Here is a 57,223-nt window from a genome sequence, read left to right on the forward strand (position 1 = left end):
CCGGTGACTGCACCGGTGACGCCGGCCGTGTCGCCTGCCGATACGGTGGCGCCGCCCGAGGCCGTGCCGCATGCCGACACGCACCCGGCCGAACCGGCGACGCGCCCGCAGGCGCCCGTTGCCGCGCCGGCGGATCTCCAGGCCGTGGTGAACGCCGCGGGCATGGAGTGGGTGCAGACGGACACGCAGCGTCTGGCCGCCGTGCAGGCGGACATCGCCGGCGCGAACGTCGCTCCCCGGCTGGGTCGCGAGCGCAAGCCCGCCGCCGCCGTGAACACGGAGCCGATGGTGCAGGTGGAGACGCAGCGCGAGGGCTGATGCCCGAACGCAGGCCTGGGCGACCGGGCCGCGTCAACGACAAACCCCCGCCTCGTGCGGGGGTTTGTCGTTCTGGACGTCAATGCTGCGCACGTCATGCCGTCCCGACGTGTGCGGGGGCAGGCGGCGCCCAGTATGCAGTCAGCGGAACGAGCTTTGCCTGTCCGCAGTGCGAACGGCTCATTTCTCTCGGCCGGCTGCATGGCCGTCTGCGCGGGCTACCATCCTGCGCAGGCACACCTCGCCGTGTGCTGCACTCACAAAGCCTCCAGGAGACATCATGCGCCTGCTCTCGCGCTTCGCCCCCCACACCCTTTCGCTCGCCGTCGGCCTAGCGATCGCCCTGCCTGCCGCCGTCGCGCAGCCTGCCGATGCCTGGCCCGACCATCAGATCCAGGTGATCGTGCCCTACACCCCGGCCGGCTCGACGGACGCGGTCACGCGCATCGTCATGCAGAAGCTCGCCGAGCGGCTGGGCCAGCCCATCGTCGTGGAGAACCGCCCCGGGGCGAACAGCCTGGTCGGAACGGCCCAGGCAGCCCGCGCCAAGCCGGACGGCTACACGTTCGTCACCGTGCTCGCCGCCTACACGGTCAATCCTCACCTCTACCCCTTGCAGTACAAGCAGGAAGATTTCACGCCCGTCTCGCACCTGGCGGATCTGCCGCTCTTTCTCTTCGTGAACCGCAATCTGCCAGTGAATTCGGTCAACGACCTGATCGAGTACGGCCGCAAGAACCCCGGCAAGCTCACCTACGCCTCCAGCGGCACGGGCTCGAGCGCGCACATGACCGGTGCCAACTTCGCCCTGGTCAACGGCCTGGAGATGACGCACATCCCCTACAAAGGCAGCGCGCCGATCCTCACGGATCTGCTGGGCGGCCAACTGTCGATGGTCTTCGATCCGGCCATCGTGCCCATGCCCTACGCCAAAAAGGGTGAGCTCAAAGTGCTGGGGCTCGCGTCGGCGGAGCGCTGGCAAGTGGCGCCCGAGGTGCCCACGCTCGTCGAACAGGGCGTGAAGGACTTCGTGATGAACTCCTGGGTCGGCTTGCTGGCGCCGGCAGGCACGCCGCAGCCCATCGTCGATCGCATGTCGCGCGAACTGGCCGAGGTGGTGAAGGATCCGGATGTTCGGCAGCGCTTCGCCAATGCGGGCTTCGTGCCGCGCGGCAGCACCCCAGCCGAGTTCGGGGCCCTCATCGAGAAGGATCTCGCGCGCTACGGCGAGATCGTGAAGGCCACGGGCACGAAGGTCGAGTGAGTCGGTAGTCAGGACGGCGAGTGAGGCAGCACCGGCCTCGCTCGCACCGGCGCTCAGACCGCCTTGGGGGCTGCCGCCTTGATCTCGCGCTTGCGATCGTCCGCGACGCGCCGCGCGTGCGGGCGCTCGCCGATACGGGTCAGATAGTCGCGCACCGTATCGCCACCCAGCGCGGCCGCCACGAGATCCTCGCCGAAGACCTGCTGCGTGGCGCGCGCCACGAGCGGCAAATGCACCCAGGCCGCGCAATCGGCCTGCGTGAACGTATCACCGCCGATATAGGGATCGAAGCGCACCAGCGCCTTCAGCCGGTTCAGGTTGCGGGTGAGCAATGGCTTCACCTCGGCATTCACGAGCGGATCGGCCGGCGCACCGAAGTAGGCCTGCGGGTACAGACGTCGGGCGACCAACTCGATGTGCAGTTCCAGATACTGGATCAGCTCACGGCACTTGGCGCGCGCGAACGGATCGGCTGGCATCAGCGGGACGTCGGGAAAGGCATCCTCGAGATACTCGGCGATCGGGTGGGATTCGGACAGCGCGCCCGCGTCGGTGACGAGATACGGCACCTTGCCGAGCGGCGAGTGCTGCAGGACGTCGGCCTCCTGCGAGGGGCGTACAAACACTTCCTCGAAGGGCACGCCTTTTTCCAGCAGCGCCAACTTGATCTTGTTGTAGTAGTTGCTGATGCAGAAACCGTAGAGCTTCAACACGCGTGTCTCCTGAATCATCGTTGTCGTGCGGCGCGCAGATGGCGCCGCCTCTGGACGGATGCTAGCAGGCAATACGGGTTGAGGACACGCCCCGGAGCGCCGTGGCGGCGCTCCGAAGGCGTATCAGGAGACGACGGCTTCGGCGGGCAGGCGCGTGAGCAGCGCCAGCAGCTGGGCGATCTCGTCGCGCATGCGCCGACGATCGACGATCATGTCCACGGCGCCCTTCTGCAGCAGGAACTCCGCGCGCTGGAAGCCTTCCGGGAGCTTCTCGCGCACGGTCTGCTCGATCACGCGCGGGCCGGCAAAACCCACCAGTGCCTTGGGCTCGGCGATCACCACATCACCCACGAACGCAAAGCTGGCGGACACGCCACCCATGGTCGGATCGGTAAGCACGCTGATGAACGGCAGCTGGTGCTTGGCGAGCTGAGCGAGCATGGCGTTGGTCTTGGCCATCTGCATGAGCGAGAGCAGGCTTTCCTGCATGCGCGCACCGCCCGAGGCGGCAAAGCAGATGAAAGGCGTGCGCTGATCGATGGCCGCCTGCACGCCCCGCGCAAAGCGCTCACCCACCACCGAGCCCATCGAGCCGCCCATGAACTGGAATTCGAAGGCAGCGGCCACGAGCGACATGCCGCGCACCGACCCGCTCATCACCACGAGCGCTTCGGACTCGCCTGTCTGGGCCGCGGCTTCCTTCAGACGGTCCGGATACTTCTTGGTGTCCTTGAACTTCAGCGTGTCGACCGGCGTGATCTCACCGCCAATTTCGACGCGGCCTTCGCGGTCGAGCAAGGAATCCAGCCGATCACGTGCGTTGATGCGCAGATGGTGATCGCACTTGGGGCACACCTGCAGATTCTTGCGCAGGTCGTCCTGGTACAACACGGATTCGCACGACGGGCATTTCGTCCAGAGGCCCTCGGGAACCCGGCGCTGGGTCTGGGTTTCCGACGTCTTGATGCGTGGCGGAAGCAGTTTTTCGAGCCAGCTCACGATGTAGAGATCCTTTCCGATACGTAGAGGCGAAGCCCAGCGGCGCCGCGCAATGGGGCGCCGGCTGGGGGGTGCATCATAGTCGCTTCAGGCAGCGACGTCGATTCACGCCGTTGTGGTAGAGGCAGCGTCCAACGCCTGGCGAATGGTGCGCAGCCAGTCTTCGGCGGCGCGTGCACTGGCCTTGGCCCGGTCAGACTCCCCTGCGGCCGCCGCGGCCTGAGCAATGGTGTCGACCAGACGTGAGCCGATCACGACGGCATCCGCATGCTCGGCCAGCGCCACGGCGCTCGCCGCGTCGCGGATGCCGAAACCCACACCCACCGGCAGCTGCACGTGCTGACGAATGCGCGCAATGTTGCGAGCGACGTCGGCCGCATCCAGGTGGCCGGCACCCGTCACGCCCTTGAGCGAGACATAGTACACATAGCCGCGTGCCACCTCGGCCACGGCCACGATGCGCGCATCGGTGGACGTGGGTGCAAGCAGGAAGATCGGATCGATGCCCGCCTCGCCCAGGAGACGGGCGAAGTCGGCGACTTCCTCGGGCGGGTAATCCACCGTCAGCACGCCATCGACGCCGGCCTCGCCCGCCGCGCGCGCAAAGGCCTCGGCGCCCATGCGCTCGATCGGGTTGGCATAGCCCATCAACACCACGGGCGTGCGGGTATCCGTGCGGCGGAACTCGGCGACCATGCCGAGCACGTCGCGCAGCGACGTGCCGCCCGCCAGGGCGCGCTCGGCCGCGGCCTGGATTACCGGGCCATCGGCCATCGGATCGGAGAACGGCACGCCAAGCTCGATGACGTCGGCACCGGCAGCGACCAGCGCATGCATGACGGGCACGGTGGCGTCTGGACCGGGGTCACCGGCCATCACGTAAGGAATCAGGGCGGTGCGCGTGGCCTTGTCGGCGAAGGCAGCCGCGAGACGGGCAGAAGCGTTCACAGTCATGGCGGCGCTCCTCACAGGTCCAGACCGGCGCGCTCAGCGACGGTGTGCATGTCCTTGTCGCCACGACCGGACAGGTTGACCAGAATGATCTTGTCCTTGTCGAGCGTGGGCGCCAGACGCACGGCATGCGCGATGGCATGGGCCGACTCGAGCGCGGGCATGATGCCTTCGATGCGGCAGCAGCCATGAAAGGCCGCGAGCGCCTCGTCGTCCGTGACCGTCACATAGGTGGCACGACCGGAGTCCGCCAGCCAGGCGTGCTCGGGGCCGACGCCGGGGTAATCCAGCCCGGCCGACACCGAGTGCGTTTCCTGGATCTGGCCGTTGGCGTCCTGCAGCAGATAGGTGCGGTTGCCGTGCAGCACCCCCACCTGGCCGCCCGTGATCGAGGCGGCGTGCTGGCCGCTCGCGATCCCGTGCCCACCGGCTTCGACGCCCACGAGCGCGACCTCATCGAACCCGATGTACGGATGGAAGATGCCCAAGGCGTTGGAGCCGCCACCCACCGCCGCCACGACGACGTCGGGCTGACGGCCGGCGTCGCGCGGCATCTGCTCGATGCACTCGCGGCCGATCACGGTCTGGAAATCCCGCACCAGCATCGGATACGGGTGCGGGCCCGCCACCGTGCCGATGATGTAGAAGGTGTTCTCGACGTTGGTCACCCAGTCGCGCATGGCTTCGTTCATGGCGTCCTTCAGGGTGCGCGAGCCGGATTCGACCGGCACCACCGTCGCGCCCAGAAGCTTCATGCGGTAGACATTGGCCGACTGGCGGCGCACGTCCTCGCTGCCCATGTAGATGACGCACTCCAGACCGTAGCGCGCTGCCACGGTGGCCGTGGCCACGCCGTGCTGGCCCGCGCCGGTCTCGGCGATGACCCGCGGCTTGCCCATGCGACGGGCGAGCAGGGCCTGACCAATGCAGTTGTTGACCTTGTGCGCGCCGGTGTGGTTCAGGTCTTCGCGCTTGAACCAGATCTGGGCGCCGCCCAGCTCGGAGGACCAGCGTCGGGCGTGATACAGCGGGCTCGGGCGGCCCACGAAGTGCGCGAGTTCATATTCGAACTCGGCCACGAATTCCGGATCGTTGCGATAGCGGTCATAGGCCGCGTTCAGCTCGTCCAGGGCATGGACGAGCGTCTCGGCCACGAAGGTGCCGCCATAGGGGCCGAAATGGCCCTTGGCATCAGGGTATTGGTATGCAGTCATGTGTCTTTGCGCGCGGCGTCGAAGCGCCGCACTTCCTCGGCAAACTGTCGCATCTTCCCGGCGCATTTGACGCCGGGCTCGAGTTCAACGCCGCTGCTCACATCCACGGCGTAGGGGCGAACGTCAGCCAGGGCTTGGGAAACCCTTTCGGCATGCAACCCACCAGACAAAACGAGCGGACGCGCGCTTTCGCTGCGGGCGACGTTGGCAAGCGAGGACCAATCGAAGCTCCTGCCACTGCCACCGTAACCGGGAGAATAGCTGTCGAACAGCCAACCGGCGGCGGCCTCGTGGACCAGACACGATTCTAGCAAAGCCGCAGGCGTGTCCAACCCTGGCGCGCCCACGCGAAACGCCCGCAGGTACGGCAGGCCGTGAACGGTGCACTGATCCGGCGTTTCGTCCCCGTGGAACTGCAGCATGTCCGGGCGGACGGCATCAATGATGGCCTGGAGCTCGGCAGGGCTCGCGTTCACCGTGAGCGCCACCACGCTCACGAAGGGCGGCACGCGCGCGCGCAGGCGCGCTGCAGTCTCCAGGGTCAGGCAGCGCTTGCTGGGCGGGTAGAAGACGAGGCCCACGGCATCGGCGCCCAGTGCCACGGCGGCGTCGACGTCCGCCTCGCGGGTGAAGCCGCAGAATTTGATTCGGGTGCGGGACATAGGCAGGGACGGGGCATGCGCCCGGGCTATGGCGCAAGGCAAGGGTGCCCGGCGCGACGGCCGGCCGAGGCATGCGCCGCGGCAGGAAAAGCTAAAGATTGTCGCGGATTTCCGCCGTGGCGTCCAAATCCGGCAGGTCGAAGCCCGGATACTCGACCGCGGTGAGATAGAGCCCGCCCGGTGCGAAGGTCGGGGCAGCGACGGCCCGGTTGCGGGCGGCGAGCACCTCGGCCATCCACTCGGGCGGGTGCCGCCCCTGCCCCACGTAGACGAGACACCCCAGGATGTTGCGCACCATGTGGTGCAGGAAGGCGTTGGCGCGCAGGGTCACGGTGATGAAGCGGCCGCGCTGGGCGATCTCGAGTGCGTGCATCGTGCGCACGGGCGATGCCGCCTGGCACTGCGACGAGCGAAAACTCGTGAAGTCGTGCTCGCCGAGCAGGCTGGCGCCGGCGGCCTGCATGGCCCCCAGATCCAACGGCCGAAAGCTCCAGCCGGCACGCTGCACCCAATGCGGCGAGCGCACCGGATCGACCCGCAGCACATAGACGTAGCTGCGCGCCGTCGCGCTGAACCGGGCGTGGAAATCGTCGGGTACGGGCCTGGCCCAACGCACCGCGATCGACGGGGGCAGGTGCGCGTTGAGACCGCGCACCCAGGCGTGATCGGGCCGCACCACGGGCGAATCCAGATGGACCACCTGCATGGCGGCGTGCACGCCGGTGTCCGTGCGACCCGCGCACACCGTGGGCACGGGTGAGCCCACGAAAGCGGCCAGCGCCGCCTCCAGCGTGTCCTGCACAGTCCTTCCACCCGGCTGCGTCTGCCAGCCCAGCCAGGGTGCGCCGTCGTAGGCCACCCCCAATGCCATGCGCGTCATGCGATATGCCCTCGGACGGCGGCGAGGGTCATCGTCCCATTACGGTGCATTCGGCGGCTTCGGTCGGGACTTCGCGGGTTCATCGCTGGGCGGGGAGTTCAGGTCGAGGTCGAAATCCACCGGCAGCGGTCGCTCGACGGGCTCGGCTTCGTGCGGTGGACGCCGACGTCGGAAGACAAAGGCGAGCACGGCCACCACGAAAGCCAGCGAGAGCACGACGACCGGCCAGAAGTAGCGGTCGAGCCAGTGCGGCTCGGCCGGCGCCGTCACGGTGCCTGCAGGCGCGCCAGCCTGCGGCGTGGGGCTTGCCGCACCGGGTGCCGAGGGACCGGTGCCGGTGGCCGCCTGGAGACGGGTGTCTCCCGTGCCCGGGCTTGCGGCCCCATTGCCACCGGCAGCACCGGCCGGCGTCGAGGGCGCGTTGCCATTCGGGGCGCTGGTCGCGTTGCCCAAGGCCGATGTCGCGGCGTTACCGCCTGGCGAACCCCCGGCGTTGCCGGACGCGGCACCAGCGGCTGCGCCGCCGGCGGCGTTGGTGGCCGTGGCGCTGCTCGCGGTAGGTCCCGTTGCAACGTCAGCAGCGCCCGCGGCGCTTGCCACCCGACGTGGTCGGCCCCGCGGCGTTTCCGGCCCCGACGTTGGTCGCGCTCGATCCGGTCGACGCCGCGCCCGAGGCACCACCGCCTGCGGCCGCGCTGCGATCTCCCGTTGCGCCATTCGCGCCCGCAGGTGCTGAGGTGCCGGCCTGAGGCTCCCCCGCAGATCCATTGGACGCCGTGGCTCCCGCGGTACCCGTTGCCCGCCCCGCCTGACCGGGTTCGGTCGAGCCCGCGGTGGCAGCCCCGTTGCTCGTGGCGCCTGCGGCACCCGCCTGGGCTGCGGCGCCCGTGGACCCAGTCGCGCCCGGCGCACTCGAAACACCAGTATTGCCCACAGCACCCGAGACATCTGCCCCTGTGCCGCCTGCCGCGCTCGCGGCGCCCGCACCACCGGCGGCGGTGCCCTGCCCCGCCGAGCCAGCGACTGTTGCATCGCCCGCTGCGGTCGCCGCCCCTGCGGCACCACCGGCTCCGGGTGCCTGTGCCGCCTCGGTTGCGGATGTCCCCGAGCCAGCGCCCGTCTGTCCACCCGGGGTCACCGCACCCTGGGCCGTCGCGCCGCCAGCAGCGGCGGCGCTGGCCGAGGCCGTGCCGCTTTGTCCTTGCAAACGGGCGAGGGTCTCGTTCTGACGCTCCAGCAGACGGCGCATGTCCGCCAACGTGGATTCGAGCTCGCCCACGCGCGATTGCGCATCGGTGAGCGCCCGCTGCGTCGCTGCGCGCTCGTCCCCGACTTCAGGATGTTGTACTCGCCAGCCGAGACCAAGGCCGCTTCCGTTTCGATGACGAGGGTGTCGAAACCTTCGCCGCCGTTAACACGGTCGCCAGCAAGCAGGGTGCGTTCAAAGGCGATCGTGTCGTCGCCAGCGCCCGAATTGATGGTGACTGCCTTCGTCTCTTCGTCAACGGTGATCGTGTCGTCGCCAGCACCGGTGGAAATGGTCTTGATCGAGCCTTCGGCGGTCACGGTGATGTCACCCGTGCTGGTCGAGGCGTCGATGGTCTTGACTTTGGTGGTGGCGGTGGAATCAGCCAAGTCACGCACGCGCAGGCCGGTCGCGATCTCGGTCGAAAGGTTGAACGTTTCCACGTCCGTGCCAATCGAGAGAATAATTTCGTTGGCTTCTTCGCCTTCCTCGACTTGGGCCAGTTCGCCGGTGATGAAGACGTTGCCCAGCACCTTGCCTGCGGCCACCACCATGACTTGGCCGTCAACGTTGTTGAAGTCCAGAGCAACGTTGTCCAGAGCCTTGCCACCGAACTCAGCGGTCACGCCCTCTTCGACGTTGTCGAACGAAGCTTCAACACCTACGAACGTGTCGCCTTCGATCTGAATAGCGGCAGCGCCTTCGATGTTGCTGAACTCGGCGACAGCGGTCGTGGCCTTGGCAGCAGTGATCGTCACTACGACGTCGTCATCGGCGCCGTCGACCTTCACGCCCACGGTCGTGGCAGCAGCAGCGGCGGCAACCGTGACTTCAGCCTCGCCCACGAGGTTCTTGAAGCCAGCCACCGTGGTCTCGGCCAGAGCCGTCACGTTGACGGCTTTGCCATGTTGCCACAGTTCTTCCACGCCGACGAACTTCGAGGCGTCGAGCGAAGAGCCGCCGGTGGTGAACGCACCGCTGTTGGCGTTGTACAGGTTGATGACTTCGATGTTCTTGATCGAAACGTTGGCGGGCAGTTGGTTGTTTGCTGTGGCACCCGTGTAGATGTTCACCGTGTCACGGCCAGCACCACCGTCGATGGAGTCGAATGCACCCAGCGTCGGCTTCTTGTCGCCCGTTGCCGGATCGATCGGCAGTGCATTGAACACGTCGTTGCCGGCGGTGCCGACCAGCTTGTCCACGCCCGGGGTCAGGAAGAAGGTCTGGCCGCCATTCGTGGCATCAGACAGCTTTTCCTTGGCGGCGTCGATCGAGGCCGGATCTTCGTTCACGCCGTCCAGGACTTGGGCAGCATTGAATTCGAGCGTCGGCAGGATTTGCGGGTTGGAGTTTTCGAACTTGGCGAATTCCAGAGCGACCGTGGTGCGGTTTGCCAGGTAAGCGCCATCGCGCTCGTCAGCCGCAGCGGAGGCGATCACGATACCAACCAGCTCAGCGCGGTCGATGGACCCGTTGCCCAGCTGAGCGATCCAGTAAGCACGGCCACCTTCATCAGCGGCGCGACCCAGCACGTTCTGGTAGATCCAGTCGACGTATTCTGCGTCCGTCACCGACTCACCGGAGGGGATCTCGCCCACGTTGCCAGCATCCAGGTAGATCTGGGCCGACAGCGCCTTGAATGCATTTTCTTCAGCGGCGGGGTTGTCACCTTGAGCAGCAGCCAGCTGCTTGTACAGCGTGACGTAGAAGTTCATCGCCTGATATTCAGGGGCGCGGCCGAGGTAGGACAGGAACAGCACTGCAACGTCTTCGCGAGCGTCGACAGTATCGATGATAGCCATTTGGGCAAAACTCCGTAGGGTCTTCTCGTGACACACGAGATCAGTATTCACGCGCACAAAGCGCTACGAAATACTACTGAAGATTCTGAGAGATTGCAGTGACGGCGGTCACATTTTCCTAGATTCATCCACGCTAATACGGCATACAGCCATCGTCTACTGGTACCAAAGCTGCGTACCCATGATCACGATGATGATCACCGAGTTAGCGTTACTTTTGTAATATTCATGAGAATTTGTATTTTCCGATTGCTGCGCTAGCTGAAGAGAAAGCCATTCCTGAAATGAAGAAAGCCCCGAGACTAAAAGCCTCGGGGCTTATCTACCGAACGCTACAGCGATTTCAAACCACGCCGTAGCATCATCGACGTCGGTACAACTTAGACCTCAACTTGATTCAGCGTAGCCACCAAGTCGTTCAGGTCAACTTGACCCACGATCTTGACCAACACATCGGAGTCGTCCAGCGTGGCTTCACCAAGGTTGGCGTACACATAGGTATCGCCACCGAAGGTGAACACAAACTGGTCGCCTTCTTTGGCGGCAACCTCAACCAGCGCCAGACCCAGGTCGTCCGTATCGGAGACAGTCGTGACTTCGAAGCTGCTCAGTTGGACGAAGGCGTCGAACCCGTCGCCTGCTTCGGTGTCGACGTAGCCGACCACGAGCATGTCGAACGGCGTTTCCTCGGCGTCGTCATCTTCTGCGGCATCGAAGTCCATCAGCTTCAGGCCCGACACCGAGTCCATGGCACCAACCGTCGAGTTGGCAAGGCCAACCTGCGAGTAGCCTGCACCCAGCGTAATGGTCTCTTCTTCAGCATTGGCCGACAGATACTGGAATGCGCTCTGCTCGTCCAGGCCAGACACGTCGATCGTGACCAACGCGGAAGGTGCCAGCACGGCGTCGTCAAGATCACCCTCTTCGCCGGTCGAGAAGCCGTTGAACACGATCACTGAGCCCGAGCCCGAAACCGTCAGCGTCGTGAGATTCTCGGCGTCAGCAGACAGCAGGACGAAATACGACGGCTCGAACTCGCTGTCGTCATCGCCTTCTTCCGGCCAATTGGTAACCAAGTCGACATTGGCAACTTCGAAGTCACCGCCCAGACGTGCTGCGGAGTCTTCCAGGCTCAGATTGACTACCGATGCGTTCGCGAGAATGTCGGCCTCGGCACCCTCAGCCACCTCGATCGACACCGCGCCGCCGAAAGCACTGCCTTCAACGTAGCCGGCTGCCGTAACAACCAGGTCTTGCTCGGTCACCAGGGTCTGCGTGGCGGAAGCCTTCGTCACCGTCGAAACTGCAGCGGTATCTTCGTCAACGCCGTCATCGCCAACAAACGTCAGCTGGCTGAACGAAGACAGGCGCGAAGCATCCACATCCACTGCGTTGTCGAACACGAGGTTATCGATGTTCGTCACGCCGGCCTTCAGGATGTTGTACTCACCAGCCGACACCAGACGAGCTTGGGTATTCAGTACGAGGGTATCGAAACCTTCGCCGCCGTTCACACGGTCACCCGAGACCAGCGTGCGATCGAACACGATGGTGTCGTCACCAGCACCAGAGCTGACGGTGGTTGCGCCAGCACGATCCACGATGATCGTGTCGTCACCTGCGCCCGTAGAAACGTTCTTCACGTTGCCTTCGGCTACGAAGAAGATGTCACCCGTGCTGGTCGAGGCGTCGACGGTGTCCAGCTTGCTGCCTTCGGAGTAAGCGTCAACGTCCAGATACGTATTAACTTGCGTCGTGACAGTCAGCGTCTGGACGTCGGTTTCAACGTACAGCTCGATTTCGTTCTCTTCCTCGCCCTCTTCGACGGCGGCCAGTTCACCGGTCACCAGCACGCTCGACACCTTCTCGCCACCGGCGTAGATGTCAGCGTTCTCGACGTTCGACAGCTCAATGGCCACGTTGTCGAGTGCCTTGCCTTCCAGCGAGACGTCTGCGTATTCCACGTTCGTGAAGGAAGCTTCCACGCCAATCACGGTATCGCTGTCGATATCCAGATCGGCTTCGCCTTCGACATTGCTGAAATCGGCGACGACGGTCGTGGCCTTACCAGCATTGACGTCGAGGGAGATGTCGCCGTCGACACCGTCAACGATCACGGCAACGGTCGTGGCGGCCTCAGCAGCGCTGACATCGACAGTGGTGTCGCCTTCGAGGTTCTTGAAGCCAGCAGCCGTGGTGTCAGCCAGGTTCGCGACGTCAACGGCGGCGCCGTGTTGCCACAGTTCCTGCACGCCGGTGAACTTGGAAGCGTCCAGCTGACCACCGCCGGTATTGAACTCTTGCGTAGCGGTGTTGAAGAGATTGATGACTTCGATGTTCTTGATGCTGACGTTGGCAGGCAGAACGTTGTCGGTAGCCGCACCCGAGTAGATGTTCAGCGTGTCGCGGCCGGCGCCACCGTCGATGGAATCGAAGGCACCAAGGGTCTGCGAGGGCTCACCCGTGGCCGGGTTGACCGGCAGCGCGTTGAACACGTCATCGCCAGCCGTGCCCACGAGCTTGTCCACGCCCGGGGTCAGGAAGAAGCTTTGACCGCCACCCGTGGCGCTCGACAGTTTCGCCAGCGCAGCGTCGATGGAGGCCGGGTCTTCGTTCACGCCGTCCAGCACCTGGGCAGCGTTGAACTCTAGGTTCCCCAGGATCTGCGGATTGGAGTTTTCGAACTTGGCGAATTCCAGAGCGACCGTCGTGCGGTTCGTCAGGTACGCACCGTCGCGCTCGTCGTCATAGGCAGAGGCGATCACGATGCCGACCAGCTCAGCGCGGTCGATCGAACCGTTGTCCAGTTGGGCGATCCAGTAAGCACGGCCGGCCTCATCGGCGGCACGGCCCAGCACGTTTTGGTAGATCCAGTCGACGTACTCGCCGTTCGTGACCGATTCGCCCGAGGGGATTTCGCCCACGGTGCCGGCGTCAATGAAGATCTGAGCCGACAGTGCCTTGAAGGCGTTTTGCACGGCGGCGGGGTCATCACCTTGCTCGACGCCCAGCTGCTTGTACAGCGTGACGTAGTAGTTCATCGCCTGATACTCGGGCGCGCGACCGAGGTACGACAGGAACAGTACAGCAACGTCTTCACGTGCGTCGACGGTGTCGATGATAGCCATGTGGGGAAAACTCCGTAGTAGATGCCTTGTGATACACAAAGCAGGAATCTGAGCGCATTAGCGCTGAGGAATACTACGGAAGTTGTAAAACTGAAGCTGTGACCTGCATCACAAAAACGTCAATTAGTTGCTTCCCGCGCAAGTTTTCGCAATTCGAGCCTGTGAGCAAGAACAAACGATGTTGCTAAGCATAAAAACGACGCGCAACTGTAACGTTTTGGTCACAAAAAAGCGGGCGCCCTGAAGGCGCCCGCTGTACTACGTCAACCAACCCTGATCGATACCTTACACAAGCTGAAGATCGGTAGGCTGCTCAGGCGCATCCTGCTGCAGTTGCTCTGCCGTGAACTCACCAGCCAGCTTCAGACCGAAGTCCTCGTTGTCAAAGCGGCCGTCGCTGTTCGCATCTGCGTACAGGTAGGTATCGCCTTGGAACGTGAACACCAGCACGTCGGCATCGAACCCTTCATTGGCGTAAGCTGCTGCCGCATCCGCCCAAGCCTGATCCAGCGTGCTCACCCCAGATGCCAGCGTGTGGTCAGCCAAGGTGGCGCCTTCTGCATCGTCCTCGAAATACAGCTGGTCCACAAGACCACTATCGCTCTCGACCTTGAAGTTCTCAATCGTATCCAGCGCGCCAACGGTCGACGAACCGTAGTCAAGATAGATGGCGGCACTGCCGGAACCCAGCGTCACCGTCTCTGCCACATCCGTGGCCAGGCCAACCGTCAGGTTGCCAGCGAAATCAGAAACGTCGATGGTCGAGAACTTACCGCCAATGTCGTTATTGAGGGACAGGCGGCCAGACTCCCCGGTCACAGTCAAGGTGCCATCTTCAGCGCCGACGGCGGCGGCATCAACCTCGAGGTTCAACGTCACCTCTGCCTGGGCCGGCGTGTCCTCACTTTCTTCGACGGCACCCGGCAGATCGACGTTCAGATTCACCGCGCCCGCGGCATTGCTCAGGACCAGGGTTTCGGGGTTGGTCGCAGCATCATCGCCGTTGTCGTACTGAGCCACGTAGATCGCCTGACCATCGGCCAAGTTCTGAACGGTGGCCGTACCAGAACCCTCGAACCAGAGAGAATCAAACCCGGTCAGCTGAGCAGCGTCCACAGACACTTCGGCCCCCTTGAACGCGAGCTGCTCGACGTTGCTCACGTTACCGAGCGCGAGATAGTCTTGCGTCTGGTATTGGCCACCAGTCGAGAGCACGACGGTGTCAGTGCCTTCGCCGCCATCAACGGAGTCGGACAGCGACAGCGCCCGATCCTCAAATACGATGCGATCGTCGCCAGAGCCGCCGGTGAAGCTCTTCACACCGTCGCCCATCTCATACCAGATGTCGCCGGTGGAGCCAGCGGCATTGACGGCAGTCACGCCGTTACCGTCGATCGACTCAATGCGCGCGTCAACAGCGGAATTCAGTGTAAAAGTCCCAACATTTCCTGTTCCACTGTTGTTCACCGTCAGCGAGACGTAGGGAGCATCCTCGCCATCCTCCACCGCCGCAAGCTCGCCAGCAATCGTCACTTGGTTGAGGGAGCCACCTGCCACCGACAGATCCACCGACCCTTCATCATTGGCGACCACGTTGTCGAACGCCACCGTCGCGGTCGCTGCGGCGGCGTTGACGGTCAGCGTCTCAGCGGCCGTAAGATTGCCAAAGCCCGCGGCAGTATTGGCGCCGAGGTTATTCACCGTATCGGCACGGTTGTACTGCCAGACTTCCTCAGCTCCCTGGAAGCCTGCAGCGTTCACCCCGGTGCCATCCTTCAGGCCGAAGAGAGCACCATCGGTTTCCTCATCGGTGTTGTAGATGTTGATGACCTCTACGTTACGCACCGTGCCTTGCTGGACTGAATTCTTGCCCGCGCCATCGGTGTAGATATTCAGCGTGTCACGGCCAAGTCCACCGTCCACCGTATCGAACTGGTTGAGCGTGTCAGCAGGCTGGCTGTTGGTCGGATCCACCGGCGTGGCGTTGAAGACGTCATCGCCACTGGTGCCGGTCAGATTGTCGGTACCCGGCGTCAACGTGAAGCTCTCGCCGCCACCCGTTGTGGCATACAGCTTTTGCAGGGCGGCATCGACCGACGCCGGATCATCCGTCACGCCCTCCAGAACCTGGGCGGCGTTGAACTCAAGGTTGGGCAGCAGGTTCGGATTGGAGTTTTCGAACTTGGCGAACTCTAGCGCTACCTCAGTGCGATTTGCCACGTATGCAGCATCGCGTTCATCGCTCTCGGCAGCTCGCAGGATGATACCTACCAGCGCGGGACGTTCGATCGAGCCACTATCCAGCTGGGCGATCCAATACTCGCGACCTGCGGCATCGGCCTCGCGACCCAGCGCATTCTCGTAGATCCAGTCCACATATTGATCGTTGGAGAACGCGGGGCCGGTCGGCACTTCGCCGAAACCGGAGGCATCCGTGTAGATAGTGGCGGCCAGTGCCTTGAAGGCGTTCTGCTGGGCGGCAGGGTCTTCACCCTGATCGGCCAGCAGCTGGTTGTAGACGCCAACGTAGTAGCTCATCGCCTGGAACTCGGGCGCTCGCTTCATGTAGGACAAAAAGAGCGACGCAACATCTTCGCGGGCTTGTTCGACCGAGACGCTTGCCATGTTCGAAATCTCCGTGGGGTGAGTCAGCTGTCCGTCAAAGGGACGGTACAACGATGGATACTATCGTTGCCCCAACGAGATTCGATGTGATGGCGATCACAATCCCCATGTTTAAATTGCAGCCACGTATTTCCTGAAAGTTACCCCTTGGAACCAAGGGGATTAGTACTTTTTAGGTACATTTAAGGTCCTCCCTGGGAAAGACTAGCGGGTTAAGGAAAACCCTTGTTTCTTACCCGCGAAAATCCAGGAAGACCTGCTTACACAGGCCCCACTGGCAGCTCGCGCTTGTGCTGACTGTTCCGATACGTGCGCAGGATGATCTCGGCAGATTTCGCACTCACAGCCTTGCCCTCGAGGAAGTCGTCGATCTCTTCATACGTCACCCCAAACGCCGCTTCGTCGGGCTTCTGCGGCGACAGGGATTCGAGATCGGCCGTGGGCACCTTGTTCACCAGGTTGTCCGGGGCGCCCAGCAAGGCAGCGCACGCGCGCACGCGGCGCTTGTTCAGCCCCGAGAGCGGCACTACATCGGCCGCCCCATCGCCAAACTTGGTGAAGAAGCCCATCAGGGCTTCCGCCGCGTGATCGGTGCCGATCACGATGCCGTTATGGGCAGCGGCCACGGCGTACTGCGCCACCATGCGCTGGCGCGCCTTGATGTTGCCGTGTGCGAAATCTTCATGGCCGGGATCGCGAAAGGCCACGTCGCCGGTCTTGACGGCTTCGAGCATGCCATCGGCGGCGGGCTTGATGTTCACGGTCACGACCCGATCAGGCCGGATCACCTGGAGCGAGGCCTGCGCCTCGTCCTCATCGGCCTGCACGCCGTAAGGCAGGCGCATGGCGATGAACTGGGCCTGGCCGCCCTGCTCGCGGATGCGCTCCACGGCACGCTGGGCCAGGCAGCCGGCGGTGAGGGAATCCACGCCGCCGCTGATGCCGAGCACATAGGTCTGCAGGCCGCTGCTGCGCAGGTAATCCGCGAGGAACGCCACACGGCGCTCGACTTCGGCGGCGGCATCGAATGCATCGCTCACGCCCAGTACGCGTGCGATCTCCCGTTGTTGGGCGAGTTGCTGATCGGCAGACATACGAAATCACTCCCTTCGATGATGTTGGATGGCAGGCCCGCCCCGCGCGGGCCGTGGCCGGGGGTTCAAGGGCGCTTCGCGCCATAGTAGAACGGAATACGGGACAAGGCGTAGGCAGCGGCGGCCTCGCGCACTGCATGGCGGTCGCCGGGAAAACGCCGGGTTTCCACGTGCACCACGGCCGGGTCATCGCCGCACTGATAGGCCCAGGCAAAGCATTGCGTGCCGGGCGCGACGCCATCAGCACCATCGTCGGCCACGCCCGTGTTGGCGACGGCCACATTGGCGCGACTCGCCGCGAGAGCGCCGATGGCCATCTCGCGCGCCACGTCTTCACTGGTCAAGCCGGCACGCTCGATGGTCTCGGCACGCACGGCGAGGCACCGCTGCTTGGCCTCAGGGGAATAGACGACGAACGCGCAATCCAGCAACTGCCCTGCCCCGGGCACCTCGGCCAGGGTGGAGGCGATCAGGCCGGCGGTGCAGGATTCGGCCGTGACCAGCAGCAGTTCGTTCTCCTGCATGAAATCGACAAGCGACTGTTCGGGCGACATGGCGGCTTCCCAAGCTGTGAACACGGGGTCGCCTCGTGCAAAGGGCATGCCCTGGGCGTGTGCGCCCCATCCTGTACGATGCCAGCCATGATCTCTTACCCATCCGTCCTCATGCGCCGTCTCTTTCTACTCGTCGTTACGCTGTGCGCCCTGGGCACTGCCCACGCCAACACCTTCATCGAGCGCCTGCTCGACCGCCGCGTGCCGGGCGGGGTTGCCGTCGTGGACCTGGGCAACCCGGGCCAGCCGCCCCGGGCCACTTTCCAGGGCAAGCCCGTGATGGTGCTGCGCGACGGCGAGCGCTGGATCGCTGTGGTCGGGATTCCGCTGGACACCACCCGCGGCAACCAGACGCTGCAGGTCACCGGCGGGAGCACGCCACGGATCGAGTTCGACGTCGGTACGCGTCACTATGCCGAGCAGCACATCAAGCTTGCGAACCAGCGGCAGGTGACGCCCAATCCGGACGACACACGGCGCATCGAACGCGAACTCGCTGAGCAGCAGGCGGCCTATCGCACGTTCACGCCGGGCACGCCCAGCAATGTGTTCCTGGATCGGCCCGTCGACGGCCGTCTTTCGAGCCCGTTCGGCCTGCGCCGCGTGTTCAATGGTCAGCCCCGCAATCCGCATTCAGGGCTGGATTTCGCCGTGCCCACGGGCACCCCGATCAAGGCGCCGGCCGCTGGCCGCGTGATCCTCGTCGGCGATTACTTCTTCAACGGCAAGACGGTGTTCGTCGACCACGGGCAGGGGCTGATCAGCATGTTCTGCCACCTGTCGGTAATCGACGTCAAGGTGGGCGACACGCTGGCCCGCGGCGGCGTGCTCGGCAAGGTAGGGGCCACCGGGCGCGCCACGGGCCCTCACCTGCACTGGAACGTGAGCCTTAACGACGTGCGCGTCGACCCTTCGATCTTCATCGACGCGTACAAGCCCTGACCGCGGTCACGCCGTACGGTGCAGGCGGTTGAACTGCCGCGTGGCGAGTAGGCCCACGGGCGTGGCGTGCGTAGCGGGGCCAATGAGAGGCACCAGTTCTGCCATGACATCGGCCCGGCTCTTCGCCTTCTCGAGCCGCGCGCGCAGCAGGGCGATGTCGCCATCCACGATGTCGTCGTTCGCAGGCGACTCGCCCAAGGCGCTCGCCGAAGGCAGCAGGGTGTCGCGCAGCCGCCGGCTCGCCCGGAAGGTCAGGCGGCGCTGACCCTTGCCCTCGGGCACGCGGCCATCGGCGATCCAGTCGGCGAGCACCTGCTGCTCATAGCCACTGAAGACCCCGAACATTTCCCCGCGCTCGCTCTGCAGCAGCTTCCAGAAGCGGCTCTCCTCGGGTGGGGCGCCCCGGCGCAGCCAGCCTGACTTCTCGAGGGCCTGCAGCAGTCCTCTGGCTTGCGTCGGATCTTGCAGCCAGTCGTTGACCGTGCGGCCCTCGATGCGGCAGTAATCCGAGTGGGCGTGGCGGCCCCACGCGCTCTTGTCCGCGAGGATGCGGCACAACTCGGTCTCGAGATCGAAGCTGTGAATCACGTCCAGCGTGCCAGCACCCAGATCATTGAGCAGATAGCCGCGGCGCAGACGCTGTGCAAACGTGTCGCCGTCCTCCAGCACAGGCCACAGCTGGCGCACGCTGTCCATGGCCTTGCGCGCATGTCCGCTGTGCGCGTTGTCGCCCGTGACATGCACGGTGAAGTAGTACGGATCCAGGCCCAGTTCATTGAATTCGTAGGCCGTGATGAGCAGATGCAGCGGAAGCTGCTCATAGCCCAGATTGAAGCCGATGACCTCGGGCAGATAACAGTCGGCGCCGTGCGCCAGCGCAAGCTGGATCGCGCCCTGCACATACTGCTCATCCGTGAGCCCCTCGATGGCGTCGCAACCGTGTTCGGCGAGCAGGCGCTCGTACATCGCCACGTGATTGGCACGTGCATCGCCCTCGCCCAGCTCTTCGAGATACGTCGTGATGAGCCCGGCATAACGCACGTCCTGCCAATGACGGGACAGCCCATAGAGCCAGGCGCCATCCACTCGCTTGGTGGGGGCCACACCACGCAGGAAGAAGAGCGCATGCGCGCGATTGGAGAAGTAGCGGCGTGGCCCTCCTGCCTGGCGTTCGGCCAGGTAGGCGGTGTACTGCTCGCCGACTGCAGCATTGCGTCGGGCAAGCCATGCCGGCAGATCTGCCGGATCGCTGGGCAGATCGCAATCCAGCAGATCCGCTTCGGCCAGCCGGTCGTCCAGCCAGGCGTGCGCTTGCGCGATAGCCGCCGGCGCGGGCTGGGGACGCAGCAGGGTATCGTAGAGGGTTTGCGCCTCGCCGGGGGCCTGGGCCACACGCGGCGGCTGCAAGTAGACGTCGGGATTCACGGGAATCTGCCATGGACAGGAGGGACTTTCGTAAGCGCAAGCCCTGTTCCCGCCGGGGCCCGACAATTGCTGATGTCGATAGCCCCCATCACCACCGATGACGACCTTGACCGAGAATTCCGCTGCCCTCGTCGAACTTGCCTCACTGCTTCGCGAGGAAGGCTATACCCACACCACGGTCACACCGGCCACGCACGCCCGGGTCAATGGTCGGCCTGGCAATACGTTCGCCCGCAATGCCGCGGACGTCTTCGGCTGGAGCCGGCCTTTTCTGAAGGATTCGCTGTCAGCCGAGCTCTTCGCAGCCATGGCCAGGGCTCAAGTCCTCTTGCCGAGCGATGGCGCCTGGCGCAGCCGGTTGCGTCTGTCATGTCTGGATGACCTGACGTTCTGGCATTCGGCCTACCCGACGGATGCGGCCAATGCCGTGTTCTTCGGCCCTGACACCTATCGTTTCGCGCGCGCCATCCAGCATGTGCTTGCCACGCGCCGCGCGCCCGTACGGCGCGCGATCGAAGTGTGCTGTGGCGGCGCCCCTGGCGCCATCCTCGTCGCACGCGCGCATGCCGAGGCTGAGGTGTGGGCGACCGACATCAATCCCGCGGCGCTGGCGCTGGCCGAGGTCAACGCCCGACAAGCCGACGTACCCCACGTGCACACGGCGATTAGCAATCTGCTGACAGAGGTGCCGGGCGAGTTCGACCTCATCGTGGCCAATCCGCCCTACCTGAATGACGCTGCGGGTCGCGCCTACCGGCACGGTGGTGGCGCGCTCGGCGAAGCCTTGTCCCTGCGGATCGTTCGCGACGGCATGCGCCGACTCGCGCCTGGTGGCCAATTGCTGCTCTACACCGGTGCTGCCATGGTGGGCGGCAAGGACCCTTTGCGCGAAGCTTTGCAACCCTTGCTCGACAGCCAGGACGTGGCCTGGCAGTACGCCGAGATGGATCCCGATGTTTTCGGCGAGGAACTGGAGACGCCGGCCTATGCCGACGTCGACCGCATTGCGGCCGTCACCCTGACGGTGACAGCGCCACACGGGCATTGACCGATCCGAGGCCGCCCCGCGGGACGCCATGCCAGCGCGTCCCGCGCGGGCACCGCCGGGCTCAGTGCCCTTTCTGCTTGGTACCAAAGATGCGGTCGCCCGCGTCGCCCAGGCCCGGCATGATGTAGCCGTCCTCGTTCAGGCGCTCGTCGATCGACGCCGTATAGATCGAGACGTCAGGGTGCGCCTCGGTGACGCGACGGATGCCTTCGGGGGCAGCCACCAGCACCAGCGCCCGGATTTCCTTGCAACCTGCTTGCTTGAGCAGATCGATCGTGGCGACCATCGAGCCGCCCGTGGCCAGCATGGGGTCCACGATCAGCGCCTGGCGCTGGTCGAGCTCACTCACGAGACGCTCGAGGTACGTCTGTGCCTGCAGGGTTTCCTCGTCGCGGGCAATGCCCACCACACTGACGCGGGCCCCGGGGATCAGGCTGAGCACCCCGTCCAGCATGCCGATACCGGCACGCAGGATCGGCACGACGGTGATCTTCTTGCCCGCAAGACGCTCGACCTGCGTGGGGCCGCTCCAGCCGTCGACCTCGCTGGGCTCGAGCGGCAGATCCTTGGCAGCCTCGTAGGTGAGCAGCGCAGCGATTTCCTGGGCGAGCTCGCGAAAGCTCTTGGTGGACAGGCTGGCCTGACGCATCAGGCCAAGCTTGTGACGGATCAGGGGATGACGGATTTCGTGAACGGACATGGCGAGTTCGCGGGTCAGGGAATGGCAGCGTCGCTCACGCAGGGACGGAATTCGCCCGACTGCGGATCACGGATGAGCAGGCGGCCGGTGGCCACGCCGAAATAGGCACCATGCAGGGTCAGCTCGCCCGCATCGACGCGCGCGCGGACAAATGGGAAGGTGAGCAACTGCTGCACGCTGTGCTCCACGACTGCGAGTTCCAGCTTGCGCAGGCGCGCGGTGAAATCCGGGCCGGTATCGCCAAGGCCTTCGGCCACATGGCGCACCTGGGACATCCAGCGGCCGATGAAATCGTCGGGCGACACCGGCAGGCGGGCCTCGGCGACGGCGCGCACGCCACCGCACAGGGCGTGGCCCATGACGACGATGTGCTTGACCTTCAGGACTTCGACCGCGAACTGGATAGCCGCGCTCGTGCCGTGCAGGCTCAACTTGTCGTCCTCGCAGGGCGGCACGAGATTGGCCACGTTGCGAACGACGAAGAGCTCGCCGGGGCCGGCATCGAAGATGACCTCGGGCGACACGCGCGAGTCACAGCAGCCGATGACCATGACTTCGGGGCTTTGGCCAACTTCGGCAAGCGCCTCGTAGCGCGCGCGCTCACCAGGGAAACGGCCATCGAGGAAGGTGCGATAGCCTTGAACGAGTCGATCAGGAAACATAGAGACGAGGCGCGCGAAGCGCAGGAGAACGTCGACAGGCGTATTATCCGCGTTTTTCGGCGCCCGCCGGACGCCCCCAGGGCGAGCGAACCGCCCGGCGCGGCTGACAGGCTCGCGAAAGGCGACCGCGCGTAGACTCTGCCGCTTCCTGCCCTCGCCCTGCCCTTCACACCATGCTGGCATCCCTTCTCTGGTGGCTCGCCCCCGCCGTTCTGCTCACGTCCCTGATTTCCGGCGTCTTCGGCATGGCGGGCGGCATGATCCTCATGGCCATCATGCTGGCGTTCATGCCGGTGGCGGCCGCCATGGTGCTGCACGCCATCACCCAGATGACGGCCAATGGCTGGCGCGCACTCATCTGGCGCCAGCACGTGGTGTGGCCGATCGTGGGGCGGTATGTGTTCGGTCTCGCCGCGGCGCTGGCGCTCTTCGGCTTCGTTCGCTACGTGCCGGACCGGGGCGTGGTGCTGATCGCGCTCGGCTTGCTGCCCTTTCTCGCGCTTGCCCTACCGGAGCGGGCCGCGTTGCAGGCGGACCAGCCCTGGGGCCCGCAGGTTTGCGGCCTGGTCAATGGCGCCGTGCAGCTGCTGGCCGGCGTGTCGGGGCCGCTGCTGGACGTGTTCTTCGTGCGCAGTGCGATGGATCGCCGCGCGGTCGTGGCGACCAAGGCGGCCTGCCAGACGCTGGCGCACGGGGCCAAGCTCGCTTACTTCGGCACCTTCGTCGGCGCCTGGCAGGCCGCCGCGCTGGAGGTGGAACTGGTGATCGCGGCCGTCGTGCTGGCCGCCATCGGCACCAGCCTCAGCCGACTGGTGCTGGATCGCCTCACCGATCACGGCTTTCGGCGCTGGACGCGCCGCATCATCATGGCCGTGGGCCTGGTCTGCCTGGCGCAGGGCGTGGCGACCTACCTTTGACGTTCCGCCTCTGGCGGTCAGCCGTCGAAGCGCCAGCGCTCCATCTGGCGCCGATCGCGCTTGGTGGGCCGGCCCATGTCGAGATCGGCCGACGGCTCGGGCGCGAGCCGACGCTGCTCGGCATAGCGGTCGCGTGCGGCCACGCTTTCGGCCGTCTCCTCATACAACAGCCGAGCCTGGGGCGCCGGCCCGCGCACGCCACTGATCGCGCGCACCTGCACGACGAGGACCTCGTCGCCGCGGCGCACCTCGACTTCGTCGCCGACCCCCACTTCCCGCGCCGGCTTGACCGGCTGGCGATTCACCAGCACCCGGCCCTTGCCGATCGCTTCGACGGCAATGCTGCGCGTCTTGAAGAAGCGCGCCGCCCACACCCACTTGTCCACGCGAAGCTTGTCGCTCATGGTCTCTCCTGTTGCTGATCCGTACTCAGCGCAATGCCCGTAGCCGGGCCAGGTTCACGCCCGCGGCCGCCAGCCCGAAGAGCGCACCAGCGCCCACGGCCACCGTGGTACCGGTGGCGCCGCCCAGGCTCAGGGCGATACCGACCGTGGCCACGCCGACGCACTGGCCGAAGGTGCGTGTGGTGGCCTGAGCGCCGCCCGCAGCGCCACTGCGTGTGATCGGGACAGCCATGAGCATGGCGCGATTATTGGGCGACTGAAAGAAGCCGAAGCCCACCCCGCCCAAGGCCATGGCAGCGATGATCCACCCATCGGCACTACCCGCTGGCAACAGCGCGATCACGGCCAGTCCGAACGCCATGACGCATGCGCCGATCCCGCTCAGCCACGCCGCGGAATAGTGGTCGGCCAGACGCCCTGCGATCGGCGCCATGATGCCACCGGCGATCGGCCACGCGGTCATCAGCAACCCAGTCGCGATCTGATCCCGGCCAAAAGCATGCTGAAAATGGAACGGGAGGGCAACGAACGCCCCCATTTGGGCCGCAAAGGAAAAGAACGATGCCGCGCTGGCATAGGCGAAGGGCGGCAGCCGGTACAAGTCCACGGGCACGAGCGGCGTGGCATGGCCACCCTGCCGCCGCACGAGGCTGCGACCCAGCACGAGGCCAAGGGCGATCAGGCCGAGCGCCAGCCACGTCGCCGAGGTGAGACGCTCCAGACCGAGCACGATGAGGATGAGCACCACCGCCGTGTGCACGGCGCCCCAGCCATCGAAGCGGCGGGGGTGGCGGCGGGATTCCGGCAGGCAACGCACCCCGGCAAAGGCTATCAGGGCCAGCGGGATGTTCAACGCGAAGAGCCAGGGCCAATCCGCCACGGAGAGGACGGCCGACGTGACGGACGGGCCCGCCGCACCGCCCACGGCAACGATCATGGCATTCATGCCGATGCCGCGCCCGAAGATCGCTGGCGGATAGATGTGCCGCACCAGCCCGCCCATCATGGACATCATGGCAGCCGAGCCCACGCCCTGCAGCACCCGGGCGGCCGCCAGCATCTCGATCGAGCGCGACAGCGCGCAGGCGAGCGAGGCGAGCGCGAAGATGAGCAGGCCCGCGCCGAAGACGCGGCGCAGGCCGATGCGTTCGCCCAATGCCGCCAGCGGCAGCAGGAGCACCAGCATCGTGAGGTTGTAGATGTTGGTGATGCGTACCGCCACAGAAGGCGCGGTGTCGAGCGCCGCGGCGATCGTCGGCAGGGCCACGCTCACACTGGAGCTATCCAGCACGGCGATGATGATCCCCGTGACCTGGACTGCCACGGCCCAGTGGCGCCGGGGCGGCTCCAGCCCAAGCGGGGGATCGGCAGCAGTCGGTGAAGCAGGAGTTGGGGACATCGCGGTCATTCGGGTGGGGCATCAAGAATAGCCGATTCGGGGAGCGGCACGATGGGCGTTGACTTCAGCTCCACAATGCATAAAATGGAATCGAGTACCAAAAAAATATAACGGAGACGCCATGTTTCGTCGTTTCGGTACAGCCATCGCGGTGCTGGCGCTGGCCAGCGTTGCCCCAGCCAGCCACGCCGCCGAGTTCCCGGCTCACGACACCCGTCTGGTCGTGCCCTTCCCCGCCGGCGGGCCCACGGACGTGATCGCGCGCATCCTGGCGCAGGGGCTGGATGCGCGGTGGGGGCAGCCGGTGGTGGTGGAAAACCGCCCGGGGGCCGGCACGATGATCGGGGCGGCCGCCGTGGCCAAGGCCCCACCGGATGGCCACACGTTTGGCATGGTCATCAGCGCCTACACCATCAATCCCGCCATCCGCACGCAGATGCCGTACGACACACTGCGTGATCTGACAGGCATCACCCAGGTCGCTCGGGCCAACATGGCGCTGGTGGTGCCCGCGAGCGCGCCCTTCGACGATCTGCCTGGCCTCATGGCGCACGCGCGTGCCCATCCCGGCAAGCTCAGCTACGCCACGCCAGGCCCCGGCACCGCCACCCACCTGGCGGGCGAGATGTTCAAGAAGTCCGCCGATCTGGACATCGTGCACGTGCCGTACAACGGCAGCGGCCCTGCGCTCACGGATCTGCTGGGCGGACGGGTGGACATGATGTTCGACATCGTGCATTCGGTGCGCCCGCACGTGGCAGGCGGCAAGCTCAAGATGCTGGCCCTCACGGCCGCCTCGCGCGACCCCGCCCTGCCCGACGTGCCGGTGCTCGCCGACACGCTGCCGGGCTTCGAGGTGTACAGCGTGATCGGGCTCGTCGCCCCTGCGGCCACGCCGCCCCACCTCATCGCAGCCTTGCAGGAAAGCGTGGCCGGCGTGATGGCCGAACCGGCCGTCCAGCAGCGCTTCACCGAGCTCGGCATCACGCCGGTGGCGTCCCCCCCTGCGGACTGGAACGCCTTCATCGCGAGTGACATTGCCCGCTGGACCACCGTGGCCCGCGAGGCCGGCATCCGTATCGACTGACCCGACGAGGATCGAACCATGTCTCTGCAATTCACGCCCCTGCATCGCCACTTCTGCGCCGAGGTGACCGGCCTGGACTTGACATGCCCCAGCGCCGAGCTGGCGGCCGAGATCGACCGTGCAATGGCCGATCACGCCGTGCTCGTCGTGCGCGGCCAGCCGCTCACGCAGGACGAGCAGATGGCTTTCACGCGCAGCTTCGGCGCGCTCGATCTGGGCTTCAAGAAGGTGTCCAACGCCCATACGCGCCTGAAGTACCAGGAGCTCGCGGACATCTCCAACGTGGCCGAGGACGGCAGCATTGCCCAGCGCTCGCATCGGCGCATCGTGAACAACGTCGCCAACCAGATCTGGCACAGCGACAGCTCCTTTCAAAATCCGCCGGCGCGCTACTCGATGCTGCATGCGGTGGTGATCCCGCCCAAGGGCGGCGCCACGCAGTTCGCCGACATGCGGGCAGCCTATGACGCGCTGGACGCGGACACCCAGGCCGAGATCGAAGATCTGCTCGTCGAGCACTTCGTGCTGCATTCGCGCTTCATGCTGGGCGACACGGAGTATTCCGAGGACAAGGTCGCCGCCATGCCTCGGGTGCTATGGCCGCTGGTGCGAACGCACGACGACTCCGGTCGTCGGCACCTTTTCATTGGGGCCCATGCGAGTCGCATCGACGGCATGAGCCTGCCCGAGGGTCGGCTGCTTCTGTCGGATCTGCTCGAACACGCCACGCAGCCGCAGTTCGTCTACGAACATACGTGGGAACCAGGCGATCTCGTGATCTGGGACAACCGCTGCACGCTGCACCGCGGGCGCCGCTACGACTTCTCGCAACGACGCGAGCTGCGCCGCTCGACGACCCTGGACCGGACCTATCCGACACCCGAACGCGCGGCTGCCTGAACCACCGGCCGCGGCCGCCACGGTGCGTAGCGAACCGCTGTCGAGTCTGCGGGCCCGCTGCCATGCGGGTGTAACATGCACGCACCCTTTCCTGCGTCCTTGACTGCTGCGCTGCCATGGCCTCCACCACCCGCCCCGAATCCGCCGACGAAGTCAGTGCCCTGGCCCGAGGGCTGACCGTGCTGCGCGCCGTGGCCGAGCACCCTAGCCCCATCGGCCACACCGAGCTGTCGCGCCAGACGGGGATTCCCAAGGCCACCATGACGCGCCTGATCGCCACGCTCGTGAGTCATGGCCATCTGCGTCAGGAACGCGACAGCGACCGCTACACCCTGGGGCCGGGCGTGCTGGATCTGGGCAGCGCCTATCTGCGGCACTTCGACGTGCGTACCCGCATCCGGCCCATGCTGACCGAACTCGCAGAATTTTCCGGGGCCACCGTGCATCTGGCGGTGCGGGACCGGTTCGACATGGTGTTGATCGACACCGTGCGCTCCGATACCGGCATGATCTTCTCCCGGCTGGACATCGGTGCGCGGCTCAACGTCTGCACCTCGGCCATTGGACGCGCCTACCTGCGCGAACTGCCCGACGCCGAGCGCAAGGCATTGATCGATAGCGCGCGCATCGCGGCGTCCGATGAGTGGGCGCGCATCGGCACCGGGGTGGAGGCCTCGCTGACGGAAGCCGAGACCCTCGGATTCTGCGCATCGTTGGGTGAGTGGCATCCGCAGGTCAATTCCATCGCACTGGGCTTCACGGGCCCGCGCGGCACGCGCTACGCCTTCAATTGCGGCGGCCCCGCATTCGTCTTCAGCCGAGAGATGCTGATCGAGCACGTGGGACCGCGATTGGTGGCCTGCAGGCAAGCCATCGTCCAGGAAATCGGCGCCACGTCACTTGCCTGAATGCACTGGGCCGCCTTGCGGCGGCCCAGGATCCTGCCCGCCGCGCCGGATGCGGCCTTGGGTTGCTCAGCGCACCAGATGCAGGAAGTGCAGGTGCTTCTCGTACTGGTCGAGAATGTCGCCGATGATGTCGGCGCGGCTCCAGCCCATCACGTCGTAGTTCTGACCGCCTTCCTTGAGATAGACCTCGGCGCGGAAGTACTTGCGCTCCTCGCGCTCGTCGCCTTCTGTGGCGCGCATGGCAAAGGCCGGCTGCGCGTAGGGACGCGGACGGATCTCGTAGATGAAGTCCACTTCCGAGCCGTGCATGACTTCGAGCTTGACGTTACCCGATTCATTCGTGACAACGACCTCGGCGGCCTGCTTGCGCAATTCTTCCGCCACCTCCTGGCAGGCCGGCGTGCCCACGTCCTCGATGAAACGGTTCACGTGGCTGCGCCGCGGAAAGGTCATGAGATTGCGCAAGCGACGCTGCCAATCTTCATTGGCCTGCGCGGGGCGAGGTGCCAAGTGGGCGAAGTTGCGCGTACCTCGCTTCGTGTAGTCGATCTGCAGCGCCTTCAATAGGCCCCATATCGCCGCAAGCAGCACAAGGGTATAGGGCAACGCGCTCGCGATCGTCGCCGTCTGCAAAGCTGTCAAACCATCGGCCAGCAGCAGCACGATCGCTACCACACCCGTGACAGCAGACCAGAAGATGCGCTGCCAGACGGGGGTGTTCTCCTTACCGCCCGACGCTAGCAGGTCGACGACCAAGGCGCCGGAATCCGCCGAGGTGACGAAGAACACCACCACCATGGCCACCGCAATGCCCGACAGCAGCTGCGAGAAAGGGAATTGCTCCAGGAACGCGAAGAGCGCCAGGGAGTTGTCGGCCTCGGTCGTCTGCGCGAGGCTGGTCAGCCCCTCGTTCAACACCATGTTGATCGCCGTGTCGCCGAACACCGTCATCCACAGGAACGTGAAGCCGGTGGGCACGAAGATCACACCCGCCAGGAATTCGCGGATCGTGCGGCCGCGCGAGATGCGCGCGATGAACATGCCGACGAAGGGCGACCAGGACAGCCACCAGCCCCAGTAGAAGAGCGTCCAGCCGCCCAGCCAATCCGTCTGGCGATAGGCATAGAGATTGAATGTCTTGCCGACGATCTCGGACAGGTATGATCCTGTGTTCTGCACATAGGCCTTGAGCAGGAACACCGTGGGGCCCAGCACCAGGACGAACAGCATCAGACAGACGGCCAGGATCATGTTCAGCTCGGACAGGCGCCGCACGCCTTTGTCCAGCCCGCTCACCACCGACAGCGTAGCCAGCGACGTCGTCACCACGATGAGGGCAATCTGCACGGTCGGATTGACCGGCACGCCCATCAGGTGATGCAGACCGCTGTTGATCTGCAACACGCCAAAACCGAGCGAGGTGGCAATTCCGAGCACGGTGCCGATGACGGCGAAGATGTCCACGGAGTGCCCGATCGGACCATAGATGCGATCGCCGATCAGCGGATAGAGCGCCGAGCGCAGCGTGAGCGGCAGCCCGTGGCGATAGGCAAAAAACGCGAGAATGAGGGCCACGATGGCGTAAATCGCCCACGCATGCAGCCCCCAATGGAAGAAGGTGATCTTGATCGCCTCGCGCGCGGCCTGAGCCGAGCCCGGGTCTCCCACGGGCGGATCGATCATGTGCATGAGCGGCTCGGCCACACCGAAGAACATCAAGCCAATGCCCATGCCGGCACAGAACAGCATCGCGAACCACGTACTGTTGCTGTAGTCCGGCTTGCTGTGATCCGGACCCAGCTTGATGTCGCCGAAGCGACTCACCATGCAGAACACCGCGACCATCAGGATGAGAGCCACGGCGAGAATGTAGAACCAGCCGACGTTGAAATTGATCCAGGATTGCACTGCAGCGAAGGCTCGCTGCGACTGGTCATGAAATGCGGTGACCATGATCACCAGGGCCAGCAGCAATCCGCCCGAGGTAAAGAAGACGGGCTTGCTGATGCTGGCGAACTTGCTGGGTGGCGTATCGGCCGTCGGCTGGGTCATTCAGTCACTCAGGGTCGGGAAGTGGGAGCGTCTGGAGAAATGGATTCGTTCTCGAGGCGCTCGAGTTCTTTCAGGAAGGCGTCGTCATCGTCGCCAGGTTCGGCGCCGTACTGCTGAGCAGGATTGATGCCCATGGGCGCGAGAAGCTCGTCAAGCTCGACGTTGTCGCCGTTCAGACGCGCCTGGCCATCGGCGTAGGACACGCGCACGACGAGGTTGTCGCCCTCTTCCACCACGTAGCCCGAGGACAGGGCCATCTGACGCATGAAGGCGTAGTTCTGCTCGGCCATCTTGTCGGCATCCGGCACGGCCTGACCCATGGCCTTGGCCTGCAGTTCCATGAAGCGCTTGCTGATGTCGAGCACCATGCCGCGCGAGACGACCAGCGAGCCGTCGAGCGTACGCACGTAGGCCAGCGGATCGTTCGGCTGCGGCTCGGCCGGCTGCTGGCCCGTAACATTCAGGCGCAGGCTGCTGTCCCCACCAGGCACGGAGACACGTACCGGGTCGAGCGCCAGTACCGGATTGCCGGGCAGCAGCGCCTGGATCGATTCCGCAAAGAACGCGGCAGTGGCGGGCGGCAACGCGTCAGCGTCCGGCTGGGCCGATTCGGCCATGATCGCGGGCATCTGTTCCTGATAGCGCTTGACGATGCCGCGCACGGCCTCGCCGTTCAGGTTGCCCAGACGCAGTGCGACCTGGAGCTGGCCGAGATCGACGTCCATGACGCGCATGTTGCCGATGCCGTAGTTGACCTGCAGGCTGAGGTTGGTGTCGTCCTCGCTCACGCTCGTCTCGATGACGTAGTCGCGGAAGGCAACGTTGGTGCCCCCCATCGGACCGCCACCGGCTTCCAGGAAGAGGTTGCCGATGGCAAAGCGGGCATCGCCGATGTAGGCGCCGAAGCGGCCCAGGCGCGATTCGCCATCGAACGTGGTGTTCTCGATGCGCAGCGCGGTGCGATCGCCACCGGTGGTGCCATCCAGCACACGCATTTCGGGGAATTCGCCCGCCATCGTGAAATGCGTGAGATCGCGATCCGTGCTCATCGTGAGCCAGCCGGCCTGCGAACTGAGCGTCACGCCGTCACGCGTGAACGAGAGCGGCACGAAGTCCACCCGCGAGTCGATGTCGCCACCGAAGCTCACGCTGGTGCGCTCGCGCATCGGCTGTTGTCCCTTGGCGGCAGCGAACCACTGGATCGCGAGGCCGGTGTTCTGGAGCACGGATTCGGATGCTGCCATGACGGGCGCGAACTCACCGCGGCTCAGGCGGGCGAACGGAAACGGGCCGTGCTGCACCTGGCTATCGACGGCGAGCACGTCGCCCTCGTCGATCATGTCCGGCACGAGCGTGCTCTTGGCGGTGAAGGTGTATTTCACCTGCGAGGTGAACCAGCCGCGCTGATAGTCCGAGATCGCCAATGTCACCACAGGACTCTGCGCATTGACCTTGTCGACGTAGGCGCGCACTTCGTCCTCGACGCGCTTGCCCGAGTACCAGGATGCGCCGGCCCAGGCCACGCCCCCCAACACCACTACGGCCACCACGGCCTTTGCTGCTTTGCTCATTGTGTGTAGTTTCCGATTGGTCGAGGGCAGGCTGCCCACGCGCCGGCATTATAGTGAGGGGACCCGGGCCACAGTCCGTAGCAATTCGTGACCCAGCGCGGGCCGTTTGTAGCAATTCATGTACCTAACATTGACAAGGGCCGGCCGAATGCATCACCTCGGGGTGGCGGACACGACGTAGTCGAAGCCATGACGCAAGCCGCCCAGGCGGTCGTCGAGGGCCAACGCCTCATGGCGCAATCGATCCAGCGTGGCCGCCATGGCCTCGGCCAGGGCGGCATCGGCAAAGCGCGGCAGGCGCGCCTCGCACATCGCAATCTGGCTCTGCACAAAGCGTTGGCCGTAGCGGATCGGGAACTGCCGGGTCTGCTCCACCCGGAATCCGGATGCTTCCAGATGCTGGCAAACCCAGTCGAGCGGATACTCTCGATAGGGCCGCTCGCCTGCCAGCAGCAGGCAGGCATCGCGCGTGCGGCCGATTCGCGTGATCACTTGGCCGGCGTCGTCGTCCGGAAAGTACGGCACATATGGTTGCAACCCCACGATGTATAGCTGCTTGCTCACCAATGGACGCAAGCGAGCGAAGAGATAGGGCTGGAAGTACGGCGCGAAGCCGTCGATGGCGCCAAGCAGATAGTCGGCCAGCACCGTGTCGTAGCTGTCGCCGGCGAGCAGATCGGGATCCGCCCAATCGCCCACGACGATGCGATCCTGGGATCGCTGCGTCTCGGACACGGTGTCGCGCACCTGGCGCGCCATGCCCTCGGCCCCGGTGATGGCCGTCCAGGCATCGGTCTGCAGCCCGGCCACCCAGCGCAGCGAATGGCTGCCGGTGCCCGCATCCAGAAAGCGGCCCCAGGGGCGGTTGCCTTGCCACTCGGCGATGCAGCGAAAGATGGGAGAGTCACTCATGGAACAGTCGACAGCCTGACGGTGGAGGGGCTGCTATTATGGCGCGCCCCTGGAGACGGCCTGCTGACAGGGCGATCCGCCATCGCATCATGCCCAGGCCTGCGCACCGTCCCGGCGGCCCCTGCTCTGCTCTCTCCCTGGTTCTTCTCGCCATGTCCGTCACCAACATCGCCGCCTACCGTTTCGTGAACCTCGATGCGCTCGAGTCGTTGCGCGAACGCATTCACGATCGCGCCGAGGCTCTCGCGTTGCGCGGCACCGTATTGCTGGCTGCCGAGGGCATCAACCTGTTCCTCGCGGGCACGGCCTCGGCCATCGATGAATTCCTGGGCTGGCTGCGCGAGGACGCCCGCTTTGCCGGCCTGCCGGTGAAGGTGAGCCATTCCGAGTCGGTGCCGTTCAAGCGGCTGCGCGTGAAGATCAAGCGCGAGATCATCCGCATGGATCACCCGGACATCCGGCCGATACAGGGCCGCGCCGATGGCGTGTCTGCCGCGACCCTGCATGCGTGGCTGCGCGATGGCCGGGATGCGGCAGGACGCGAGGTCGTGCTGCTCGACACGCGCAACGGCTTCGAAGTCGATGCCGGCACGTTCGCCGGCGCCGTGGATCTGCGCATCGAGAAGTTCACGCAGTTTCCCGAGGCGGTCCTGACCCAGCGCGACGCGCTGGCGGGCAAGACGGTGGTGACGTTCTGCACCGGCGGCATCCGTTGCGAGAAGGCTGCGCTCTACATGACACAGGCGGGGTTCGACCACGTCTATCAACTCGAGGGCGGCATCCTGCAGTACTTCGAGGACACGGACGGCGCGGGCTTCACGGGCGAGTGCTTTGTGTTCGACGAGCGCATCGGCGTGGACGCCGCGTTGGCACCCACGAACTGAGGGTTTGCGGCCGGCATGCACGGCGCCTGGCTGGCCCGTCAGTGAAAATCCCGGCTGTGCGGCGCGAGCAGCCCCAGCCAGGACGTGAGATCCACCAGCCGGCGCGCCACGAGATGGCTCACCCCATCGGCGTGCTGCCAGACGCCATGCACCCCCATCAGCCGTGAGCCCAGCAAGGCCTGACGCTGCGTCTCGACCAGCCGCGGCCAGACGATGACGTTGATCGGGCCGGTCTCGTCCTCGAGCGTCACGAACACCGTGCCTTTGGCCGTGCCGGGACGCTGCCGACCGATCACCAAACCACAGGCCTTGGCCGAACGCCCATTGGGAAAGGCGGCCAATGCCGTGGCCGAGCGATACCCCTGGGCATGCAGCCGCTCGCGCAGCAAGGCCAGCGGGTGGCGCTGCAGCGTAAGGCCCAGCGTCTGGTAATCCGCCACGATGTGCTGGGCTTCGGACGGCTCGGCCAGGTGCGGGGCGCTGCGGCTGGCCGCCTGCTCGGCTTCACGCAACAGATCTCGCCCCGGCGCGGCCGAGGCGGCCACCCAGGCTGCCTGGCGTCGATGCCCTGCCAGGGCACGCAACACATCGGCCGCCGCCAGCACCTCGACATCGTGCCGCGTGAGCGCGGCCCGCGCGGCGAGATCGGGTACGTCGAAGAACGGCCGCTGGGCCGCCGCCGCTTCGATGCGCAGGCCGGCCGGCTTGCCCAGCCCCTTGACCTGGTTCAGACCCAATCGCACGCCGAACCGGCGCAGCTGGCGCGGATCGTCAGGCGCGGGCGGGCCTGGGCGCACATCTGCCGTCAGGCGCACGAGCCGGGCATCCCAGCCACTGTGCAGAATCTCCACGGGCTGCACCACCACCCCCGCACGCCGTGCATCCTGCACGAGTTGCGCGGGGCTGTAGAAGCCCATGGGCTGGCTGTTCAGGAGCGCCGCCAGAAAGGCCTGCGGGTAATGCCACTTCAGCCAGGCACTGGCGTACGCCAGCAACGCGAAGCTGGCCGCATGGGACTCGGGAAAGCCGTACTCGCCAAAGCCTTCCATCTGCCGGAAGATGGCCTCGGCAAAGGTTTGGTCATAGCCCTTGTTCACCATGCCCTGGATGAGATCGGTGTGAAAGCGGTCGATGCCACCCTTGCGGCGCCAGGCGGCCATGGCCCGGCGCAAGCCGTCGGCCTTGTCGGGCGTGAAGCCCGCCGCGATCATTGCCACCTGCATCACCTGCTCCTGGAAGATCGGCACACCCAGGGTGCGCTTGAGCGCCTTGTCGAGTGGAGGCGGGTCGCCTTCGGGATGGCCCCGGGGCACGGGCACGGTCTCGGGCTCTTCCTTGCGCCGGCGCCGCAGGTAGGGATGCACCATGTCGCCCTGGATGGGACCCGGCCGCACGATGGCCACCTGCACCACGAGGTCGTAATAGCACTGCGGGCGCAGACGCGGCAGCATGCTCATCTGCGCGCGGGACTCGATCTGGAAGGTGCCAACGGTGTCCGCGGCCTGGATCATGGCGTAGGTGGCCTTGCAACCGTGCTCGACCTGATGCAGCGCAAGTGGCTCGCCCCGCTGCGTGCTCGCAAAATCCAGGGCACGACGCAACACCGTGAGCATGCCCAGGGCGAGTACATCCACCTTGAGCAGGCCCACCGCATCGAGATCGTCCTTGTCCCACTGCACCACGCTGCGATCGGGCATGGCGGCGTTCTCGATGGGCACGAGCCGCGAGAGCTTGTCGCGGGCGATCACGAAGCCCCCGGGATGCTGCGACAGATGGCGCGGAAAGCCATGCAGCCGGGACGCCATCTCGGCCCACATCTGCGCGGTGGGCGATTCGGGATCGAGCCCGGCTTCGGCCATGCGCTGCAGCAGGCCAGCCTTGCCGTCCCACCATTGCTGGGCCTTGGCAACGGCATCGACGATGGCCAGATCCACCCCGAGCGCCTTGCCCGTGTCGCGCAGGCAGCCGCGCGAACGGTAGGAGCTCACCACCGCCGTGAGCGCCGCGCGGTCACGGCCGTACTTCTGATAGATGTACTGGATGACCTCTTCGCGGCGCTGGTGTTCGAAATCCACGTCGATATCGGGTGGCTCGTCGCGCTCGCGGCTGATGAAGCGCTCGAAGAGCGGCACAGTGTGCTCTGGATTCGCGGCGGTGACGCCCAGGCAATAGCACACCACCGAATTGGCGGCCGAGCCGCGGCCCTGGCAGAGGATGCCGCGGCGCCGGGCTTCCCGCACCAGGTCGTACACAGTGAGGAAATAGGCTTCGTAGTGCTTCTCGATAATAAGCTCGAGCTCGTGCTCGATGAGCTCGGCAATGCGCGGGGGCATGCCCTGCGGGTACTTCTCTGCCGCGCCGACATAGGTGCGTTCGCGCAGGTAGCTGGCCGGCGTGTGCCCCGGGGGCACGATCTCCTCGGGGTACTCGTAGCGCAGTTCGTTCAGATCGAATCGGCATTGCCGCGCGATCACGAGCGTCTGTGCCAGCGCATCGGCCGGATAGAGCTGCGCAAGCCGCGCGCGCGAGCGCAGGTGCTGCTCGGCGTTGGGGGCCAGCGCAAAGCCCGCGGCCTGTACCGTGGTGCCCAGGCGGATGGCCCGCAAGGTGTCGTGCAGCGGCTTGCAGGAGCGCAGGTGCATGCGCACATCACCCGTCGCCACCACCGGCAGCCCTTGCTGCGCGGCCACACCCTGCACCACGGCCCGTTGCGCGGCGTCGCCCGGGCCGTGCAGCAGCGTGAGGCCCAGCCACAGCCGCTCGCCGAACACGGCCTGTGCCCACGCGGCCTGCTCGGCCAGGACATCGGCCTCCACCCCCTGGGCGGGGGCAAGAATGACCAGACAATCCGGCAGACCGCGCAGATGCTCGCTGCCCGGCGGCGGAAAGACCAGGTCATCCCGGCTCAACCGATACTCGCCCTTGGGTGCGCGCGTGCGGGCCAGCGTGATGAGCTCCACGAGATTGCCGTAGCCTTCTCGATTGCAGCACAGCACGACGAGCTCGAGCGGCGCGCGCGCGCCCAGCGGCACGAAGAGCCCCGCATCGCCCGTCTCCAGCCGGAAGGTGCTGCCCACGATGAAGTGCAGCGGTTCGGGCCGGCCTTCACGCGCCACTCGCGCCTCGACGGCCGCGCGCACGACCCCTGCCACCGAGCACTCGTCCGTCAAGGCCAGTGCCGTGTAGCCCAGGTCCGCCGCGCGAGCGACCAGGGCCTCCGGATGCGAAGCGCCTTCCAGGAACGAGAAATTGCTGCGGCATTGCAGCTCCGCATAGGCAGGCAGGGCAAAGCCGCTCATGCGAAGAGCCCATGCAGGAACCAGCGCCCCGCGGGCGTATCGCGTTCCTGATAGACCCAGAAACGCGCGTGGTCGCCGTCTTCGAAGACGAAGTAATCCCGCGCACTCAGCATGCCGTCCCACCAGCCAGCCTCCAGACGCTCCGGGCCCTGGATCCGGGTCAGCCGCTGGCGACCATGCATCAGACCTTCGCGTGACTCGGTGAGGGGCAGCGGCGCATCGAGCAGCCAGAACGGACGCTCGGGTCGCGCCGGGTGCAACGGTACCGACACGGCAGGCGGGGAATCGGCCGGCCGCCACTGGTTGGCCACTTCCGGCCGGTGATCCGCCTGCGGCCGTGCGCACAGCACCCGCTCGCGACCCAGACGCGCCGTGAGCAGTTCGACGAGGCGGCGGTGGTCGACGGCCGTGGCGCCAGGCTCGGCGAACAAGGTACCGGACGGCGCAGGCTGCGCCAGAACATCGTTCGCCAAGAGGCGCACCGCCACGACCGGGGCTTCCAGCGTGAGCGTGGCCAGCCGCTCATGCAGCAGCCGGGTGAGGTGCTCGGGATGGCTGGCGGGCTCGGCCAGGCGCACGACCAGGCGGGTGGGTGGACGCGCATGCCGTCCGCGCTCGTGATCGAGCCGGCATTCGATGGCACGCACGGCCAGGTGCCGCGCGGCAAGCCACTCGCACAGCCAGCCCAGCAGACGCGTGACGACGACTTCGGCGGCTTGCGCCTCCTCGATGCGCTCGGGCAGCCACACCCGCTGATCGAACACCGGGGCCGCCTCAATCCAGGCAAAGGCGGCCGGCACCCGGCCGTAGACTTGATCGAGCTGGGCGACGAGCGCCGGGCTGGTACGCCGCTGCAGGCCTTCGCGGGGCAGACGATTCAGCCCGCCCAGCGTCCGGCAGCCGATATCGCGCAACCAGTCGGCGTGCGGTGCGGTTTCGGGCAGCAGAGCCCAGGACAGGCCATCGAGCACGGGCTGCAGGCTGCGCACCCGCAGCCGCCGGCGCCGGGACGTGCGCGCCCGGGCCAGGACCCACGCCGCGTGCGCCGTGGGCGCCACGCCCAGCCGGCAGGCCAGGCCTTGTCCGGCCAGGGTATCCCGGATGCGCCGGCACACGGCGCGGATCCCGCCAAAGAGCCGCAGACCCGCCCCGATCTCCAGCACGATCACGCTGGCGGGCAGTACCGCCACCTGGGGGGAGTACTGCAGGAGCGCTTCGGCCGCGGCACGCAGGGCCACCGATTCGGCCGCCCGATCCTGGTCCACGGGCTGCACCTGAGGCGCCATCGCCAGCGCGCCGTTGCGCCGCATGCCCACCCGGACACCCAACGCCGCCGCGGCAGGCGTGATGGCGACCACGCGCTCGTCGTGCACGACCATCACCGGCGCCAGCGCGCCAGGAGGCTCATCCGGCGAGCAGAGGCTGGCGGCCGGCAACACGTCCAGGCTCAGCCGCGGCAGGAAGATGCCGATCCAGAGGGACATGGGCAGAAGAAGAAGAAGAAGAAAGGCCCGACGCGGCGTGCGGCCAGGCGACATGGAGGGGAAGATCGCGCACCGGCCCGCGGCGCTTGACGAAGCGCAGCAACACCCCGCCTTGCGCAGGCCAGACGGTGATGCGCAAAGGCGCGGGCGATGCCTGACGGGCCGCCGCCACGGGACGAATGCCGATGAAGAGGACATCGGACGCCTGGGCAGCGACGTGCAGCCGGCGCAGATCCGCATCGCGCACCTGGGGGAGCCAGCACAGCAAGGCCGCACAGCTGCCGTTCTTGAGGATCTGGCTTGCAGCCCACAGGGCATCGGCTGACGTGGCCGGCTGCACCCACAGCAGCCGTGCCGGATCAAGCTGCCAGCCGGCCCAGCTCGCGGCCTGCGGCGGATGCGGTGGCTGCACCAGCGCCACCGGACGGCGGCCCGCCACCCGCGCCAGGGCGGGCTGCAGAAGACGCACTTCTCCCACCCCATCGCGAGGCACGAGAAGCTCGATCAGCTGTCCGCGTGGCCAACCCCGGCCGGGCAATTCCGCCGATAACGCCGCATGCCCCGTGTCCACGCACGCGCTGGCCGGGCTGCCCCATTGGGACGCCCGCCAGAGGGCGGGATGCGGCAGCACGGCGGTGGATGGGACCTGGGCGACAGGCATGGCAGGCAGACACGAATACTGTATATAAATCCAGTATAACGTATCTGGGCGATCAGCTCTCGTGCGCCCCCATCAACGCCACCGCCGTGCGTTGAAAGCAGCCAAAGCCTTCGGCACCATGATCCCAGCGCTCGACCACGCAGTGCCGGGTCGAGGCATCGTACGTGATGAGATTGACTGAGTTCGGCACATCCCCGCGTACGCGGTGCGATACCGCCGTTCCCGCCTGGACGGCCCACGTCCGCTGCGGGTCTCCCACGCCAATCGGCAGGATGTAGGGCAGATGGATGTGGCCGCCCAGCACGAGGTCGGCCCCTGCCGCCGACCAGGCCGCCACGGCGGCCTGCCGACCGTGCACGACGTTCTCGCGGTCGTCCTCCAGCCAGGCCCGTACGGGATGGTGCAGCATGACGATGCGCAGCTGTCGCGCGTGCGCGCGGGTCAGGCGTTCGGCCACCCGCTGCACCTGCTCCTCGTCGATCTGCCCATCCTTGTGCCGCGCCGGCCGCGTCGAATTCACACCGATCACGAGCAGCTCCGGTGTCTCCAGCTCAGGCTCCAGCGAGTCACCGAAAACCCGACGGTAATTTCGGTAGGGATGACGCCAGCGTGCCCAGAGATTGAAGAGCGGGATATCGTGGTTGCCGGGCACCGCAATCACCGGCGCGGGCAGGCGTTCCAGGAAGGCCTGGGCTGCCGCGAACTGTCCACGGCGCGCCCGCTGCGTGACGTCGCCCGACAGCACGATGGCCTGGGGCGCACAATCCCGCGCAAAGGCCAGCAAGGCGTCCACCACGTCGGCGGTTTCGGTGCCGAAATGGGGATCGGAGATTTGCAGCACCCGCGTCATGCCCGCTCCCGCACACGCTCATAATCCGGCGGCACCAGCAGCTGCAGCGGCTTGGGCGCCACCTGGAAGGTGAGCGGCGTCGTGAGATGCATGATCTCGCCATCCATGGCCACCTTCACCCGGCGCCGCTCCCACCGGCGCTCGCCCACCCGCACGTTCAGCCGGTCAAAGCCGAAGGTGCGAACCTGATCCGCATCGCCCAGGGAACTGAATGCGCCGCGCAGCAGCAGCCAGTACATTTCCAGCGTACCGACCGGCCGCGCCATCATGGCCACGAGTTCGCCCTGCGTGAGCGGCGTGCCATCGACGCCGATCTGCTCGAGCTGCAAGGCGTTGTTGCCCACCACCAGCGTGCGTGCGCATCACGCGCTCCTTGCCCTCGAACGTGAGCCGCAAGGTGAGCTCGCGGTGATCGCGCAGCAGGGTCACGAGCCCTGACCAGAGCGCCACGAGTCGGCTGCGCCCATAGCGCTTCTTGTATGCCTCGCGATCTTCGAGCAACTCGGGGTACAGGCCCACGCTCGCGTTGACGAGAAAGACGTGATCGTTGAGCTGGCCGACCTGCACCGGCTCGATGTGCGCACCCAGCAGGATGCGTGTGGCCGCCGGGATGTCGGCGGGAATGCCGAACGTTCGTCCGACATAGTTGAACGTGCCCTGAGGCAGGATGCCGAACGGCAGACCGCTCTCCCAGACCTGCCCCGCCACGGCGCTCAACGTGCCATCGCCGCCGCACGCCACCACGACGCCCTTGGCTTCTCGGGCCTTTGCGACGACATCGGCGACCGCCGACGTGAGCTCACCACCTGGCACGGCCGTGATCTCGTAGCGACGCCCCGCTTCGCGCATGGCCGCATCGATGGCCTGCTGTTTGTCTTCGACGGCATTCCTGCCCGACCCTGCGTTCATCACGATGAAGAACGTCTCGGTCCCGGTGAGATTCATGTTGGCTCCCAGTGCGCCAGCGCTGGCGCGCCAGGGCCAAAGCAAGCGCAGTGCCCAGCAAGCCGCAGCGGCACGCAGATTGCTCTGCCCCCGCATCACACCACCCCGGAGGGCCGCGCCATGCTGCGTTATGCCGTCATCTTCTTCGTCATTGCCATCATTGCCGCCATCTTCGGCTTTGGCGGTCTGGCCGCGGGCGCTGCGAGCATTGCCCAGATTCTTTTCTTCATCTTCCTCGTATTGGCCGTGCTGTCGCTCATCAGCGGCATCTTCCGGCGCTAGATCCTGGAGTTCACCATGCGCGACACGTCTCATCGCCCGGCTCAGGCCGAACTCGATCCCTCGCCGAAGGCAATCGATTCACGGCGCACCCACGCCACGCCCACGTCTCCCGATGGTGGTGCACGGTGGGTGGCACCGCCCCTCATTGCGTTGATCCTTGCGGTAAGCGCTGCCGCGTGGGACGTGCCTGCGCAGGCTGCCGCTTCTGCCGAGCCCAAGCCCACCTTCACGGAACGCGTGCGCCAAGATGTAAAGGAAGGCACGGCGCGAGTTCGTGAGAACGTGAAGGACGGCGCAGACGCGGTCGGCAATTACAGCAGCGATGCGTTCATCACTTCGAAGGTCAAGGCAGCGATGGTCGCCAATGGCGACGTCAAGGCTCTGGATATGAACGTCACGACGCGCGACCGCGTGGTGCGTCTGGAAGGCGCCGTCGACACACCGGAGCAACGCGCCACGGCCGAGCGCCTGGCCCGCGACGTTGCCGACGTGCGCTCGGTGGACAATCGCTTGCAGATCAAACGCCGCTGAGCGGATTTCCGCCAGGCACGGACAATAGCGGACAGCATGAAGACCTCTCCAAGAGGCCTTCATGCTTCACGGGGAACGCTGTCAAGCCCAGGACGGCGCAACGAAGGTCCACGCAGCGTGCGGCGTAGTCCTGGTGGCTATACTCGTGCTCAACGACCTGCCTCGCCTCAGCGCATGACAACCGACCGTGACGCCACATCACTGCAACTCGCCTACGCAGCCCAGAAACAGGCGCTCGACCTGAGTATTCGCCAAACGCGAGAGCGACGGGCACCGATTCGCTGGATGTTGATAACCGTGATCGTGATCTCGACAGCGACGACCCTATGGATTGCCAGCCTCGTCTATGGCCCGATCACACAAGGGTTCATCCTCGATTGCCCGAGACTCTCCACCCTCCATTGCCATCGATTGATGCCGAATGAGAGTGGCTATTGGATTGCTTTGCTGACCCGTGGGTTCATGGGCTTGCTCTGCCTGAGCGCGGCTGTCGTCGCAGCCGCCTACCTGCGAGCCTTCTTGCGACCGACTGCAGAGGAAGAGAGGATGCGCGAACGCTTGCGGCAATTACAGGCGGACATGACCGGCCGGCATCCGGCCGCCTGAATCGTGTTTGGCGGCAGTGACTGGCCATCAATAGATCACAAAAAAACAGCCCGGCGAACCGGGCTGTTTTCTCGACTGCTCAACAAAGCGCGGCAGAGCCGCGCAGCGTTGATTAGAAGCGGTGACGCAGGCCGACGGCGTATTGTTGCGCGTCGAAGTTGCGGTCGTACCAGGCCTTGTCGGCGTACGAGTAGTACGCGTACAGGTTGGTGCGCTTGGACAGGTCGTACGTGGCGCCCACGCTGTAGATGTTTTGCTTGGCGGCGTCGATGGCGTCAAACGTGCCACCCTTCGGATCCGTACGCTGCCAGGAACCGAACACCGAGGCTTGGCCCAGGGGAACGCTCAGGCCGACCAGGTAGGCGTTGACCTTGCCATCCGGGAAGTTGCGGATCGTGCCGGTGTTGGCGATGAAGCCGGTGCCGGTGAAGGCGTCGCCTTGGCCGATGTTCGTGTAGCCGTGCTTCATGCGCGAGTAGGCAGCGTAGGCCTTGACCACGTTGAAGTCCCAGGTACCGCCAACTTGGAAGTTGTACGGATCGTTGCCACCTTGGGCAGCGTTCCAGGCGGTAGCGTCGCCCAGGTAAGCACGCTCGTACGTACCGGCGATGCCGAACGGACCGTTGGCCCACTTCACGGCAGCGCTCACCAGACGGTTGCTGTTGTCGGTGGTGGCAGCGCCGCCATCGTAGTTGAAGCTGTAGCCAGCGGCGACACGGAAACCACCGACGTCGGGCGACAGGTAGGCGATCGTGTTGTCAGCACGGTTCGTGCTGTTGCCGTTGAACGACGAGCCAGCGCCAGCTTGTTGGAAGCCGGTGCCGAAGGGGTCGGTGAAGGCGAAGAAGTCGGACGAAGCCGTCACTTGGCGGCCAAGGCGAACTTCACCCCAGTTGCCCGACAGACCACCCCAGGCAGCGCGACCGAACAGACGGCCGCCTTGCTGGCTGGTGCCGTTGCCGACGTTGAAGCCGCTTTCCAGTTGGAAGTTGGCGCGCAGGCCGTTACCCAGGTCTTCCGTACCACGCATACCCCAGCGCGAGCCGGACTGGACGCCGCTCTGCATGCCGTAGGCGGTGCTTTGGCCTTCAACCTTCTTCGCGCCGACGCCGACGTCAACGATACCGTAGAGGGTGACAGAGCTTTGCGCTTGCGCGACGCCAGCGAAACCCGCCAGCAGGGCCGCAGCCAAAAGAGTCTTTTTCATTCAAATCTCCAGTCGATTGAGAGAAGCCACTGTGCCAGTACTGCAGATACTGCGCGCCGGCCGGCCCCGGACTTCCCGTAAGGAAGCTGAGTTGTATTTCATCAAAGTTCGAGGGTTAACGCTAGAAATTCGGGGGGAAACCCGATCAGGGGCCCCTGATGTTGGAAAGCTGCAACATGACGCTTCGGGGTTACACGTATCGCCGGCTCCGATCCGCACCTTCGTCAGCCCAGCGCCCGCCTAGATGAAGGAACGCCGCTGCTACACTGCCGCCACCCGGAATGCGCGTCTCACCGGCCCCTTGTCTGCCTGTCGGAACCCTGCCATGTTGCCCACGCCCCTGCCCGCCCGCCTGCGCCGCCCCAGCCTGCTCGACGCCGTGCTGTCCGAAGCCAATCGCGCCCTGCAGGTGTTGAGCGGCGTGGCACCCGCCGCCCGGCGCAACCCCGCCGAGACCGTGACCGATGCACCGCCCCTGTCGGTGGCCGACAAGCGCCATGCGGCGGGTCTCATGCGTGTCAATCACGTCGGCGAGATCTGCGCCCAGGCCTTGTATCGCGGGCAGGCGGCCGTCTGCCCGGATCCCGGCACACGCGCCATCCTGAATGAAGCCGCTGCCGAGGAAGTCGATCACCTCGCCTGGCTCAATGACCGGCTTCGGGAGCTGGACAGCCGCCCGAGCCTGCTCAATCCGCTGTGGTATGCGGGCTCGCTAGCCCTGGGCGTGGTCGCCGGTCGCGCCGGTCAGCCCTATAACCTGGGCTTCATGGCCGAAACGGAGAAGCAGGTCGGCGAGCACCTGGAGAGCCACCTGCGCAAGCTGCCGGAAGCCGATACGCGCTCGCGTCGCATCGTCGAACAGATGGCCACCGACGAAGCCGGCCATCGCGAGCGCGCCGAAGCCCATGGTGGCGTGCCGCTGCCCGCGCCCGTGCGTGTCGCCATGCGCGGCATGTCCAAGGTGATGACCACCACGGCCTATTGGCTGTGAGATAGCGCCGCCAGCCGCGCCTCGCGCACGGCACGGCGGATATCGGCAGGCCCGTTCGCCGTGCGCGCCGCCGCCCCGGCATCCACGTCCCGGGCCAGCCCCAGCCAGCGCTGCCATGCGACGATGTCCACGGGCTCGCACACGTCGGCCGCCGCAAGCAAGGCCTCGAAGCGCTCCGGCTTGCGCAAGCCATCGCAGCGTTCGATCACGGTGAGCACCGCATCCGGCGTCTGCGCCTGCAAGCCTTCACGCAATAGCGGCAGCAAGCGCGCAGCATCCGCACATTCCGTGGGCACCTTCAACCGCGCATGCAGCGCCGCCGCATCGGTCGCATTCACGCACGCCAGCGCATAGCGCGAAGCGAGCGGCAACGCGCGTCGCGCCGCGTCGTCCAGCCGCACGCCCATGTCGCCCGGCGGATGCCAGGCTGGCGCCACTCGCGCCAGCGCCCCACTCTCTTCCAGCACGCTCACCAGCCGCGACGGATGATCCTGCATCAGGCCGCGCGACACTTCCCGCCAGACGCGTTCGGGCACCAGGGCGTCTGCCTCGCCCTCGGCCACCATCTGCCGGCACAGCGCCAGCGTCTCGGGAGCCACCCGGAAGTCGTCGAAGCGCGCCGCAAAGCGGGCCAGCCGCAGGATACGCACGGGATCCTCGCCGAAGGCCTCGCTCACATGGCGGAGCACCCGCTGCGCAAGATCGCGCTGGCCGCCCCAGGGATCAACAAGACTGCCGTCCGGGCGCTGAGCGATGGCGTTGACGGTGAGATCCCGCCGCTGCAGGTCTTCCTCGAGCGTGACGTCCGGGCCCGCGTGAAAGACGAAGCCCCGATAGCCGCGGCCGGACTTGCGCTCGGTGCGGGCAAGGGCGTACTCCTCCTTCGTGAGCGGGTGCAGGAAGACGGGGAAATCCCCGCCCACGGGCGTGAAGCCGCGCTCGGTCATGTCTTCGGGGCTCGCCCCCACCACGACCCAGTCCTGATCGCCCGCGGGCAGGCCGAGCAGGCGATCGCGCACGGCACCGCCCACCACGAAGACCTGCAGACCGGCGACGGCCGGATCGGCGCCGACGGCCGCCTCAGGGGATGCTGGTGGTTTCATTGGCCTGCGGCACCACGGTGCCCAGCCGGGCCTTGAGCGATTGCGGCTCGCCCGTGAAAAGTGCCGTGTAGTAAGTGGCGTTGGAGAGCACGGCCTGGACGTACTTGCGCGTCTCGGCGAACGGAATCGTCTCGGCGAAGATCGCGCCTTCGACCGGGCCCCGATACGTTGAGCGCCAGTTGTGAGGACGCCCGGGACCGGCGTTGTAGCCGGCCGAGGCGAGGAGCTGCGAGCCCTGCAGATCCTGCAGCACGATGTTCAGGTAATTGGTGCCCAGCGTCGTGTTGACGTCGAAATCGTTCACGCGCGACGGCTGAAAATCCGTCATGCCGATCCGGTTGGCCACCCAGCGCGCCGTGGCCGGCATCAATTGCATGAGCCCGGAAGCGCCAACGCCCGAACGCGCCACGAGGACGAAGCGCGACTCCTGGCGGATGAGGCCATACACCCAGGCCGGGTCCAGGCCGATGGCGCGGGCCTTGGCCGTGACCTGCCCCTGGAACGGCGCGAGAAAGCGTTGGGCGAAGTTGTGCTCTTCGCGCGTGCGTTCGGCCGTGTTGACCACGCGATCGTAGAGGTGCGCCTCCTCGGCCAGCGCCGCCGCCGCAATCAGTTGACGGTCGCTCATGCCCCGCAGCGCATAGTTCCACTCGGGCACCGCCTCCGAGCGCCAGTTCAGCGCGAAGAGCGTCAGGGCGCGCTGCAATCCCGGGTTGGCACGCGCCTCGGCCATGTCCTTCTGCGTGGGCGTGGCCTTGGGCGGGATGCTCGTGAGCGTGCCCAGCTCTTCGGCGGCAAGCTGCCCATAATAATTGTGCTCGCGCGCGATGCTGCGATAGAGCGCCCGGGCCTCGTCGCCGCGCCCCAGCGCTTCGTGCGCCCGGGCCCGCCAATACACCCAGACGGTATCGTCCGGCAGCCCCGGTGGCAGTTGCTCGATGGTGCGCAGCACCCAGCGCCAGTCGACCGGGTCGTGGCGCAGCGCCGAGCGCACCCGCCACTCACCGCTGTACTCACCCAGACGAGTGCCGTCTGTCTCGCGGTACCAGTCCTGCGCAATGTCGTTCTGCCGCAGCGAGGCCAGCAACGCGAAGTGCGACTGCACCCAGGCGGCGTCCTGCGGTGGCAGGCGCTTCACCCAGGTGTCCCGGAAGTACCGGTAGCCGGGCAGCATGTCCTTGCGCGCCAGACGCGCCAGCGCCGTCACGGCCAGCTCGCGATCGCGCTGGGAGAGGTTGCCCTGCTCCTGGCGACGCAGCCACGGCATGGGATCGTTCCACAGGGCGCCGAAGGCCTTCTGCTGCTCGCCATCCATCATGTAGCGCACGAAGCGGCGCGACACATCGAGGTTGTCGACGTCCACGGCCTCACGCAACTGGCGCGACAGGTCATCGAACTGGATGATGTTCTCGGTGACCAGCGTATCGTACAGATTCCAGCAGGCCGAGCCTGGCGCGAACACTGCCACGGCGTCCGCAGCCGACACCTTGGCACCCCCTGCATGACGGGCGTGCAGAATGGCACAGTCCGTCTGCGCGTTGGTCACGATGATGCCGTCAGCGAGGCGCCGCACGCTGGGGAAGTCGCCCGTGCGGGCCGCGGCGAGGATGCCATCGGCGCGCACACGCTGCTCCAGGTAGGTGCCCTGGTGCTGAGTGAGAAAGCGCGTGATCGCCGGCATGGGCAGCGTGCGCGAGGCCGCGATCTGCTGGCGCAGCCACCAGTACTCGGGATAGGCGCCCAGCACGCCCTTGCTCGCCGCGGGCAACGCCGCCTCGAGCTTGTCCCACTGGCGTGCGTCGGCCAGCCGGCGCGCGGCGACGACGGCGCTGGTCTGCGCGTCGATCGAGGTCGTGGAGGTCTGGGCCTGCACCGGGGCGGCGGCAGCGAGTGCCGATGCCGCCATGACGGCGCCCAGGATACGATGCGGAATTCGGGTGCGGAACAATGGCATTGGCAATGGACGGAAAGGATTCGAGCGCGAGCCGCCAGGCGCTACAGGATACCGCAGCAGCGGTGCGGCAACGCTTGCGTGAGGCACGCCGGGCGATGCCTGCTGAACAGATCGTCGCGGCAAGTGCGGCGATTCGCGGTCATCTTGCCCATGGTCTCGCAGGCCCCTTGGCCGGGCGCGCCGTGGCCGGCTTCTGGCCATTAGGCGGCGAGCCGGACCTGCGCCCACTCCTCACGCACTGGGCGCAAAGCGGCGTGATCGTGACCTTGCCCACCGTGGCCGAGCGTGCGGCGCCCCTGCAGTTCCTGGCCTGGACCCCGGAGGCACCGATGCGCACCGGTGCCTATGGCATCGCCGAGCCCGCGCCCGGGCCGGCCTGTCTGCCGGATATCGTGCTCGTCCCCATGCTGGGCTATACCTTGCAAGGCGAACGCGTGGGCTACGGTGGCGGCTACTACGACCGCACGCTGGCGGCCTGGCGCGAGGCCGGCCATGCCGTGCGAACCATCGGGATTGCCTGGAGAGCAAGCCGCCTCGCGCCGGGCGAGTACCCGTTCGCCGCGCACGACATGGCCATGGATGCCGTGGTGGACGAGACGGGCTGGCATCCGGCCCGCTGACAGACGGCGGCCGCGGGGAGCGGCCGCGCGGACCCGGGATCGCCCGGGCCGGCAGACGGGTTTTACTTCGCCACGCCCAGGCGATCGCACACCGTGCGCACGGCATCGGCGCTGTTCAACGTGTAGAAGTGCAGCCCGGGCGCCCCGCCGGCGATGAGCTTCTCGCACAGGGACGTCACGACCTCGGCGCCGAAGTCGCGAATGCTCGCGCGGTCGTCGCCAAAGCCCGCCAGACGCAGCCGGATCCAGCGCGGGATCTCGGCGCCGCACATGTCGGAGAAGCGCTGCAGCTGGCTGTAGTTGGTGATGGGCATGACGCCCGGCACGATAGGCGCGGTCACGCCCCTGGCCCGGGCGCGCTCGACGAAATCGAAGTACGCGTCGGGATTGAAGAAGTACTGCGTGATCGCCGCGTTGGCCCCCGCCTGCATCTTCTCGACGAAGTGGCCGAGATCGGCCTCGGGGTTCGTGGCCTGCGGATGCGTCTCGGGATAGGCAGCCACTTCGATGTGGAACCAGTCGCCCGTTTCCTGGCGCACGAAGGCCACCAGATCGCGGGCGTAGCGCAGCTCGCCGGCCACGCCGCCCATGCCGGAGGGCAGATCGCCACGCAGCGCGACGAGCCGGCGAACGCCTTGTTCGCGATACACCGTAAGCAGATCGCGCAGGTGCTCGCGCGTGGCGCCCACGCAGGACAAATGCGGCGCCGCATCGAAGCCCAGGCCCTGCAGCAGACGCACGGCCTGCAGCGTGCCTTCACGCGTGGAGCCGCCGGCACCGAAGGTGACGCTCACGTAGGTCGGGGAGAGGCTCGCGCACTGCTCGGCCGCGCGCACGAGGCGCTCCTGGGCGGCCGTATCACGCGGCGGGAAGAACTCCAGGCTCAGGGCGGTGGAGGAGGAAGTCATGGCGGCAATCGATGAAAGACGGGGCGGGACGGCATGAAGCCGCCCCGCCCCGGAGTCTGCACGCGCCCGGCATGCCGGGCGCGGCCACGGCGCACGGTAGCTCCAGAGCACCGTGCGCGGCGACGGCCTCAGCCGATCAACGAAGTCAGCAGGCCGGAGATGAGGCTATAGAGCAAGGCGCCGATCACGGCCCACCAGAAGCCGTTCACCTTGAAGCCTGAGAGCACCGAACCCGCCAACCAGAACAGCAGGGCATTGAGCACCAGCAGGAACAGGCCGAGGGTAAGAATGGTGATGGGCAGCGTCAGGAATACCAGGATCGGCTTGACCAACATGTTGAGCAAGCCGATCACCAACGCCGCGATCATCGCCGAGCCGAAGCTGGCCACGGCAACGCCGGGCAGGATGTAGGCCACGACGAGCAACGCCACCGAATTCAACAACCAGACCAGAAGCAGCGACAACATGGTGATTCCCCAAGGTAAAGGCCCCGGTGGGGCCGTGAACAACAAACCTTAGTAGCGATAGTGGTCGGGCTTGAACGGCCCTTCCTGCGGCACCCCGATGTAGCTGGCCTGCGCGTCGCTCAACGTCGTGAGCTGCACACCCAGCTTCTTCAGATGCAGCCTCGCTACCTTCTCGTCCAGGCGCTTAGGCAAGACATATACCTGACCCTTCGTGTAGGCCTCGTTGCGCGTGAAGAGCTCGATCTGGGCGATCGTCTGATTGGCGAACGACGAGGACATCACGAACGACGGGTGGCCGGTGGCGCAGCCCAGGTTCACCAGACGGCCTTGCGCGAGCAGGATGATGCGCTTGCCATCGGGGAAGATGATGTGGTCGACCTGGGGCTTGATCTCTTCCCAGGTGTAGTCGTTCAGCGAGGCGACGTCGATCTCGTTGTCGAAGTGACCGATGTTGCACACGATGGCCTCGTCCTTCATGGCCTTCATGTGATCGTGCGTGATGACGTGGTAGTTGCCGGTGGCGGTGACGAAGATGTCGGCCTTGTCGGCGGCGTATTCCATCGTCACGACCTTGTAGCCTTCCATCGCGGCCTGCAGCGCGCAGATGGGATCGACTTCGGTGACCCACACCTGGGCACGCAGCGCGCCGAGGGCCTGGGCGCAGCCCTTGCCCACGTCGCCATAGCCCACGACCACGGCGACCTTGCCCGCGACCATGACGTCGGTGGCGCGCTTGATGCCGTCGACCAGCGACTCACGGCAGCCGTAGAGGTTGTCGAACTTGGACTTGGTGACCGAGTCGTTGACGTTGATGGCGGCAAACGCGAGCTCGCCCTTTTGCGACATCTGGTACAGGCGATGCACGCCCGTGGTGGTCTCTTCGGTCACGCCCTGGATCTGGGCCAGACGGGTGGAATACCACTTCGGGTCACGGGCGAGCGTGGCCTTGATCGAGGCGAAGAGGAAGGTCTCTTCTTCGCTGCCCGGATTCTCCAGCAGGCTGGCGTCGGATTCGGCACGCGCGCCCAGGTGCAGCAGCAGCGTGGCGTCGCCGCCGTCGTCCAGGATCATGTTGGCCTGCTCACCCGGCCATTCGAAGATCTGGTGCGTGTAGTTCCAGTAGTCTTCCAGCGTTTCGCCCTTGACGGCGAACACCGGCGTGCCGCTGGCGGCGATGGCCGCAGCAGCGTGATCCTGCGTCGAGAAGATGTTGCACGAGGCCCAGCGCACGTCCGCGCCAAGCGCCTTCAGCGTCTCGATCAGCACGGCGGTCTGGATGGTCATGTGCAGGCTGCCCGCGATGCGCGCGCCCTTCAGCGGCTGGGCGGCAGCGTACTCTTCGCGGATGGCCATGAGGCCGGGCATTTCGGTTTCCGCGATGGCGATCTCGCGGCGGCCCCACTCGGCCAGGGAAATGTCGGTGATGCGGTAATCGGCTTGCGTGCCGGTGTCGGTAACAGCGTTCATGGGGGCTCCTTGAACCTGCATCCACGCGCAGGCATGCCCCATGGCCCGCCCACCTCGCGAATGCATAGATGAACGAGCGCGGTTGCCACAGCCCGGTGCGTGCGCGCCGCGAAGACGCCGTCACTGCCGGGGGATCCGAGCCTGGCGGGGGAACCCCGTCGCAACGCTCCTCGGAAAACCTGAGCATTGTAGCGGGGAATCCGGGCGGGCGGCACGTCTTCTCCCGCGCCGCCCAGGGGGCCGCTTGCCACGGCGGCAGGATTCAGCGCAGCCCGGTGGCGAGCACCTGATCCAGCACCGTCGTGAAGCGGCGCGCGTTCTGAAAACCGATCACCCGCGTGTGGCGTTGCTCGCGGCCCTGCGCATCGAAGAAGATGATGCCGGGCGGGCCGAAGAGCCGGAAGCGCTTGAGAAGCGCACGATGATCGCCATTGTTGGCGGTGACGTCTGCCTGCACCAGCACTAGCTGGCCCATCCGCGCGGCCACGCCGGGGTCGGTGAAGGTGAAGCGCTCCATCTCCTTGCAGGACACGCACCAGTCGGCGTAGAAATCCAGCATGACGGGCCGGCCGCGATTGGCCGCGATCACGGCGTCGAGCTCGGCGACCGAATTCACTCGTTGGAAGGTCGGGTGCGCAGCGGCGCCCTGCACCGCGCCGCCCGCCGCCGACGCTGACGCACCGACTGCGCCGCCTGGCGCGAGCCAATCCGACACGGCCGGCCCCCGCGTGCCCGGCACGGCAGACGGCGCGGCAATCGGTGCTGCCACGGGTGCGGTGCGCGACGCGGCCAGATGCGCGAGCGGCTGCAACGGATCGCGGCCACCGCTGGCCACACCCACGGCCTGCACCACGCCGATCACGGCGAAGACCCAGCCCAGCCCCTTGCCCAGCCTGGCTGCCGTGCCCGCCTCGCGTGGCAAGGCGTCGAATGCGCGCAGCAGGCTCGCGGCGAACAACGCGAGCACTGCCCAACCCGCCATCTGCAGCCACATCGGCAGCACGGGCAGCAACATCCACCAGGCCACGGCCAGCAGCAGCATGCCGAAGAGGCGATTGACGCCCTCCATCCAGGGGCCGGCACGCGGCAGTAGCGTGCCGGCGGACAGCCCGGCGATGAGCAGCGTCACGCCCATGCCCCAGGCGAGCGCGAACAACGCCACCGCCCCCAGCACGACATCGCTCGTCTGCGAGATGTACAGGAGTGCGCCGGCCAGCGGTGCTGCCACGCAAGGCCCGACGATGAGGGCCGACACCGCCCCCATGCCGAAGGCGCCCGTGAAGCGTCCGCCCGGCATGCGGTTGGCCCAACCCGAGGCCCGCGCCTGCCAGCTCGCCGGCACCTGGAACGTGAAAGCGCCGAACATGCCCAGCGCCAGCACCACCAGCAAGAGCGCGAACACGCTCAACACCCATGGCGTCTGCAGGGCGGCCGCCAGGCTGGCACCGGTGAGCCCGGCGGCGACGCCGGCCGCCGTGTAGACCAGCGACATGCCCAACACATAAGTTGCCGCGAGCCCCAGCCCGCGCAGCCGGCGTGGCTCACGCTGGCCCTGGCGCTGGGCATCGCCCACCAGAATCGACGACAGAATCGGCAGCATCGGCAGCACGCACGGCGTGAGCGAGAGCAGCACACCGAGGAGGAAGAACACCCCAGCCGTCTGCCACAGGCTGGACGTGGCAAGCGCATCGGCGAGACCCACGTCGTTTGCGCCCAGCAAGGCCAGCCAGCCGCCGGACGCCGGCGGCGCATCAGCCTGCGCCGCCCAGGCCCCGTCCTCCACCGACAAGGCCACGCGCTGGGTCTGCGGCGGGTAGCACAGGCCGGCGTCGGCGCAGCCCTGGCTTGTCGCGAGCAAGGTGATCGCCTGGGGCTGCCCTTGCAGCGGCACGCGCACGGCAACCGCGTCGCGGTGTGTCTCCAGGTCCTTTTCAAAGACTTGGTCGTAGATCACCGTCCGCGCGGGATCTGGGGCTCGCCCAGCACACCCGCCTGCGGCGGATCGGTCGAGAAGCCGATCTGGTCGTGATAGAGGTAATACGCCGGTGCGATGCGCCAGGACACCTCCACCACATCGGGTGCGACCATCTGGGCGCTGATCCGAAAGGCCTCGTCCGGCGGCAGGAAATCGTCTTCGGACAGGGCCCAGGCACGCGAGGCGGCCAGGCACAGCACGAGCCCCAGCCAGGCCAGGGCCAACCAGGACGTGAAGGAGGAACCCCGCGGCAAGCGGCGGGCAGGCGACACGAACACCATGGACACTCAGTGCAAAGGGGTGCCCGTCTCGGCGCGCACCCATTCAAGATAGGCCGGCAGCCCGCCCTCGACCGGAACGACCACCGCCTCCGGAACCTCGTAGGGATGCAAGGTGACGAGCATCTCGAGCAAGGCGGCTTCCTGGGCGCGCGTGGTCTTGATCAGCAGCGGGACTTCCTCGGCGCCTTCGATGACGCCCTGCCAGCGGTACATGGACAGCATGGGCGGGCCAAGGTTCACGCAGGCCGCGAGGCCTGCTTCCAGCAGCTCGTGGGCAATCCGCTTGGCCACCAGCAGGTCCGGCGCGTTGCTCACGACCAGAATCACGTCATTCTGCATGCTCATCCTCGCATCCATTCTTCGCGGCCTCAGCGCAGCAGGCGCCGGCGGATCAATCCGCCGGCCAGCCAGATGGCGAGCGCCGCCGTCACCAGCAGCTGCAGCACGAGCCAGCCGGCACCTGCCGGGATCTCGCCCAGCACCAGGGGCCGGATCAGCTGGATGGCCGGCGACAGCGGCAGCCACTGCATCACCGCCGTCACGGCAGCCGGCAGCTCGGCTACCGGAAAGAACACGCCAGAGAGGAACACCATGGGCGTCACGCCCAGCGTGAAGTAATACATGAAGAAATCGTACCCACGCGCCACCGTGGTGACGACCATCGCCAGGGCGGCGAAGGTGATGCCTGCCACGGCCAGCACGAGCGGAATCGCGAGCAGCGTGGGCGCGCGCGAGATGTCGAAGAGCGCCACCACGATCAGTATCGCCACGCCACTCTTGAAAGCCTTGGCCGCGGCCCACAGCACCTCGGCCCAGAGCACGTCGTCCAGCGAGAGGGGCGTGTTGAGCATGCCCTCCCAGGTGCGCTGCACCTGCAATCGCGAGAACGCGCTGTACGTGGCCTCGAAGGTGGCGCCATACAGCGCGCCCATGCAGATCGAGCCTGCCGCGAGAAACGTGATGTACGGCACGCCGTCGATGGCGGGCAAGAGCCGGCCCAGGCCGTAGCCCAGCGCCAGAAGCACGATCATCGGATCGAGGACGTCGCCCAGCACCGTGGTGCCGGCCGTCTTGCGCCAGACCAGGAAGTTGCGCCGGAAGACGGCGACAACGAGCCAGCTGGGCGCGGGCCAGCGCCAGTCGCCGCGACGCGGCGACGGAGAAGGCGCGCCCGCGACGTCCGATGGCGGCACCGAGGCGCCTGCAGCGGCGATCCTGTCCTGCGGCGAGGTCGACAGCGTCGACGCTGCCTGCGGGTCATGGCGCTCGGCGCCGTCCTCGGCAGCCAGAGCCTTGCGATCCGTGGGCGCGTTCATCCTTCCTCCCGCATGCCACGACCGGTCAGGCGAAGGAACAAGTCCTCCAGATTGGCCGGGCGCTGTAGATAGTGCACGTCATCGCGGCCCGCCAGCGTACGCACCACGGGCTCGGCGTGCTCGACATAACAGAAGGCCGTCTCGCCGCTGACCTCGATGCGGCCGGGCAAGGCGGCGCGATGGGCATCCAGCCACGCCTGCATGCCGTCGCCATAGACTTCCACCACCATGGGCTCGAGGTGCTGCGCGATCAGCGCGCGCGGTGGGCCCTCGACCATCATGCGGCCGTGATCGATCACGCCCAGACGGTTGCACAGGCGCTCGGCCTCGTCCATGAAGTGCGTGGTCAGCAGAATCGTCTTGCCGCGGGCCAGCAGCGCCCGCAGGCGTTCCCACACCAGGTGGCGCGCCTGCGGATCCAGGCCGGTGGTGGGCTCGTCGAGCACGATCAGATCCGGATCGTTGACCATGGCGCGCGCCAGCGTCAATCGGCGCTTCATGCCGCCGGAGAGTTCGTTGATGCGCGCATGCCGCTTGGCCGACAGGGCGGCGAAATCGAGCAGCTCAGGGATGCGTGCGCGCACCTGGGCGCTGGACATTCCGAAGTAGCGCCCGAAGACGAGAAGATTCTCCTCGACGGTGAAATCCGGATCCAGGCTGTCGAGCTGGGGCACCACGCCCACCCGGGCGCGCGCGGCCTGGGCCTGCACGGGGATGGCGTGGCCCAATACGTCGATACGGCCACCATCGAAGGGGGTGAGGCCGAGCAGCGCGCGCAGCGTCGTCGTCTTGCCTGCCCCGTTGGGCCCGAGCAGCCCATAGCACTCGCCCGGCCGAATCACGAAGGACAGGCCATCGACGATGACCTTCTCGCCATAACGCTTGTACAGACGCTCGACGGTCAGGGCCGACGGCGAGCCAGCGGGGGCGGGGGCCAGGGATGCGCTCATCGGAGCATTCTACCGGGCCGGCCCTCACTCGCGCTCGCGCGCCGCGGCCAGCGCCATGGCAATCTCGATGGTCTGGGCGAGGAACGACGAGCCGTCGTCACGCCGATGGCTCAGGATCACTGGAGACACGAAGCCCGGGGCATCGAGTGGCACGTAGGCGACATCGGCCCGATGCAGTCGCTGCGCCGATGCAGGCACGAGGGTGAGCCCCAATCCCGCCGCCACCAGCCCGAGCGCCGTCTGCAACTCGTTCGCCTCATGCACCACGTCCAGCCCGTGCCCGGCAGCGCGGAACAGGCCGGCCACGTGATCCGCATAGCTGGGGCGAGGCCGGGCGGGATACAGGATGAAGGGCTCGGCAGCCACCTGGACGGCGGTGAGATGCGGCTGCGCCGCCAGGGGCGAGCCCACCGGCACCGCCACCACCAGGGGCTCGGTCATGACGATGCGCTGCGCCACCGCCGCATCCTGGATCACGATCCGCCCGACACCGATGTCGATACGCCCGTCCTTGAGCGCCTGCACCTGCTGCATGGTGGTCATCTCGGCAAGGCCGACCTGCACGTCATCCTGGCCCTGGCGCAGTTCCCGGATGAGGTCCGGCACGAAGCCATACAGCGTGGATGGCACAAAGCCCACGCCGAACCAGCGCTGCCCACTCTCGCCCAGCCGGCGCGTGCCCGCCACGAGCTCGTCGAGCCGCGCCGTGAGCTGCAGTGAGTGCTCGAGAAAGAACCGGCCGGCCTCGGTCAGGCGCAGCGCGCGCTGGGAGCGGTCGAAAAGCGTCACCCCCAGCTCGTCTTCGAGTTGTCGCATCTGCCGGCTCAGCGGCGGCTGCGCCATGTGCAGACGCTCGGCCGCGCGCGTGATGTTGAGCTCCTGGGCGACGGCCTGGAAGTAGCGCAGATGACGGAGTTCCACCATACCCTCCAGGTATGAAACCCTGCGAATATAGTCTTGGACCCTAGGTTGGGACAACGACATACTGCGCGTATCTGACGTTTACCTTCGAGCCGAGTATGACGCCTGTTCGCATCACTGCCATCGAGGCCATCCTGGTGGACCTGCCCACCATCCGGGCCCACCAGTTGGCCATGACGGTCATGCACCGGCAGACGCTGGTCATTGTGCGTCTGCTGGCCGATGACGGCATCGAGGGCATTGGCGAAGCCACGACCATCGGCGGGCTGGCCTACGGCGACGAAAGCCCCGAGGGCATGAAGCTCGCCATCGACACCTATCTTGCGCCCTTGCTGATCGGCCAGGATGCGAGCAACGTGCACGCCGCCATGCAGCGCCTGGAGGCGGGCGCGAGGGGCAATCGTTGCGCCAAGTCGGCCCTCGAGACCGCGCTGCTCGATGCGCAGGCGCGCCGACTGGACGTCTCCCTCGCCACCTTGCTGGGCGGTGCCGTGCGCACGCGCCTGCCCACGCTGTGGACGCTCGCGAGCGGCGACACCGAGCGCGACATCGCGGAAGCCGAGCAGCTTCTCGCCGAGCGCCGGCACGACACCTTCAAGCTCAAGATCGGCCGGCGCGCGATTGCCGACGACGTGCGCCACGTCACCCGCATCAAGACGGCGCTGGGCGATCGCGCCCGCGTGACGGTGGACGTGAACCAGGCCTGGAACGAAGCCGACGCGGCCCGCGCCATCGCCAATCTCGAAGCCGCCGGCGTGGACCTCATCGAGCAGCCCCTGCCCCGCGACGATCGCGCGGGCCTCGCTCGCCTGGCCGCCCGATTCGTGGTGCCGATCATGGCCGACGAGGCGCTGTGCACGCCGCAGGACGCCTTCGACCTTGGCTGCCGCGGCGCCGCCGATGTCGCGGCCTTGAAGATCGCCAAATCCGGCGGGCCGTACGCCGTCTTGCGCACCGCCTTCGTGGCCGACGCCGCCGGCATGGCCTTGTATGGCGGCACGCTGCTCGAAGGCAGCGTGGGCAGCATCGCCGCGGCCCACGCCTTCAGCACCCTGCCCCGGCTGGCCTGGGGCACGGAGCTCTTCGGCCCGCTGCTGCTCACGGAAGACATCGTCACCGAACGCCCGGTGTATCGCGAGTTCTG

The 57,223-nt window shown here is 66.4% G+C and carries 48 protein-coding genes, 3 pseudogenes and 1 riboswitch (1 of these 52 cut by a window edge); of the genes and pseudogenes, 15 read left to right on the forward strand and 36 right to left on the reverse strand.

Annotated features, from left to right (window positions below):
* Together IMZ29_RS13875 and IMZ29_RS13880 are read left to right on the forward strand one after the other, a co-directional pair.
* Window positions 1-318, forward strand: a pseudogene (locus IMZ29_RS13875) (ribonuclease E/G); the annotation flags it as partial.
* A 280-nt stretch (window positions 319-598) separates the two neighbouring features.
* Window positions 599-1,582, forward strand: a complete 984-nt coding sequence (locus IMZ29_RS13880; protein WP_216184993.1) for a Bug family tripartite tricarboxylate transporter substrate binding protein — start codon at window positions 599-601, stop codon at window positions 1,580-1,582.
* 53 nt (window positions 1,583-1,635) lie between these two features.
* Here the strand turns inward: IMZ29_RS13880 and IMZ29_RS13885 are convergent, their stop codons facing one another.
* The 12 genes from IMZ29_RS13885 to IMZ29_RS13940 form a co-directional block, all read right to left on the reverse strand.
* The gene (locus IMZ29_RS13885; protein ID WP_216184995.1) at window positions 1,636-2,295 is read right to left on the reverse strand and encodes a glutathione S-transferase family protein; all 660 of its coding nucleotides are present in this window, start codon (window positions 2,293-2,295) and stop codon (window positions 1,636-1,638) included.
* A gap of 123 nt (window positions 2,296-2,418) precedes the next feature.
* Window positions 2,419-3,294 (reverse strand): acetyl-CoA carboxylase, carboxyltransferase subunit beta, encoded by an 876-nt coding sequence (gene accD, locus IMZ29_RS13890; protein ID WP_216184997.1) that lies wholly within the window; start codon window positions 3,292-3,294, stop codon window positions 2,419-2,421.
* A 105-nt stretch (window positions 3,295-3,399) separates the two neighbouring features.
* Window positions 3,400-4,248, reverse strand: coding sequence for a tryptophan synthase subunit alpha (gene trpA / locus IMZ29_RS13895; protein WP_253207128.1), 849 nt, complete (start codon window positions 4,246-4,248; stop codon window positions 3,400-3,402).
* Window positions 4,249-4,259: 11 nt separating this feature from the next.
* A complete protein-coding gene (gene trpB, locus IMZ29_RS13900; protein ID WP_216185000.1) occupies window positions 4,260-5,459 on the reverse strand; it encodes a tryptophan synthase subunit beta in 1,200 nt (399 codons plus the stop codon).
* Window positions 5,456-6,121, reverse strand: coding sequence for a phosphoribosylanthranilate isomerase (locus IMZ29_RS13905; protein WP_216185003.1), 666 nt, complete (start codon window positions 6,119-6,121; stop codon window positions 5,456-5,458). The genes trpB and IMZ29_RS13905 overlap by 4 nt, the downstream gene beginning before the upstream one ends.
* A gap of 91 nt (window positions 6,122-6,212) precedes the next feature.
* Entirely contained in the window at window positions 6,213-7,001 is a 789-nt protein-coding gene (gene truA, locus IMZ29_RS13910; RefSeq protein ID WP_216185005.1) for a tRNA pseudouridine(38-40) synthase TruA, read from the reverse strand.
* Window positions 7,002-7,040: 39 nt separating this feature from the next.
* Window positions 7,041-7,454: a hypothetical protein gene (locus tag IMZ29_RS13915; RefSeq protein WP_216185008.1), complete on the reverse strand. Its 414-nt coding sequence runs from the start codon at window positions 7,452-7,454 to the stop codon at window positions 7,041-7,043.
* Window positions 7,455-8,135: 681 nt separating this feature from the next.
* Window positions 8,136-10,049 carry a DUF4214 domain-containing protein gene (locus IMZ29_RS13920; protein WP_216185011.1) on the reverse strand — a complete coding sequence of 638 codons (1,914 nt, stop codon included), beginning with the start codon at window positions 10,047-10,049 and terminating at the stop codon, window positions 8,136-8,138.
* Between the two features lie 380 nt (window positions 10,050-10,429).
* Window positions 10,430-13,177, reverse strand: a complete 2,748-nt coding sequence (locus IMZ29_RS13925) for a DUF4214 domain-containing protein (protein WP_216185014.1) — start codon at window positions 13,175-13,177, stop codon at window positions 10,430-10,432.
* Between the two features lie 285 nt (window positions 13,178-13,462).
* The gene (locus IMZ29_RS13930) at window positions 13,463-15,802 is read right to left on the reverse strand and encodes a DUF4214 domain-containing protein (RefSeq protein ID WP_216185017.1); all 2,340 of its coding nucleotides are present in this window, start codon (window positions 15,800-15,802) and stop codon (window positions 13,463-13,465) included.
* A 260-nt stretch (window positions 15,803-16,062) separates the two neighbouring features.
* Window positions 16,063-16,896: an NAD(+) synthase gene (gene nadE, locus IMZ29_RS13935; protein ID WP_216185020.1), complete on the reverse strand. Its 834-nt coding sequence runs from the start codon at window positions 16,894-16,896 to the stop codon at window positions 16,063-16,065.
* Between the two features lie 65 nt (window positions 16,897-16,961).
* A complete protein-coding gene (locus IMZ29_RS13940; protein ID WP_216185206.1) occupies window positions 16,962-17,450 on the reverse strand; it encodes a CinA family protein in 489 nt (162 codons plus the stop codon).
* 90 nt (window positions 17,451-17,540) lie between these two features.
* Here IMZ29_RS13940 and IMZ29_RS13945 point away from each other — a divergent pair, with 90 nt between their 5' ends.
* The gene (locus IMZ29_RS13945) at window positions 17,541-18,392 is read left to right on the forward strand and encodes a peptidoglycan DD-metalloendopeptidase family protein (RefSeq protein ID WP_371820272.1); all 852 of its coding nucleotides are present in this window, start codon (window positions 17,541-17,543) and stop codon (window positions 18,390-18,392) included.
* 6 nt (window positions 18,393-18,398) lie between these two features.
* On the opposite strand, the gene IMZ29_RS13950 is transcribed toward IMZ29_RS13945, so the two are convergent.
* Window positions 18,399-19,817, reverse strand: coding sequence for an iron-containing redox enzyme family protein (locus IMZ29_RS13950; protein ID WP_371820267.1), 1,419 nt, complete (start codon window positions 19,815-19,817; stop codon window positions 18,399-18,401).
* 97 nt (window positions 19,818-19,914) lie between these two features.
* On the opposite strand from IMZ29_RS13950, the gene IMZ29_RS13955 reads away from it, so the two are divergent.
* Window positions 19,915-20,865, forward strand: coding sequence for a methyltransferase (locus IMZ29_RS13955; protein WP_216185026.1), 951 nt, complete (start codon window positions 19,915-19,917; stop codon window positions 20,863-20,865).
* A 61-nt stretch (window positions 20,866-20,926) separates the two neighbouring features.
* Here the strand turns inward: IMZ29_RS13955 and upp are convergent, their stop codons facing one another.
* Complete coding sequence (gene upp / locus IMZ29_RS13960; RefSeq protein WP_216185029.1) at window positions 20,927-21,565, reverse strand: uracil phosphoribosyltransferase; 639 nt, start codon at window positions 21,563-21,565, stop codon at window positions 20,927-20,929.
* Between the two features lie 14 nt (window positions 21,566-21,579).
* Window positions 21,580-22,227: a carbonic anhydrase gene (locus tag IMZ29_RS13965; protein WP_216185032.1), complete on the reverse strand. Its 648-nt coding sequence runs from the start codon at window positions 22,225-22,227 to the stop codon at window positions 21,580-21,582.
* A 173-nt stretch (window positions 22,228-22,400) separates the two neighbouring features.
* On the opposite strand from IMZ29_RS13965, the gene IMZ29_RS13970 reads away from it, so the two are divergent.
* A complete protein-coding gene (locus tag IMZ29_RS13970) occupies window positions 22,401-23,144 on the forward strand; it encodes a sulfite exporter TauE/SafE family protein (protein WP_216185035.1) in 744 nt (247 codons plus the stop codon).
* Between the two features lie 17 nt (window positions 23,145-23,161).
* On the opposite strand, the gene IMZ29_RS13975 is transcribed toward IMZ29_RS13970, so the two are convergent.
* Together IMZ29_RS13975 and IMZ29_RS13980 are read right to left on the reverse strand one after the other, a co-directional pair.
* Window positions 23,162-23,548, reverse strand: coding sequence for an RNA-binding S4 domain-containing protein (locus tag IMZ29_RS13975; protein WP_216185038.1), 387 nt, complete (start codon window positions 23,546-23,548; stop codon window positions 23,162-23,164).
* 25 nt (window positions 23,549-23,573) lie between these two features.
* Entirely contained in the window at window positions 23,574-24,872 is a 1,299-nt protein-coding gene (locus IMZ29_RS13980) for an MFS transporter (RefSeq protein WP_216185041.1), read from the reverse strand.
* A 196-nt stretch (window positions 24,873-25,068) separates the two neighbouring features.
* On the opposite strand from IMZ29_RS13980, the gene IMZ29_RS13985 reads away from it, so the two are divergent.
* From IMZ29_RS13985 to IMZ29_RS13995, 3 genes are all read left to right on the forward strand, one after another.
* The gene (locus tag IMZ29_RS13985; protein WP_216185044.1) at window positions 25,069-26,034 is read left to right on the forward strand and encodes a Bug family tripartite tricarboxylate transporter substrate binding protein; all 966 of its coding nucleotides are present in this window, start codon (window positions 25,069-25,071) and stop codon (window positions 26,032-26,034) included.
* Between the two features lie 18 nt (window positions 26,035-26,052).
* Entirely contained in the window at window positions 26,053-26,934 is an 882-nt protein-coding gene (locus tag IMZ29_RS13990) for a TauD/TfdA dioxygenase family protein (RefSeq protein ID WP_216185047.1), read from the forward strand.
* Window positions 26,935-27,050: 116 nt separating this feature from the next.
* On the forward strand, window positions 27,051-27,842 hold the full coding sequence (locus tag IMZ29_RS13995; protein ID WP_216185049.1) for an IclR family transcriptional regulator: 792 nt from the start codon (window positions 27,051-27,053) through the stop codon (window positions 27,840-27,842).
* 66 nt (window positions 27,843-27,908) lie between these two features.
* Here the strand turns inward: IMZ29_RS13995 and IMZ29_RS14000 are convergent, their stop codons facing one another.
* The 3 genes from IMZ29_RS14000 to IMZ29_RS14010 form a co-directional block, all read right to left on the reverse strand.
* On the reverse strand, window positions 27,909-29,894 hold the full coding sequence (locus IMZ29_RS14000; protein WP_216185052.1) for a BCCT family transporter: 1,986 nt from the start codon (window positions 29,892-29,894) through the stop codon (window positions 27,909-27,911).
* Window positions 29,895-29,902: 8 nt separating this feature from the next.
* A complete protein-coding gene (locus IMZ29_RS14005) occupies window positions 29,903-31,465 on the reverse strand; it encodes a YdgA family protein (protein WP_216185055.1) in 1,563 nt (520 codons plus the stop codon).
* Between the two features lie 153 nt (window positions 31,466-31,618).
* Window positions 31,619-32,377 carry a class I SAM-dependent methyltransferase gene (locus tag IMZ29_RS14010; protein ID WP_216185058.1) on the reverse strand — a complete coding sequence of 253 codons (759 nt, stop codon included), beginning with the start codon at window positions 32,375-32,377 and terminating at the stop codon, window positions 31,619-31,621.
* A 152-nt stretch (window positions 32,378-32,529) separates the two neighbouring features.
* Between IMZ29_RS14010 and IMZ29_RS14015 the strand changes: the two genes are divergently transcribed.
* Entirely contained in the window at window positions 32,530-33,261 is a 732-nt protein-coding gene (locus IMZ29_RS14015; protein ID WP_216185061.1) for a sulfurtransferase, read from the forward strand.
* Between the two features lie 38 nt (window positions 33,262-33,299).
* On the opposite strand, the gene IMZ29_RS14020 is transcribed toward IMZ29_RS14015, so the two are convergent.
* From IMZ29_RS14020 to IMZ29_RS14040, 5 genes and pseudogenes are all read right to left on the reverse strand, one after another.
* The gene (locus tag IMZ29_RS14020; protein WP_216185064.1) at window positions 33,300-36,560 is read right to left on the reverse strand and encodes an error-prone DNA polymerase; all 3,261 of its coding nucleotides are present in this window, start codon (window positions 36,558-36,560) and stop codon (window positions 33,300-33,302) included.
* Entirely contained in the window at window positions 36,557-38,044 is a 1,488-nt protein-coding gene (locus tag IMZ29_RS14025) for a Y-family DNA polymerase (protein ID WP_216185067.1), read from the reverse strand. The genes IMZ29_RS14020 and IMZ29_RS14025 overlap by 4 nt, the downstream gene beginning before the upstream one ends.
* Entirely contained in the window at window positions 37,965-38,705 is a 741-nt protein-coding gene (imuA, locus tag IMZ29_RS14030; protein ID WP_216185070.1) for a translesion DNA synthesis-associated protein ImuA, read from the reverse strand. Before imuA ends, IMZ29_RS14025 begins: the two co-directional genes overlap by 80 nt.
* 52 nt (window positions 38,706-38,757) lie before the next feature.
* On the reverse strand, window positions 38,758-39,555 hold the full coding sequence (locus IMZ29_RS14035; RefSeq protein ID WP_216185073.1) for a metallophosphoesterase family protein: 798 nt from the start codon (window positions 39,553-39,555) through the stop codon (window positions 38,758-38,760).
* Window positions 39,552-40,500, reverse strand: a pseudogene (locus IMZ29_RS14040) (diacylglycerol/lipid kinase family protein). Before IMZ29_RS14040 ends, IMZ29_RS14035 begins: the two are co-directional and overlap by 4 nt.
* Window positions 40,501-40,620: 120 nt before the next feature.
* On the opposite strand from IMZ29_RS14040, the gene IMZ29_RS14045 reads away from it, so the two are divergent.
* The 3 genes from IMZ29_RS14045 to IMZ29_RS14055 all read left to right on the forward strand — a co-directional run bounded on the left by IMZ29_RS14045 (window position 40,621) and on the right by IMZ29_RS14055 (window position 41,919).
* Window positions 40,621-40,782: a DUF1328 domain-containing protein gene (locus tag IMZ29_RS14045; protein ID WP_216185076.1), complete on the forward strand. Its 162-nt coding sequence runs from the start codon at window positions 40,621-40,623 to the stop codon at window positions 40,780-40,782.
* 15 nt (window positions 40,783-40,797) lie between these two features.
* On the forward strand, window positions 40,798-41,313 hold the full coding sequence (locus IMZ29_RS14050; RefSeq protein WP_216185079.1) for a BON domain-containing protein: 516 nt from the start codon (window positions 40,798-40,800) through the stop codon (window positions 41,311-41,313).
* A 174-nt stretch (window positions 41,314-41,487) separates the two neighbouring features.
* Window positions 41,488-41,919, forward strand: a complete 432-nt coding sequence (locus tag IMZ29_RS14055) for a hypothetical protein (RefSeq protein WP_216185082.1) — start codon at window positions 41,488-41,490, stop codon at window positions 41,917-41,919.
* Between the two features lie 112 nt (window positions 41,920-42,031).
* Here IMZ29_RS14055 and IMZ29_RS14060 read toward each other — a convergent pair whose 3' ends face one another.
* A complete protein-coding gene (locus IMZ29_RS14060) occupies window positions 42,032-43,126 on the reverse strand; it encodes a porin (RefSeq protein ID WP_216185085.1) in 1,095 nt (364 codons plus the stop codon).
* Window positions 43,127-43,451: 325 nt separating this feature from the next.
* On the opposite strand from IMZ29_RS14060, the gene coq7 reads away from it, so the two are divergent.
* Window positions 43,452-44,117: a 2-polyprenyl-3-methyl-6-methoxy-1,4-benzoquinone monooxygenase gene (coq7, locus tag IMZ29_RS14065; RefSeq protein WP_216185088.1), complete on the forward strand. Its 666-nt coding sequence runs from the start codon at window positions 43,452-43,454 to the stop codon at window positions 44,115-44,117.
* Here coq7 and IMZ29_RS14070 read toward each other — a convergent pair.
* Window positions 44,105-45,220 carry a tRNA nucleotidyltransferase/poly(A) polymerase-related protein gene (locus IMZ29_RS14070; RefSeq protein ID WP_216185091.1) on the reverse strand — a complete coding sequence of 372 codons (1,116 nt, stop codon included), beginning with the start codon at window positions 45,218-45,220 and terminating at the stop codon, window positions 44,105-44,107. The two genes, coq7 and IMZ29_RS14070, sit on opposite strands and share 13 nt — an antisense overlap.
* Window positions 45,198-47,174: a lytic transglycosylase domain-containing protein gene (locus IMZ29_RS14075; RefSeq protein ID WP_253207131.1), complete on the reverse strand. Its 1,977-nt coding sequence runs from the start codon at window positions 47,172-47,174 to the stop codon at window positions 45,198-45,200. The genes IMZ29_RS14070 and IMZ29_RS14075 overlap by 23 nt, the downstream gene beginning before the upstream one ends.
* A 95-nt stretch (window positions 47,175-47,269) precedes the next feature.
* On the opposite strand from IMZ29_RS14075, the gene IMZ29_RS14080 reads away from it, so the two are divergent.
* Window positions 47,270-47,794 carry a 5-formyltetrahydrofolate cyclo-ligase gene (locus tag IMZ29_RS14080; protein ID WP_253207132.1) on the forward strand — a complete coding sequence of 175 codons (525 nt, stop codon included), beginning with the start codon at window positions 47,270-47,272 and terminating at the stop codon, window positions 47,792-47,794.
* 62 nt (window positions 47,795-47,856) lie between these two features.
* Here IMZ29_RS14080 and metF read toward each other — a convergent pair whose 3' ends face one another.
* From metF to IMZ29_RS14125, 8 genes and pseudogenes are all read right to left on the reverse strand, one after another.
* A complete protein-coding gene (gene metF / locus IMZ29_RS14085) occupies window positions 47,857-48,702 on the reverse strand; it encodes a methylenetetrahydrofolate reductase [NAD(P)H] (RefSeq protein WP_216185097.1) in 846 nt (281 codons plus the stop codon).
* Between the two features lie 128 nt (window positions 48,703-48,830).
* Window positions 48,831-49,166 (reverse strand): phage holin family protein, encoded by a 336-nt coding sequence (locus tag IMZ29_RS14090; RefSeq protein WP_216185215.1) that lies wholly within the window; start codon window positions 49,164-49,166, stop codon window positions 48,831-48,833.
* Between the two features lie 51 nt (window positions 49,167-49,217).
* Window positions 49,218-50,636, reverse strand: coding sequence for an adenosylhomocysteinase (gene ahcY, locus IMZ29_RS14095; RefSeq protein WP_216185100.1), 1,419 nt, complete (start codon window positions 50,634-50,636; stop codon window positions 49,218-49,220).
* A 67-nt stretch (window positions 50,637-50,703) separates the two neighbouring features.
* Window positions 50,704-50,814, reverse strand: a riboswitch (S-adenosyl-L-homocysteine riboswitch).
* 84 nt (window positions 50,815-50,898) lie between these two features.
* Window positions 50,899-52,892, reverse strand: a pseudogene (gene dsbD / locus IMZ29_RS22820) (protein-disulfide reductase DsbD).
* A 6-nt stretch (window positions 52,893-52,898) separates the two neighbouring features.
* The gene (gene cutA / locus IMZ29_RS14110) at window positions 52,899-53,237 is read right to left on the reverse strand and encodes a divalent-cation tolerance protein CutA (RefSeq protein ID WP_216185105.1); all 339 of its coding nucleotides are present in this window, start codon (window positions 53,235-53,237) and stop codon (window positions 52,899-52,901) included.
* A 23-nt stretch (window positions 53,238-53,260) separates the two neighbouring features.
* Window positions 53,261-54,208: an ABC transporter permease gene (locus IMZ29_RS14115; RefSeq protein ID WP_216185108.1), complete on the reverse strand. Its 948-nt coding sequence runs from the start codon at window positions 54,206-54,208 to the stop codon at window positions 53,261-53,263.
* Window positions 54,205-55,158, reverse strand: a complete 954-nt coding sequence (locus IMZ29_RS14120; protein ID WP_216185111.1) for an ATP-binding cassette domain-containing protein — start codon at window positions 55,156-55,158, stop codon at window positions 54,205-54,207. Before IMZ29_RS14120 ends, IMZ29_RS14115 begins: the two co-directional genes overlap by 4 nt.
* Before the next feature lie 24 nt (window positions 55,159-55,182).
* On the reverse strand, window positions 55,183-56,079 hold the full coding sequence (locus IMZ29_RS14125) for a LysR family transcriptional regulator (RefSeq protein ID WP_216185220.1): 897 nt from the start codon (window positions 56,077-56,079) through the stop codon (window positions 55,183-55,185).
* A gap of 98 nt (window positions 56,080-56,177) precedes the next feature.
* On the opposite strand from IMZ29_RS14125, the gene IMZ29_RS14130 reads away from it, so the two are divergent.
* Window positions 56,178-57,223, forward strand: partial view of a muconate/chloromuconate family cycloisomerase gene (locus IMZ29_RS14130; RefSeq protein WP_216185114.1) — the 5' portion only. The gene runs 100 nt beyond the window's last position; only the first 1,046 of its 1,146 coding nucleotides appear in the window; it begins with the start codon at window positions 56,178-56,180; its stop codon lies beyond the right edge, outside the window.

It is taken from the genome of Verticiella alkaliphila (assembly GCF_018904615.1).
GTDB lineage: Bacteria > Pseudomonadota > Gammaproteobacteria > Burkholderiales > Burkholderiaceae_B > Verticiella > Verticiella alkaliphila.

Coding starts and splice junctions, on each gene's coding strand:
- IMZ29_RS13880 (WP_216184993.1), top strand. CDS start 599: ATGCGCCTGCTCTCGCGCTTCGCCCCCCACACCCTTTCGCTCGCCGTC.
- trpA (WP_253207128.1), bottom strand. CDS start 4,248: ATGACTGTGAACGCTTCTGCCCGTCTCGCGGCTGCCTTCGCCGACAAG.
- trpB (WP_216185000.1), bottom strand. CDS start 5,459: ATGACTGCATACCAATACCCTGATGCCAAGGGCCATTTCGGCCCCTAT.
- IMZ29_RS13905 (WP_216185003.1), bottom strand. CDS start 6,121: ATGTCCCGCACCCGAATCAAATTCTGCGGCTTCACCCGCGAGGCGGAC.
- truA (WP_216185005.1), bottom strand. CDS start 7,001: ATGACGCGCATGGCATTGGGGGTGGCCTACGACGGCGCACCCTGGCTG.
- IMZ29_RS13920 (WP_216185011.1), bottom strand. CDS start 10,049: ATGGCTATCATCGATACTGTCGACGCTCGCGAAGACGTTGCAGTGCTG.
- IMZ29_RS13925 (WP_216185014.1), bottom strand. CDS start 13,177: ATGGCTATCATCGACACCGTCGACGCACGTGAAGACGTTGCTGTACTG.
- IMZ29_RS13930 (WP_216185017.1), bottom strand. CDS start 15,802: ATGGCAAGCGTCTCGGTCGAACAAGCCCGCGAAGATGTTGCGTCGCTC.
- nadE (WP_216185020.1), bottom strand. CDS start 16,896: ATGTCTGCCGATCAGCAACTCGCCCAACAACGGGAGATCGCACGCGTA.
- IMZ29_RS13940 (WP_216185206.1), bottom strand. CDS start 17,450: ATGTCGCCCGAACAGTCGCTTGTCGATTTCATGCAGGAGAACGAACTG.
- IMZ29_RS13955 (WP_216185026.1), top strand. CDS start 19,915: ATGACGACCTTGACCGAGAATTCCGCTGCCCTCGTCGAACTTGCCTCA.
- upp (WP_216185029.1), bottom strand. CDS start 21,565: ATGTCCGTTCACGAAATCCGTCATCCCCTGATCCGTCACAAGCTTGGC.
- IMZ29_RS13965 (WP_216185032.1), bottom strand. CDS start 22,227: ATGTTTCCTGATCGACTCGTTCAAGGCTATCGCACCTTCCTCGATGGC.
- IMZ29_RS13970 (WP_216185035.1), top strand. CDS start 22,401: ATGCTGGCATCCCTTCTCTGGTGGCTCGCCCCCGCCGTTCTGCTCACG.
- IMZ29_RS13975 (WP_216185038.1), bottom strand. CDS start 23,548: ATGAGCGACAAGCTTCGCGTGGACAAGTGGGTGTGGGCGGCGCGCTTC.
- IMZ29_RS13985 (WP_216185044.1), top strand. CDS start 25,069: ATGTTTCGTCGTTTCGGTACAGCCATCGCGGTGCTGGCGCTGGCCAGC.
- IMZ29_RS13990 (WP_216185047.1), top strand. CDS start 26,053: ATGTCTCTGCAATTCACGCCCCTGCATCGCCACTTCTGCGCCGAGGTG.
- IMZ29_RS13995 (WP_216185049.1), top strand. CDS start 27,051: ATGGCCTCCACCACCCGCCCCGAATCCGCCGACGAAGTCAGTGCCCTG.
- IMZ29_RS14000 (WP_216185052.1), bottom strand. CDS start 29,894: ATGACCCAGCCGACGGCCGATACGCCACCCAGCAAGTTCGCCAGCATC.
- IMZ29_RS14005 (WP_216185055.1), bottom strand. CDS start 31,465: ATGAGCAAAGCAGCAAAGGCCGTGGTGGCCGTAGTGGTGTTGGGGGGC.
- IMZ29_RS14010 (WP_216185058.1), bottom strand. CDS start 32,377: ATGAGTGACTCTCCCATCTTTCGCTGCATCGCCGAGTGGCAAGGCAAC.
- IMZ29_RS14015 (WP_216185061.1), top strand. CDS start 32,530: ATGTCCGTCACCAACATCGCCGCCTACCGTTTCGTGAACCTCGATGCG.
- IMZ29_RS14020 (WP_216185064.1), bottom strand. CDS start 36,560: ATGAGCGGCTTTGCCCTGCCTGCCTATGCGGAGCTGCAATGCCGCAGC.
- IMZ29_RS14025 (WP_216185067.1), bottom strand. CDS start 38,044: ATGTCCCTCTGGATCGGCATCTTCCTGCCGCGGCTGAGCCTGGACGTG.
- imuA (WP_216185070.1), bottom strand. CDS start 38,705: ATGCCTGTCGCCCAGGTCCCATCCACCGCCGTGCTGCCGCATCCCGCC.
- IMZ29_RS14035 (WP_216185073.1), bottom strand. CDS start 39,555: ATGACGCGGGTGCTGCAAATCTCCGATCCCCATTTCGGCACCGAAACC.
- IMZ29_RS14045 (WP_216185076.1), top strand. CDS start 40,621: ATGCTGCGTTATGCCGTCATCTTCTTCGTCATTGCCATCATTGCCGCC.
- IMZ29_RS14050 (WP_216185079.1), top strand. CDS start 40,798: ATGCGCGACACGTCTCATCGCCCGGCTCAGGCCGAACTCGATCCCTCG.
- IMZ29_RS14055 (WP_216185082.1), top strand. CDS start 41,488: ATGACAACCGACCGTGACGCCACATCACTGCAACTCGCCTACGCAGCC.
- IMZ29_RS14060 (WP_216185085.1), bottom strand. CDS start 43,126: ATGAAAAAGACTCTTTTGGCTGCGGCCCTGCTGGCGGGTTTCGCTGGC.
- coq7 (WP_216185088.1), top strand. CDS start 43,452: ATGTTGCCCACGCCCCTGCCCGCCCGCCTGCGCCGCCCCAGCCTGCTC.
- IMZ29_RS14070 (WP_216185091.1), bottom strand. CDS start 45,220: ATGAAACCACCAGCATCCCCTGAGGCGGCCGTCGGCGCCGATCCGGCC.
- IMZ29_RS14075 (WP_253207131.1), bottom strand. CDS start 47,174: ATGCCATTGTTCCGCACCCGAATTCCGCATCGTATCCTGGGCGCCGTC.
- IMZ29_RS14080 (WP_253207132.1), top strand. CDS start 47,270: ATGCCTGCTGAACAGATCGTCGCGGCAAGTGCGGCGATTCGCGGTCAT.
- metF (WP_216185097.1), bottom strand. CDS start 48,702: ATGACTTCCTCCTCCACCGCCCTGAGCCTGGAGTTCTTCCCGCCGCGT.
- ahcY (WP_216185100.1), bottom strand. CDS start 50,636: ATGAACGCTGTTACCGACACCGGCACGCAAGCCGATTACCGCATCACC.
- cutA (WP_216185105.1), bottom strand. CDS start 53,237: ATGAGCATGCAGAATGACGTGATTCTGGTCGTGAGCAACGCGCCGGAC.
- IMZ29_RS14115 (WP_216185108.1), bottom strand. CDS start 54,208: ATGAACGCGCCCACGGATCGCAAGGCTCTGGCTGCCGAGGACGGCGCC.
- IMZ29_RS14120 (WP_216185111.1), bottom strand. CDS start 55,158: ATGAGCGCATCCCTGGCCCCCGCCCCCGCTGGCTCGCCGTCGGCCCTG.